The 57,671-nt window shown below is 73.4% G+C and carries 53 protein-coding genes and 1 tRNA gene (2 of these 54 cut by a window edge); 31 read left to right on the forward strand and 23 right to left on the reverse strand.

Annotated features, from left to right (window positions below; translation table 11 throughout):
- The 7 genes from ACGIF2_RS08670 to deoC all read left to right on the forward strand — a co-directional run.
- On the forward strand, positions 1-771 hold the 3' portion of the coding sequence (locus tag ACGIF2_RS08670) for an ABC transporter permease (RefSeq protein WP_396045549.1). The gene continues 528 nt to the left of window position 1, outside the view; the window shows 771 of its 1,299 coding nt (coding positions 529-1,299); its start codon lies beyond the left edge, outside the window; it ends in the stop codon at positions 769-771.
- Between the two features lie 5 nt (positions 772-776).
- Positions 777-1,193 carry a cytidine deaminase gene (locus ACGIF2_RS08675; protein ID WP_396045551.1) on the forward strand — a complete coding sequence of 139 codons (417 nt, stop codon included), beginning with the start codon at positions 777-779 and terminating at the stop codon, positions 1,191-1,193.
- Entirely contained in the window at positions 1,190-2,482 is a 1,293-nt protein-coding gene (locus ACGIF2_RS08680; RefSeq protein ID WP_396045553.1) for a thymidine phosphorylase, read from the forward strand. Before ACGIF2_RS08675 ends, ACGIF2_RS08680 begins: the two co-directional genes overlap by 4 nt.
- Positions 2,483-2,513: 31 nt before the next feature.
- Positions 2,514-3,419 (forward strand): hypothetical protein, encoded by a 906-nt coding sequence (locus ACGIF2_RS08685; RefSeq protein WP_396045554.1) that lies wholly within the window; start codon positions 2,514-2,516, stop codon positions 3,417-3,419.
- Positions 3,420-3,533: 114 nt separating this feature from the next.
- A complete protein-coding gene (locus tag ACGIF2_RS08690) occupies positions 3,534-3,842 on the forward strand; it encodes a hypothetical protein (RefSeq protein ID WP_396045556.1) in 309 nt (102 codons plus the stop codon).
- Positions 3,843-3,877: 35 nt separating this feature from the next.
- Positions 3,878-4,984: an adenosine deaminase gene (locus ACGIF2_RS08695; RefSeq protein ID WP_396045558.1), complete on the forward strand. Its 1,107-nt coding sequence runs from the start codon at positions 3,878-3,880 to the stop codon at positions 4,982-4,984.
- Positions 4,981-5,655, forward strand: a complete 675-nt coding sequence (gene deoC / locus ACGIF2_RS08700; RefSeq protein ID WP_396045560.1) for a deoxyribose-phosphate aldolase — start codon at positions 4,981-4,983, stop codon at positions 5,653-5,655. Before ACGIF2_RS08695 ends, deoC begins: the two co-directional genes overlap by 4 nt.
- A 105-nt stretch (positions 5,656-5,760) precedes the next feature.
- Here the strand turns inward: deoC and ACGIF2_RS08705 are convergent, their stop codons facing one another.
- Together ACGIF2_RS08705 and ACGIF2_RS08710 are read right to left on the reverse strand one after the other, a co-directional pair.
- The gene (locus ACGIF2_RS08705) at positions 5,761-7,647 is read right to left on the reverse strand and encodes a phospho-sugar mutase (RefSeq protein ID WP_396045562.1); all 1,887 of its coding nucleotides are present in this window, start codon (positions 7,645-7,647) and stop codon (positions 5,761-5,763) included.
- 5 nt (positions 7,648-7,652) lie between these two features.
- The gene (locus ACGIF2_RS08710; RefSeq protein WP_396045564.1) at positions 7,653-8,516 is read right to left on the reverse strand and encodes a purine-nucleoside phosphorylase; all 864 of its coding nucleotides are present in this window, start codon (positions 8,514-8,516) and stop codon (positions 7,653-7,655) included.
- A 93-nt stretch (positions 8,517-8,609) separates the two neighbouring features.
- Here ACGIF2_RS08710 and ACGIF2_RS08715 point away from each other — a divergent pair, with 93 nt between their 5' ends.
- Complete coding sequence (locus tag ACGIF2_RS08715; protein WP_396045566.1) at positions 8,610-10,058, forward strand: NAD(P)H-quinone dehydrogenase; 1,449 nt, start codon at positions 8,610-8,612, stop codon at positions 10,056-10,058.
- Positions 10,059-10,082: 24 nt separating this feature from the next.
- On the opposite strand, the gene ACGIF2_RS08720 is transcribed toward ACGIF2_RS08715, so the two are convergent.
- The 7 genes from ACGIF2_RS08720 to ACGIF2_RS08750 form a co-directional block, all read right to left on the reverse strand.
- A complete protein-coding gene (locus ACGIF2_RS08720; protein ID WP_396045720.1) occupies positions 10,083-12,044 on the reverse strand; it encodes an endonuclease/exonuclease/phosphatase family protein in 1,962 nt (653 codons plus the stop codon).
- A gap of 56 nt (positions 12,045-12,100) precedes the next feature.
- A complete protein-coding gene (efeB, locus tag ACGIF2_RS08725; protein WP_396045568.1) occupies positions 12,101-13,531 on the reverse strand; it encodes an iron uptake transporter deferrochelatase/peroxidase subunit in 1,431 nt (476 codons plus the stop codon).
- A 22-nt stretch (positions 13,532-13,553) separates the two neighbouring features.
- Positions 13,554-14,750 carry an iron uptake system protein EfeO gene (efeO, locus tag ACGIF2_RS08730; RefSeq protein ID WP_396045570.1) on the reverse strand — a complete coding sequence of 399 codons (1,197 nt, stop codon included), beginning with the start codon at positions 14,748-14,750 and terminating at the stop codon, positions 13,554-13,556.
- A gap of 45 nt (positions 14,751-14,795) precedes the next feature.
- On the reverse strand, positions 14,796-15,647 hold the full coding sequence (efeU, locus tag ACGIF2_RS08735; RefSeq protein ID WP_396045722.1) for an iron uptake transporter permease EfeU: 852 nt from the start codon (positions 15,645-15,647) through the stop codon (positions 14,796-14,798).
- Between the two features lie 152 nt (positions 15,648-15,799).
- A complete protein-coding gene (locus ACGIF2_RS08740) occupies positions 15,800-16,321 on the reverse strand; it encodes an NUDIX hydrolase (RefSeq protein WP_396045572.1) in 522 nt (173 codons plus the stop codon).
- 3 nt (positions 16,322-16,324) lie between these two features.
- A complete protein-coding gene (locus tag ACGIF2_RS08745; protein WP_396045574.1) occupies positions 16,325-18,118 on the reverse strand; it encodes an acetyl/propionyl/methylcrotonyl-CoA carboxylase subunit alpha in 1,794 nt (597 codons plus the stop codon).
- 184 nt (positions 18,119-18,302) lie between these two features.
- Complete coding sequence (locus ACGIF2_RS08750; protein ID WP_396045576.1) at positions 18,303-19,013, reverse strand: Maf family protein; 711 nt, start codon at positions 19,011-19,013, stop codon at positions 18,303-18,305.
- A 207-nt stretch (positions 19,014-19,220) separates the two neighbouring features.
- On the opposite strand from ACGIF2_RS08750, the gene ACGIF2_RS08755 reads away from it, so the two are divergent.
- Positions 19,221-19,868 (forward strand): vitamin K epoxide reductase family protein, encoded by a 648-nt coding sequence (locus ACGIF2_RS08755; RefSeq protein WP_396045578.1) that lies wholly within the window; start codon positions 19,221-19,223, stop codon positions 19,866-19,868.
- 85 nt (positions 19,869-19,953) lie between these two features.
- Here the strand turns inward: ACGIF2_RS08755 and ACGIF2_RS08760 are convergent, their stop codons facing one another.
- Genes ACGIF2_RS08760 through ACGIF2_RS08775 form a run of 4 tightly spaced genes read right to left on the reverse strand, consistent with a single transcriptional unit; the run spans position 19,954 to position 24,117 of the window.
- On the reverse strand, positions 19,954-21,681 hold the full coding sequence (locus ACGIF2_RS08760; protein WP_396045580.1) for a DUF885 domain-containing protein: 1,728 nt from the start codon (positions 21,679-21,681) through the stop codon (positions 19,954-19,956).
- A gap of 50 nt (positions 21,682-21,731) precedes the next feature.
- A complete protein-coding gene (locus ACGIF2_RS08765) occupies positions 21,732-21,968 on the reverse strand; it encodes an acyl-CoA carboxylase epsilon subunit (protein WP_396045582.1) in 237 nt (78 codons plus the stop codon).
- The gene (locus tag ACGIF2_RS08770) at positions 21,965-22,504 is read right to left on the reverse strand and encodes a hypothetical protein (protein WP_396045583.1); all 540 of its coding nucleotides are present in this window, start codon (positions 22,502-22,504) and stop codon (positions 21,965-21,967) included. Before ACGIF2_RS08770 ends, ACGIF2_RS08765 begins: the two co-directional genes overlap by 4 nt.
- Positions 22,501-24,117 (reverse strand): acyl-CoA carboxylase subunit beta, encoded by a 1,617-nt coding sequence (locus ACGIF2_RS08775; RefSeq protein ID WP_396045585.1) that lies wholly within the window; start codon positions 24,115-24,117, stop codon positions 22,501-22,503. The genes ACGIF2_RS08770 and ACGIF2_RS08775 overlap by 4 nt, the downstream gene beginning before the upstream one ends.
- Positions 24,118-24,287: 170 nt before the next feature.
- Here ACGIF2_RS08775 and ACGIF2_RS08780 point away from each other — a divergent pair, with 170 nt between their 5' ends.
- Positions 24,288-25,157, forward strand: a complete 870-nt coding sequence (locus ACGIF2_RS08780; RefSeq protein WP_396045587.1) for a biotin--[acetyl-CoA-carboxylase] ligase — start codon at positions 24,288-24,290, stop codon at positions 25,155-25,157.
- A 15-nt stretch (positions 25,158-25,172) separates the two neighbouring features.
- Positions 25,173-26,249 (forward strand): adenylate cyclase regulatory domain-containing protein, encoded by a 1,077-nt coding sequence (locus tag ACGIF2_RS08785; protein WP_396045589.1) that lies wholly within the window; start codon positions 25,173-25,175, stop codon positions 26,247-26,249.
- Between the two features lie 12 nt (positions 26,250-26,261).
- Here the strand turns inward: ACGIF2_RS08785 and ACGIF2_RS08790 are convergent, their stop codons facing one another.
- Positions 26,262-26,996: an SOS response-associated peptidase gene (locus ACGIF2_RS08790; RefSeq protein WP_396045591.1), complete on the reverse strand. Its 735-nt coding sequence runs from the start codon at positions 26,994-26,996 to the stop codon at positions 26,262-26,264.
- 82 nt (positions 26,997-27,078) lie between these two features.
- Between ACGIF2_RS08790 and ACGIF2_RS08795 the strand changes: the two genes are divergently transcribed.
- Entirely contained in the window at positions 27,079-28,347 is a 1,269-nt protein-coding gene (locus ACGIF2_RS08795; protein ID WP_396045593.1) for a multidrug effflux MFS transporter, read from the forward strand.
- Between the two features lie 47 nt (positions 28,348-28,394).
- Here ACGIF2_RS08795 and ACGIF2_RS08800 read toward each other — a convergent pair whose 3' ends face one another.
- The 5 genes from ACGIF2_RS08800 to ACGIF2_RS08820 form a co-directional block, all read right to left on the reverse strand.
- On the reverse strand, positions 28,395-29,633 hold the full coding sequence (locus ACGIF2_RS08800; RefSeq protein WP_396045595.1) for a pyridoxal phosphate-dependent aminotransferase: 1,239 nt from the start codon (positions 29,631-29,633) through the stop codon (positions 28,395-28,397).
- Positions 29,634-29,675: 42 nt separating this feature from the next.
- Positions 29,676-29,807, reverse strand: a complete 132-nt coding sequence (locus tag ACGIF2_RS08805) for a molybdopterin oxidoreductase (protein ID WP_396045597.1) — start codon at positions 29,805-29,807, stop codon at positions 29,676-29,678.
- Between the two features lie 105 nt (positions 29,808-29,912).
- Positions 29,913-30,437 (reverse strand): hypothetical protein, encoded by a 525-nt coding sequence (locus tag ACGIF2_RS08810; RefSeq protein ID WP_396045599.1) that lies wholly within the window; start codon positions 30,435-30,437, stop codon positions 29,913-29,915.
- A gap of 130 nt (positions 30,438-30,567) precedes the next feature.
- A complete protein-coding gene (gene adhE / locus ACGIF2_RS08815) occupies positions 30,568-33,297 on the reverse strand; it encodes a bifunctional acetaldehyde-CoA/alcohol dehydrogenase (RefSeq protein WP_396045601.1) in 2,730 nt (909 codons plus the stop codon).
- Between the two features lie 156 nt (positions 33,298-33,453).
- Positions 33,454-35,079: a Na+/H+ antiporter gene (locus ACGIF2_RS08820; RefSeq protein ID WP_396045603.1), complete on the reverse strand. Its 1,626-nt coding sequence runs from the start codon at positions 35,077-35,079 to the stop codon at positions 33,454-33,456.
- Positions 35,080-35,281: 202 nt separating this feature from the next.
- Here ACGIF2_RS08820 and ACGIF2_RS08825 point away from each other — a divergent pair, with 202 nt between their 5' ends.
- Complete coding sequence (locus ACGIF2_RS08825; RefSeq protein WP_396045605.1) at positions 35,282-36,625, forward strand: hypothetical protein; 1,344 nt, start codon at positions 35,282-35,284, stop codon at positions 36,623-36,625.
- Between the two features lie 133 nt (positions 36,626-36,758).
- Here the strand turns inward: ACGIF2_RS08825 and ppk2 are convergent, their stop codons facing one another.
- The 4 genes from ppk2 to ACGIF2_RS08845 all read right to left on the reverse strand — a co-directional run bounded on the left by ppk2 (position 36,759) and on the right by ACGIF2_RS08845 (position 39,043).
- Positions 36,759-37,664, reverse strand: a complete 906-nt coding sequence (ppk2, locus tag ACGIF2_RS08830) for a polyphosphate kinase 2 (protein ID WP_396045607.1) — start codon at positions 37,662-37,664, stop codon at positions 36,759-36,761.
- Positions 37,661-38,101 (reverse strand): DUF2809 domain-containing protein, encoded by a 441-nt coding sequence (locus ACGIF2_RS08835; protein ID WP_396045609.1) that lies wholly within the window; start codon positions 38,099-38,101, stop codon positions 37,661-37,663. The genes ppk2 and ACGIF2_RS08835 overlap by 4 nt, the downstream gene beginning before the upstream one ends.
- A 143-nt stretch (positions 38,102-38,244) precedes the next feature.
- Positions 38,245-38,320, reverse strand: a tRNA-Arg gene (locus tag ACGIF2_RS08840).
- Positions 38,321-38,389: 69 nt separating this feature from the next.
- Positions 38,390-39,043 carry a FadR/GntR family transcriptional regulator gene (locus ACGIF2_RS08845; RefSeq protein WP_396045611.1) on the reverse strand — a complete coding sequence of 218 codons (654 nt, stop codon included), beginning with the start codon at positions 39,041-39,043 and terminating at the stop codon, positions 38,390-38,392.
- 232 nt (positions 39,044-39,275) lie between these two features.
- Here ACGIF2_RS08845 and argS point away from each other — a divergent pair, with 232 nt between their 5' ends.
- From argS to ACGIF2_RS08935, 18 genes are all read left to right on the forward strand, one after another.
- Positions 39,276-40,955, forward strand: a complete 1,680-nt coding sequence (argS, locus tag ACGIF2_RS08850; protein WP_396045613.1) for an arginine--tRNA ligase — start codon at positions 39,276-39,278, stop codon at positions 40,953-40,955.
- Positions 40,952-42,355 carry a diaminopimelate decarboxylase gene (gene lysA, locus ACGIF2_RS08855; protein ID WP_396045615.1) on the forward strand — a complete coding sequence of 468 codons (1,404 nt, stop codon included), beginning with the start codon at positions 40,952-40,954 and terminating at the stop codon, positions 42,353-42,355. Before argS ends, lysA begins: the two co-directional genes overlap by 4 nt.
- A gap of 135 nt (positions 42,356-42,490) precedes the next feature.
- Positions 42,491-43,828, forward strand: coding sequence for a homoserine dehydrogenase (locus ACGIF2_RS08860; RefSeq protein WP_396045617.1), 1,338 nt, complete (start codon positions 42,491-42,493; stop codon positions 43,826-43,828).
- Between the two features lie 5 nt (positions 43,829-43,833).
- A complete protein-coding gene (gene thrC, locus ACGIF2_RS08865) occupies positions 43,834-44,925 on the forward strand; it encodes a threonine synthase (RefSeq protein WP_396045619.1) in 1,092 nt (363 codons plus the stop codon).
- An 8-nt stretch (positions 44,926-44,933) separates the two neighbouring features.
- A complete protein-coding gene (gene thrB / locus ACGIF2_RS08870) occupies positions 44,934-45,890 on the forward strand; it encodes a homoserine kinase (protein WP_396045621.1) in 957 nt (318 codons plus the stop codon).
- Between the two features lie 303 nt (positions 45,891-46,193).
- Positions 46,194-48,257: a transcription termination factor Rho gene (gene rho, locus ACGIF2_RS08875; RefSeq protein ID WP_396045623.1), complete on the forward strand. Its 2,064-nt coding sequence runs from the start codon at positions 46,194-46,196 to the stop codon at positions 48,255-48,257.
- A gap of 131 nt (positions 48,258-48,388) precedes the next feature.
- Complete coding sequence (gene rpmE, locus ACGIF2_RS08880; protein ID WP_396045625.1) at positions 48,389-48,601, forward strand: 50S ribosomal protein L31; 213 nt, start codon at positions 48,389-48,391, stop codon at positions 48,599-48,601.
- A 108-nt stretch (positions 48,602-48,709) separates the two neighbouring features.
- Entirely contained in the window at positions 48,710-49,798 is a 1,089-nt protein-coding gene (prfA, locus tag ACGIF2_RS08885; protein ID WP_396045627.1) for a peptide chain release factor 1, read from the forward strand.
- Positions 49,799-49,837: 39 nt separating this feature from the next.
- Positions 49,838-50,773: a peptide chain release factor N(5)-glutamine methyltransferase gene (gene prmC, locus ACGIF2_RS08890; RefSeq protein WP_396045629.1), complete on the forward strand. Its 936-nt coding sequence runs from the start codon at positions 49,838-49,840 to the stop codon at positions 50,771-50,773.
- Entirely contained in the window at positions 50,770-51,447 is a 678-nt protein-coding gene (locus tag ACGIF2_RS08895; protein ID WP_396045631.1) for an L-threonylcarbamoyladenylate synthase, read from the forward strand. Before prmC ends, ACGIF2_RS08895 begins: the two co-directional genes overlap by 4 nt.
- On the forward strand, positions 51,444-52,562 hold the full coding sequence (locus ACGIF2_RS08900; RefSeq protein ID WP_396045633.1) for a glycosyltransferase family 4 protein: 1,119 nt from the start codon (positions 51,444-51,446) through the stop codon (positions 52,560-52,562). Before ACGIF2_RS08895 ends, ACGIF2_RS08900 begins: the two co-directional genes overlap by 4 nt.
- Positions 52,559-53,050, forward strand: a complete 492-nt coding sequence (locus tag ACGIF2_RS08905) for a hypothetical protein (RefSeq protein WP_396045635.1) — start codon at positions 52,559-52,561, stop codon at positions 53,048-53,050. Before ACGIF2_RS08900 ends, ACGIF2_RS08905 begins: the two co-directional genes overlap by 4 nt.
- Positions 53,051-53,143: 93 nt before the next feature.
- The gene (atpB, locus tag ACGIF2_RS08910) at positions 53,144-53,962 is read left to right on the forward strand and encodes a F0F1 ATP synthase subunit A (RefSeq protein WP_396045724.1); all 819 of its coding nucleotides are present in this window, start codon (positions 53,144-53,146) and stop codon (positions 53,960-53,962) included.
- Positions 53,963-54,056: 94 nt separating this feature from the next.
- The gene (gene atpE, locus ACGIF2_RS08915) at positions 54,057-54,299 is read left to right on the forward strand and encodes an ATP synthase F0 subunit C (RefSeq protein WP_396045637.1); all 243 of its coding nucleotides are present in this window, start codon (positions 54,057-54,059) and stop codon (positions 54,297-54,299) included.
- Positions 54,296-54,877, forward strand: a complete 582-nt coding sequence (locus ACGIF2_RS08920) for a F0F1 ATP synthase subunit B (protein ID WP_396045639.1) — start codon at positions 54,296-54,298, stop codon at positions 54,875-54,877. The genes atpE and ACGIF2_RS08920 overlap by 4 nt, the downstream gene beginning before the upstream one ends.
- Positions 54,877-55,692 carry a F0F1 ATP synthase subunit delta gene (locus ACGIF2_RS08925; RefSeq protein ID WP_396045641.1) on the forward strand — a complete coding sequence of 272 codons (816 nt, stop codon included), beginning with the start codon at positions 54,877-54,879 and terminating at the stop codon, positions 55,690-55,692. Before ACGIF2_RS08920 ends, ACGIF2_RS08925 begins: the two co-directional genes overlap by 1 nt.
- A gap of 77 nt (positions 55,693-55,769) precedes the next feature.
- Positions 55,770-57,398, forward strand: coding sequence for a F0F1 ATP synthase subunit alpha (atpA, locus tag ACGIF2_RS08930; RefSeq protein ID WP_396045643.1), 1,629 nt, complete (start codon positions 55,770-55,772; stop codon positions 57,396-57,398).
- Positions 57,399-57,400: 2 nt separating this feature from the next.
- Positions 57,401-57,671, forward strand: partial view of a F0F1 ATP synthase subunit gamma gene (locus ACGIF2_RS08935; RefSeq protein ID WP_396045645.1) — the 5' end (the start) only. The gene runs 626 nt beyond the window's last position; 271 of the gene's 897 nt are visible here — the first part of the coding sequence; its start codon is at positions 57,401-57,403; its stop codon lies beyond the right edge, outside the window.

Raw genomic sequence — 57,671 nt, forward strand, 5'->3', positions numbered from 1 at the left:
GCGGTCGTCGCCTCGCTCACGCACAGCGCCTACGCGGGTCTCGTCGCGGCCCCCGTCGCGGGTGCGCTCGTCGGGCTGGTGCTCGTGTTCTTCGCGATCAAGTACCTGGTCAACCAGATCATCGTCGGCGTGGTGCTCAACGTGCTCGTCGTGGGCGTCACGAGCTACCTGTTCTCGACGGTGCTCAAGGTCAACTCCGCCACGTGGAACTCGCCGCCCAAGCTGCCGTCGATCGACATCCCGCTGCTGTCGCAGATCCCCGTGATCGGGCCGGTGCTGTTCCGTCAGACCGCCCTCGTCTACATCATGTACGTCGTCGTCGCGCTCCTGCAGGTCATGGTCTTCCGCAGCCGGTGGGGCCTGCGCCTGCGGGCCGTCGGCGAGCACCCCAAGGCCGCGGACACCGTGGGCATCAAGGTCAACCGCACCCGGGTGCGGGCGACCGCGCTGGGCGGCGCCGTCGCGGGGCTCGGTGGGGCGTTCTTCACCGTCGCCGCCGGCCTGGCGTTCGGCAAGGAGATGACCGGCGGGAAGGGCTTCATCGCCCTCGCCGCGATGATCCTCGGTCGCTGGAGCCCGATGGGGGCCCTGGCCGCCGCGCTGCTCTTCGGCTTCGCCGACAACCTGCAGGTCGTGCTCGGCATCGTCGGTACCCCGATCCCGAGCCAGATCATGCTGATGACGCCGTACGTCGTGACCATCTTCGCCGTCGCCGGTCTCGTGGGACGCGTCCGCGCCCCCGCCGCCGAGGGCATCCCCTACGTGAAGTGAGCACCATGAGCAACGAGACCATCGAGATCGACTGGGACGCCCTGCGGGCGGCCGCGCGGGACGTCATGACCCGGGCCTACGTGCCCTACTCGAAGTTCCCGGTCGGGGTCGCGGCCCTGGTCGACGACGGCCGCATCGTGGTCGGCTGCAACGTCGAGAACGCGTCGTACGGCCTGACGCTGTGCGCCGAGTGCGCCCTCGTGTCGGGGCTGCACGTGAGCGGCGGCGGACGGCTCGTGGCGTTCGCGTGCGTCGACGCGCACGGCAACGCGCTCATGCCGTGCGGCCGGTGCCGTCAGCTCTTGTGGGAGCACGGCGGCGCCGCGCTGCTGGTCGACACCGTGAGCGGCATCAAGCCGATGACCGAGGTCCTGCCTGACGCGTTCGGGCCGGACGACCTGGTGGAGCGGGGGACGAAGTGAGCGAGCTGTTCGACGCCGTCGACGTCATCCGGACCAAGCGCGACCACGGGCGGCTGAGCGAGGGCCAGATCGACTGGGTCGTCGACGCGTACACGCGCGGGGTCGTGGCCGAGGAGCAGATGGCCGCGCTCGCGATGGCGATCCTGCTCAACGGCATGGACCGTGCCGAGATCGCCCGCTGGACCGCGGCGATGATCGCGAGCGGCGAGCGCATGGACTTCTCGTCCCTGTCGCGCCCGACCGCGGACAAGCACTCGACGGGCGGCGTGGGCGACAAGATCACGCTGCCGCTGGCCCCGCTCGTCGCCGTGTTCGGCGTCGCGGTGCCGCAGCTCTCGGGCCGCGGGCTCGGCCACACGGGCGGCACGCTCGACAAGCTCGAGGCCATCCCCGGGTGGCGCGCCGAGCTCACGAACGCCGAGATGATGACCCAGCTCGAGGACGTGGGCGCCGTCATCTGCCAGGCCGGTTCGGGCCTGGCCCCGGCCGACCGCAAGCTCTACGCGCTGCGCGACGTGACCTCGACGGTCGAGGCCATCCCGCTCATCGCGAGCTCGATCATGAGCAAGAAGATCGCCGAGGGCACCGGTTCGCTCGTGCTCGACGTCAAGGTCGGGTCGGGCGCGTTCATGAAGGACCTCGACCGGGCGCGCGAGCTGGCCCGCACGATGGTCGAGCTCGGCACCGACGCCGGGGTGCGCACCGTCGCGCTGCTGACGGACATGCAGACGCCGCTCGGCCTGACCGCCGGCAACGGTCTCGAGATCCGCGAGTCGCTCGAGGTGCTCGCGGGCGGTGGCCCGGCGGACGTCGTCGAGCTCACCGTGGCCCTGGCCCGCGAGATGCTCACCGCGGCGGGCCGTCCGGACGCCGACCCCGAGGCCGCGCTGGCCGACGGTCGCGCGATGGACGTCTGGCGCCGGATGATCGCGGCGCAGGGCGGCGACGTGGACGCGCCGCTGCCCGTGGCCCGCGAGACCGAGCAGGTCCTCGCGACCTCGGACGGCGTGCTGACCGAGCTCGACGCGTACGCCGTGGGTGTGTGCGCGTGGCGCCTCGGTGCGGGCCGCGCCCGCAAGGAGGACCCGGTGCAGGCCGCCGCGGGGGTCGAGATGCACGCCAAGCCGGGTGACCGGGTGCGTGCGGGCGAGCCGCTGCTCACGCTGCACACCGACACCCCCGAGCGCTTCGCCCGGGCCCGCGAGGCGCTCGACGGCGCGGTGCGGATCGAGGGCGAGGGCGCTGCCGTCACGCCTCGCCCGCTCGTGCTGGACCGGATCGACGCGTGACCACGGGGCACCCGCACGGGTGCCCGGCCCGGTGAGCGGCGTGCAGCTGACGTCGCTGCTGCGTGCCGTGCAGGGTCGTACGGTGCCGGGACCGCCGCAGCCGGTGGTCCCGGCACCGCAGTCCGCGAGCTCCGGGCCGCGCGACGTCGGGACGCTCGTCGAGCGGGCCGTCGCGGCCGGTGCGCCCGCGGCGGTCGCCGCCCACCTCGCGGAGGCTGTCGCCGACCTCGACGAGCGCGAACGCGGGCAGGTCGTGGAGCCGCTGCGCCCCGCACCGGGCACCGACGTGCTGCGGTTCGGCACGGCCGCCGCACGCCAGGTCGACGAGACGGCGTGCGGCGCCGCGGTGCTCACCCTGCTCGCGGCCGAGGGCGACCCGACGGTCGCGCACTGGCTCGTCACCGGCCGGGACCTGGACGGCTACCGGTCGCCCCTGCTGCGCGACGTCGCCGACGCCCCGGGGGTCGCGGGGCGGCTCACAGCCCTGCAGCTCGCGCTCCACGTCCGCTCGACGCGGCGGGCCGTGCTGGGTGTCGCGCCGTGGCCCACCGCGCTCGGCACGCCGCCCTGGGGGGCCGCACGCACAGCGTGCTTCCCCGGGGTCCGCTACCGCGCGTTCTGGGTCGACGACACCCGCCCTGACGAGCTCGGGGCAGTGCTGGCCCTGGCCCGGCAGGCCCTCGGTCACGGGCTGCCCGTGCCGGTGTACACCGGCGGCGACACCTCGCGGGGCCTGGCCGCCGCGCTCCCGCGCCACGTCGTGCTGCTCACCGCGGCCGACGAGCGAGGGCTGCACGTGTACGAGCCCTCGGGTGCGCGCCTGCACGTGCTTCCGGACGCCGACCTGCTGGACCCTGGCGTCCCGCGGGCGGCGTACGGCCACTGGTCGCACGTGACAGCGGTCCTGCTGCCCCGTCCGGGCACCGAGCCCCGCTAGGAAGCCACCCCCCGGTGAGCGGCCCCCGGCGTGCGGCCCCCGACCGTTGGCAACGGGCCACCTCGCGGTCCACGATGGAAGGGCACGAGCTGTCCTCGACCCCCGGGAGGAACCATGAGCACCGTGCCCGGCAAGGGCTCCTGGCACGACGCGGGTCTGACGGAGCCGTCGCTGTCCGACGCGGTCGAGGTCGAGCCGCCGCCGTTCGACCCCGACGCTGAGGAGACCGACCCCGACGAGCTCGGCCCGGATGCCGAGGACGAGGCGGGCGTGGACGTCGCCGTCGTCGACACGGGGCACGGCGTGGTCGAGGAGTACCGGCCCGCGGACCCGCGGCCCGACCTGCGCGGAGAGGCCGACGAGGGTGACGTGACCGAGCAGACCCGGGTGGTGCCGGTCGACGACCGCGACGACTACCCCTGATCGGAGCACCCTCGGCGTCCCACTACGGTGGGGGGATGACCCTCCTCGCGCAGCAGGTGGCCGCGCTGCCCAAGGTGCTGCTGCACGACCACCTGGACGGCGGCCTCCGGCCCACGACGATCGTCGAGCTCGCGGCCGAGGTGGGTCACGAGCTCCCCACCACCGACCCGGAGGCCCTGGGCCGCTGGTTCGTCGAGGCGGCCGACTCGGGCTCGCTCGAGCGCTACCTCGAGACGTTCTCCCACACCGTGGCGGTCATGCAGACGCCGGAGGGGCTGCGCCGCGTCGCCCGTGAGTCGGCGCTCGACCTCGCGGCCGACGGCGTGGTCTACGCCGAGCAGCGGTACGCCCCCGAGCAGCACCAGCAGCGCGGGCTCAGCCTGCAGCAGGTCGTGGACGCGGTGCAGGCCGGCTTCGACGAGGGCGTCGCTCAGGCCGCCGCGGACGGCCGCTCGATCCGCATCGGGACGCTCCTGACGGCCATGCGGCACGCCGACCGCGGCGACGAGGTCGCGGCGCTCGCGCTCGCCAACCGCGACTCCGGCGTCGTCGGCTTCGACATCGCGGGTGCCGAGCAGGGCTTCCTGCCCTCGCGCCACGCCTCGGCCTTCGCGACCCTGCGGGCGGCGAGCTTCCCCGCGACCGTGCACGCCGGCGAAGGCGCGGGTCTCGAGTCGATCGCCGAGGCCGTGCAGGTGGCCGGTGCGCTGCGGCTCGGCCACGGCGTGCGGATCATGGACGACATCGAGGTGACGCCGGGGCCGGACGGCACCCCCGTCGTCCGCCTGGGCCGGCTCGCGCAGTGGGTGCTCGACCGGCAGGTGCCGCTCGAGATGTGCCCCTCCTCGAACCTCCAGACGGCCGCGGCGACGTCGGTCGCCACGCACCCGGTCACGCTGCTCAAGTCGCTCGGCTTCGCGGTGACGGTCAACACCGACAACCGCCTGCAGTCGGGCACGACGCTCACGCGCGAGCTCACGCTGCTGGGCGAGCAGGCCGGGTGGACCCTCGACGACGTGCGGGACGTGACCGTCACCGCCGCCGAGCACAGCTTTCTCGCGTACGCACAACGACGCGAGATGATCGACCGGGTGATCCTCCCGGCGTATTCGCAGGACGGCAGCGGGAGGCACCGCGCATGACCCAGAACTTCGACCCGGCGACGTTGGCACAGATCGTCGACCACACGCTCCTCAAGCCCGAGGCCACGACCGAGGACGTCGCAGCCCTCGTCGCCGAGGGCCAGCGGCTCGGCGTGTACTCCGTGTGCGTCTCGCCCTCGTTCCTCCCGCTCGACGCGGGTGACCTCAAGGTCGCCACGGTGTGCGGGTTCCCCTCGGGCAAGCACCACAGCGACGTCAAGGCCGCCGAGGCCGCACGCGCCGTCGCGGACGGCGCGGACGAGGTCGACATGGTGATCGACGTGGGTGCGGCCAAGAGCGGCGACTTCGCGGCCGTGCAGGCCGACATCGCGGCCGTACGGGCCGCCGCACCTGCGCCGACGGTGCTCAAGGTCATCATCGAGTCGGCCGCGCTGACCGACGACGAGATCGTCGCGGTCTGCCGGGCGGCCGAGGCGGCCGGTGCCGACTTCGTCAAGACGTCCACGGGCTTCCACCCGGCCGGCGGCGCGACGGTCCACGCGATCGAGGTCATGGCCGCGACCGTCGGCGGCCGGCTGGGCATCAAGGCCTCGGGCGGCATCCGCACGAGCGCCGACGCCCTGGCCCTCGTCGAGGCGGGTGCGACCCGTCTGGGCCTCTCCGGCACCGCCGCGGTCCTCGCCGGCCTGGAAGCCGACTCCACCTACTGACCCGCACCCCCAGCACTTCCGCAGAGAGAGCCTGCGCGTCGAGGCAGAGCCCTGCAGGGCTCTCCCTCGCGCCGCAGGCTCTCTCTCTGCGATCGGGGAGTGGGGCTACGTGAGGGTGGTGAGGAGGGAGTGGCGGATCTCGTCGAGGTGGGTGCGGGCGTGCCGCTTGGCGTCCATGATCTGGGCGTCGCTCGCGTGCTCGCCGACCTGGGCGACGACCTCGAGGTAGCACTTCACCTTGGGCTCGGTGCCCGACGGGCGCACGATCACGCGTGTGCCGTCCTCGGCCAGCAGCCGCAGCCCGACCGTCGGGGGCAGACCACCGCGCTCGGCGTCGGTCCCCGCCTCGAGGTCCACGACCTCGGTCACGGGTGAGCCGCCGAGCGTCGCGGGTGGGTTCTCCCGCAGCCGGCGCATCGTGGCCGGGATCTGCGCGAGGTCCGTGAACCGCACCGAGAGCTGGTCCGTCACGTACAGGCCGTGGTCGCGCGCCAGGTCGTCGAGCACCCGGAGCAGGGTGCGGCCCTGCGCCTTGAGCGTCGCGGCGAGCTGCGCCATCACGAGCGCGGCCGAGATGCCGTCCTTGTCGCGCACGTTCGCCGGGCTCACGCAGTAGCCGAGCGCCTCCTCGTAGCCGTACGACAGGCCGTCGACCCGGGCGATCCACTTGAAGCCCGTGAGCGTCTCCTCGTGGCGGGCACCGGCCGACTCGGCGATCCGGGAGAGGAGCCGCGAGGACACGATCGAGTTCGCGAACACGAGCTCGCTGCCGTCGGCAGAGCCCGCGACGAACGTGCCGGCCCCCTCGACCTTGCCCGCTGCGAGCACACCGAGCAGCGCACCGGTCTCGTCGCCGCGCAGCATCCGCCAGCCGTCCGCTCCCGCTGTCTCCGGGCCCCGGTAGGTGCGTGAGCCGGGGTCGTCGACCGCCACGGCGCAGCGGTCCGCGTCGGGGTCCAGGGCGATGACCAGGTCGGCCGACACGTCCAGCGCGAGGCCGAGCGCGTAGTCCATCGCGCCGGCCTCCTCGGGGTTGGGGAACGCGACGGTCGGGAAGTCGGGGTCCGGCTCGGCCTGCTCGGGCACGAGCCTGACGTCGCGGAAGCCCGCGGCCTCGAGCACGCGCTTCGCGACGGCCCCGCCCACGCCGTGCAGCGGGGTCAGGACGACCCGGAGCTGGCCCGCGCGCGTGCGGGCCAGCTCGCTCGGGTCGGCGAGCGTGAGCACCGCGGCGACGTAGTCGTCGAGCACGTCCGGACCCAGCACGGTCCAGCCGCTGTCCGCGCGGGGCACCGAGGCGACCGACGGCACGCGGGCGATCTCGGCGGCGATCATCGCGTCGGACGGCGGCACGATCTGCGCGCCCTGGCCGCCGCCGGTCACCACGCGGCCACCGAGGTAGACCTTGTAGCCGTTGTCCTGGGGCGGGTTGTGGCTCGCGGTGACCATGACGCCCGCGTCGGCGCCGAGGTGCCGCACCGCGAAGGCCAGCACGGGGGTGGGCAGCGGCGACGGGAGCACGAGCACCTCGATGCCCACGGCCGTCATGACCGCCGCTGTGTCCCGCGCGAAGTCGGCCGAGCGGTGTCGTGCGTCGTAGCCCACGACCACGCGCGGGGCAGGGCTGACGCCCTCGAGCTCGCCCAGCAGGTAGGCCGCGAGGCCGGCCGCGGCCTTGATGACCACGGCACGGTTCATGCGGTTCGGCCCGCCCGCGATCGCGCCGCGCAGACCCGCGGTGCCGAACTGCAGCGTGCCCGCGAAACGGTCCTCGAGCTCGGCGCGGGCAGCCCGCACGCCCGTGAGGAGCTGCTCCTGGGCGGGCGGCAGGTCGCCGCCCGGCACGCTCGCGGCATCGACGCTGTCGAGCGGTGTGCTCGCCTCGGCGAGGAGGCGGGTGAGGTCTGCTGCGGTGGTCGGGTCAGGATCGTCAGCGATCCAGGTCTTGATCCGCTCCTGCAGCTCGGGCCATGCGTCGTCGGCGGTAGCCATGTCGCTCAATCTACCGACGTGGTCGCTGCGACGTCGTCCAGGCACCGGACGATCGAGGCGAGGAGCGCGCTGATCCGGGGCCCGGCGGCCTGGCCGGCCTCGATGACCTCCTGGTGCGAGAGCGGCACGGGGCTGATGCCCGCGGCCAGGTTCGTCACGAGCGAGAGCCCGAGCACCTCCATGCCGGCCTGCCGGGCGGCGATGGCCTCGAGCGTGGTCGACATGCCGACGAGGTCGCCACCCATCCGCCCGGCCATCGTGACCTCGGCCGGGGTCTCGTAGTGCGGTCCGGGGAACTGCACGTACACGCCCTCGGCGAGGCTCGGGTCGACGGCGTGCGCGACGTCGCGCAGGCGCTGCGTGTACAGGTCGGTCAGGTCGATGAACGTCGCGCCCTCGAGCGGCGACGTGGCGGTCAGGTTGATGTGGTCGCGGATCAGCACGGGCGTGCCCGGGGCCCACGCGGTGTTCAGGCCGCCGCAACCGTTGGTCAGCACGATCGTGCGAGCACCGGCTGCTGCGGCGGTGCGGACGCCGTGCACGACGCGGCGCACGCCACGACCCTCGTACAGGTGAGTGCGTGAGCCGAGCACGAGCACGTGGCGGTCGGGGGCGCCGTCCTCGCCCCGGACGAGGATCGAGCGCGTGGTGCCGACGTGGCCCATCACGGCCGGGGCCGAGAAGCCGGGGATCTCGTGGCTCGGCAGCTCGGCGACCGTCTCGCCCAGCAGGTCGGCCGCGCCGCCCCAGCCGGATCCGAGCACGAGCGCCACGTCGTGGCGCTCGACGCCTGTCCTCTCGGCGAGGTACGCGGCGGCGAGGCGGGCGACGTCGAACGGGTCGGTCTGCGGGTCGTCGAGATCAGTCATGCCCCGAGGCTAGCGTCCGCGGACCAGGACCTCGTGCTCTCGTCACGAGCCGTGCGGGGAGGTATCGCGTGGTCAGAGCGGCACAATGGGGACGTGACTCCTTCCCAGGACCTGCAGGCCAGCCGCGTCGTCATCGTCGGAGGCGGCCCCGGAGGGTACGAGGCGGCGCTCGTGGCGCGGCGCTCGGGGGCCGACGTGACGGTGGTCGAGCGGACCGGAGCGGGAGGCGCGGCGGTGCTGACCGACGTCGTCCCGTCGAAGACGCTCATCGCGACCGCGGAGTGGATGACCATCGCGGACCGCGCACCCGACCTCGGCATCCGGCTCGACGTGCCCGGCGAGAGCATCCCGCCGGCCCCGCGCGGCCCGAGCGAGTCCGAGCGGCACCACGTGGACCTCGACGAGGTCAACGCCCGCGTGCGCGAGCTCGCGGCCGCGCAGTCCCAGGACATCCGGGCCCGCCTCGAGAGCGAGGGCGTGCGCCTGGTGCACGGCACGGGCCGGCTCGACGGGCCGCAGCGGGTGCTCGTCGACGCGACGGGCGGCGGGTCGCACGCGTTCGACGCCGACGTGGTCCTGGTCGCGACCGGGGCCACGCCCCGCGTGCTGCCCGAGGCCCGGCCCGACGGCGAGCGGATCCTCAGCTGGACCCAGCTCTACGACCTGAAGTCGCTGCCCGAGCGGCTGGTCGTGGTCGGCTCCGGGGTCACCGGGGCCGAGTTCGCCGGGGCGTACGTCTCGCTCGGGTCGGACGTCGTGCTCGTCTCGAGCCGCGACCGGGTGCTGCCCGGTGAGGACGCCGACGCCGCGGCGGTGATCGAGGAGGTGTTCCGCAGCCGGGGGATGACCCTGATGCCCCGCTCCCGCGCGCAGTCCGCGCGACGCACCGCCGACGGGGTCGTGGTGACCCTCGCCGACGGACGCACGGTCGAGGGCTCGCACGTGCTCATGGCCGTGGGGTCGGAGCCCAGCACCGCCGGGATCGGGCTCGAGGAGGCCGGCGTGCGGCTGAGCAGCTCGGGGCACATCGAGGTCGACAAGGTCTCCCGCACGTCGGTCCGCGGGGTCTACGCCGCGGGTGACGTCACCGGGGTGTACCCGCTCGCGTCGGTCGCCGCGATGCAGGGCCGGATCGCGATGTCCCACGCGCTCGGCGACGCGGTCGCGCCGCTCTCCCTGTCCCAGGTCGCGTCCAGCATCTTCACCGCCCCCGAGATCGCGAAGGTCGGGTACTCCGAGGAGCACCTGCGCTCGACGGGTTCGCGCTACCGGACGAGCATGCTGCCGCTCGCCCGGAACCCGCGCGCGAAGATGCTCGGCATCCGCGACGGGTTCGTGAAGCTGTTCGCGCACGAGGGCGGACGGGTGCTCGGCGGGATCGTGGTGGCCCCGCGGGCGAGCGAGCTCGTCTTCCCGATCACGCTCGCGGTGGCGCACCGGCTCACGGTGGACGAGGTCGCCAACGCGTTCACCGTGTACCCGTCGATCACCGGGTCGATCGGTGAGGTCGCGCGCATGCTGCACCACGTCGACGAGCGCTGACCGGCCCGCCCGGACCTGCGGCGCTCAGCGGGTCGGCACGAGCGTGACGACGACGGGCAGGTGGTCGGAGGACCCGACCCCGGTGACGACCTCGGCCTGTGTGAAGTCGACCCCTGCGCCGAGCACCCAGTCGATCCGCACCTGCGGGTCGTCGCTCGGGAACGTGAGGGCCTCGACGTCGCCCGCGGTGTCGACGGCGCTCGTCCAGCCGTCGTCCGTCATGAGCTCGAGCTCGGGCCAGCCGGGCTCGGCGTTGAGGTCGCCCGCGATCACCGCTGCGGCCCCGCCCGCGGGAGCGGCATCGAGCAGCACACCGAGCTGCTCGAGCCGGGTCGGGGTGTTCTCGTCGCGGTGCTGCAGGTGCACCGACGTGACGCGCACGGGCGTGCCGTCGGCGAGCGTGACGGTCGCGGTGACCGCCGAGCGGTGCTGCGGGCCGGCGCCGTAGGGCAGCGCGGTCACCACCTCGTCGGTCAGCGCGGAGCGCGACAGGATCGCGTTGCCCATCTGCGGGTCGGCGGCGGGCGCGTAGGCGAGGTCCATGCCCAGCCGGTGCGCGAGCCACGTGGCCATGTCGACCCCGCCGCCGAGCACCCATCCGCGTGAGACCTCCTGGAGCGTCACGACGTCGGGGTCGTGGGCCTCGATGGTCCGGGCCACGGTCTCGAGGTCGACGGCGGTCGCGGGCTCGACGCCGTAGTGCAGGTTCCAGTCGACCAGCACCAGCTGGTCGGCACGGGCCCGCTCGGGGGTGGCGCCCGCGGGGCTCGAGGGCCACCAGCCGACGACCGCGAGGATCACGGCTGGGATCACGAGCAGCCGCAGGGCGTTGGCCCGCAGGGGGTTCGCGCGCGCGGGCGTCGGCGCGGGCGCGTCGGGGACGGGGTCGGTGCCGGGCAGCGGGGGAGTGCGGCGGCGCAGCCCGGCGGCCGCGAGGGCCAGACCTGCGGCGACCAGCACGAACGCGTTGTCGATCCCGAGCGGCACGTCGTAGTCGACGAGGTACAGCGCGAGCGGGACGATCAGGCCGAGGCCGACGGCCGCACCGACCAGGCTCGTGCGCAGCCCGCCGCGGGCCGCGGCACGCCGGGAGCTGAGCGCGGTGGCCAGCACCACGGGCGCCGCGACCTCGAGGGCCGTGACCGCGACGAGCACACCCTCGCTGCTCGCGAAGAACACGGCGACGAGCGCGACGGGCACGGTCACGGCGGCGAGCACCCGGGTCTCGCGCGTCAGCCGCCGGGGGTCGAGCAGCATCCAGACCGTGACCGTCGACGCGCCGACCACGACCAGACCTGCGACGTCGAGCCGCGTGCCGGACTGCGCCGCCACGAACGCGGGGTTCGCCAGGACCATGACGACCAGCGCCAGGTACGGGCCCAGGGACCAGAGCCGGCGCGGGCGCACCTCGACGGCCTCGTGGCGCACCACGCGGGCCACCGCGACGGTGCCGGCGACGAGCGCGACGGTGAGGACCCAGCCCAGCGGTCCGTGCCTCCAGTACGCGTCCCACGTCCCGAGCACGAGCTGCAGGCCCGCGGAGAACCCGGTGCCGAGCACGAGGCCCACGGCCGCCTCCCGACCGCCGTTCGCCCGCCCCGCGACGAACGCGACAGCGAGCGTCAGCACGCCGACCGCCAGCGCCGCGGTGGCCATGCCGACGCCGAAGCGCGCACCGCCGTCGAGCGCCTGCACCGCGAGCCGAGCGACCCCGAGCGCGACGGTGCCGACCAGCAGCGTGCGGCCCGACGGGGTGCCCGGGGCCCAGCGTCGGGTCGCGAAGAGCACCGCGGCGACGACCAGGCCGGCAGCCGCGTAGACGCCGAGCGCCGTCACCCCGACCATGACGACGCTGATCGCGTACGCACGGTCGAGCAGCGGGCCGCTCGCGCGGACCGCCTCGAGGGTCAGCACCGAGAGCAGGGCGACGAGGACGACCCGGGTGGGCGTCCCCAGGTCGGGCGGGCTGGTGCGGTCGGTCGTCATCACGGCCGTCACGCTACCTCCCGGCGGCGGGGGCCCGGACCGTGCGTGCGTGCAGGTCAGGCGAGCAGCGTCTGGCCCACGTACGGGACGTCCTCGCCGGTGGGCGAGGTGCCGTCGGCGGTGAGCGTGCCGTCGGGGACGCCGGGCGGGACCGCGAACAGCCCCGATCCGGTGTGCCGCTGGTACTCGCTCAGCGCGTCGTCCCGCGCGAGCACGGTCTGCATCGGGATGTACTGCGTGCGCGGGTCACGCACGAAGGCGACGAAGAACAGCCCGGCGTCGAGGCGTCCGAGCGTGTCGTTGCCGTCGGTGAAGTTGTACCCGCGCCGCAGCATCCGCGCCCCGCCGTGCGAGGTGGGGTGGGCCAGCCGTACGTGGGAGTCGAGCGGGACCAGGGGAGCGTCGCCCCGGCCGACGAGCGCGAGGTCGGGTTCGGTGTGCTCGCTGCCGCCCGAGAGCGGGGCACCCTCGCCCTTGGTCCGGCCGATCACGGCCTCCTGCTCGCGCAGCGAGGTGCGGTCCCACGTCTCGATGGTCATCCGGATGCGGCGGGCCACGAGGTACGAGCCGCCGGTCATCCACGCGGTGGCCTCGTCGGGAGCGTCCTGCGGCTGGACCCAGACGTGCTCGGCGAGCGCGTCGGGCTCCTCGGCCTTGACGTTCGCGGTGCCGTCCTTGAAGCCGAACAGGTTGCGCGGCGTGGTCTGCGCTGTCGACGTCGACGACGTCCGCCCGTACCCCAGCTGGCTCCAGCGGATCGTCGCGGTGCCGAACGCGGCCCGGGACAGGTTGCGGATCGCGTGGACCGCCACCTGCGGGTCGTCCGCGCACGCCTGCACCACGAGGTCGCCGCCGCAGCGGGCGTCCTCGAGGACGTCCTGCGGGAAGTGCGGCAGCTCGACGAGCGCGGCGGGCAGCCGGTCCGCGAGGCCGAAGCGGTCGACGCCCGGGGTGCCGTCAGGTGCGGGGGTCCCCACGAACAGCGAGCGGCCGAAGCCGAACGTGATCGTGAGGCCCGCGGGGGGCAGACCGAACGCCTCGCCCGTGTCGTCGGGCGGGGCGTCGTACGGGCCCGACGCCGGGCCGTAGGGGCCCGCGTCGAGCCCCTGCGTGAGGCGGGCGGCCATCACGGTCCACGTGCGCAGCAGCGCGACGAGCTCGTCGCGCGACGTCGTCGTGAGGTCGAAGGCCGCGATGTGCATCCGGTCCTGGGCGGGGGTCACGATGCCGGCCTGGTGGGCGCCGGTGAAGGCGTACGTCCCGGCCGACGCCCCGGTGCCGGGGCTCGCGGTGGCCGGCGCTGTCGCCCGCCCCGCACCGGCGCCCGCGGCGGCCGCCGCCCCGAGCGCCGCCGCCCCGCCGAGGCCGAGCAGCGCGCGCCGGGACAGCGCCCGCCGGGACGGTGCTCGCTCGGACGGTGCGTGCTCGGACGGCGCGGGGGAGGGCGCACCGGTGCCGGTGGTGGCGGGGTCGACGGCGTCGGGCATGCGGATGGTCTCCTGGGTGTGCTCAGGCCGCCGAGGTGACAGTGGTGGTCAGCCGCGAGAGAGGCTCGCTCACCGCGTCGACCGCGGCGGCGAGCGCCTTGACGTCGGCGGGGCTGAGCTGGTCGTAGGGCGTGAAGCCGGCCTCGATCGAGCCCTGCGCCGCGAGCAGCGCCTGCAGCTCGTCGAACCGGGTCGTGAGCGTCGTGGCGAGCTCCGGGTCCTGGGCCTCGACGACGTCGCGCAGCACCTCGAACGCGACCCACGCACCGTCGACGTTGGCCTGGAAGTCCCACAGGTCGGTGTGCGACCAGATCTCCTCCTCGCCCGTGACCTTGCCGCTCGCGACCTCGTCGAGCAGCTCCTTGGCGCCGTTGGAGATCTGGAAGGCCTCGAACGTGAACTCGGGGTCGTTGACCGCGTCGACGAGCTGCTGGGTCCACGTCACGAGGTCGGCCGCCGCGGCGGCACGCTCGTCGGCCGTGAGCGGGGTGTACGCGACGCCGCCGTTCTGCTCGGGGGCGGGCTGCCACAGGTCCTTCTCGACGTGGTGCCAGCCGCTCCAGGTCGCGCCGTCCTCGAGGTCGGCCTCACGCAGGTCGAGCAGCGGGTCGAGGTCGCCGAACGACTCGGCGACGGGCTCGACGCGCTCCCAGTGCACGCGCACAGCGGCGTACAGGTCGCGGGCCGTCTCGTCGTCACCCGCCGTGTACGCGTCGGCGAACTCCTGGGTGCCCGCGACGAGCGTGCCGACCTGGTCCTTGACGTAGGCCACGTACGACGTCTCGGCCGCGGCGAGCTGGGCCGCGACGTCGCCGCTGGGGCGCACGTCGACGCCCGAGTCCGAGACGGTGAACGTCGACCGGATGCCCTCGCCGACCATGCCGGGCTTGCACGCCGTGAAGTAGGTGCCGGGGCGCAGCTGCACCACGAGGTCGCGGGTCAGGCCGGGACCGATGTTCTCGACCTCGGAGACCACCTGCAGGCCGTCCTCGCCCAGCAGGTAGAACTCGGTCACGTCGCTGCCCGAGTTGGTGACCGCGAACGAGAGCGTGCCCGAGGGGGCCTCGGTGGCCGAGAGCGTGCACGCGTCGCTCGACGAGTCGACCGTCAGCGCGCCGCCGCCCTCACCGGCGGCAGCGGTGTCGTTCGCGACGCAGCCCGCGGCGAGCGGCAGCACGAGCGCGGCGCAGGCCGCGGCGAGAAGGGTCGAACGGGACATGCGTGTCCTCCGGGACGTGGGCGGTGACGAGGCCGTCAGAGCGGGTCAGGCGGGCAGGCCCGCGGGCGTGCCGACCGGGCGCGCGGGGTGGCGCGGCGCACCCCACGTGGTGCGGACGAAGAAGACAGTGGTGGGCACGACGTAGGCCCACCAGGCGACCAGCTGGAGCCAGGTGGTCGCCGGCGTGAAGTTGACGACGCCCTTGAGCAGCGTCGCGTACCAGCTCGACGGCGGGATCGTCGTCGAGACGTCGAATGCCAGCCGGTCGAGCCCGGGCAGGATGCCGGCCTCCTGCAGGTCGTGGACGCCGTAGGACAGCACGCCCGCGGCGACCACGACGAGGAACAGGCCTGTCCAGGCGAAGAACACCCGCAGGTCGAGGCGGACCGCACCCCGGTACACGAGCCAGCCGAGCAGCACCGCCGTCGCGAGACCCAGCGCGGCGCCCAGCAGCGGGGCCGTCGACGCACCGGTGGCCTGCGCGCCGGCCCACAGGAAGAGCGCCGTCTCGAGGCCCTCGCGCCCGACGGCGAGCAGAGCCATCAGGGCCACGGCCTCGGCGCCCGCGCCGATCGCGTCGTCGAGCCGGTGGTGCAGGTTCGCGCGCAGGTTCCGGGCCGTGCGGGCCATCCAGAAGATCATCCAGGTGAGGAGCCCGACGGCGACGATCGACAACGAGCCGCCGATGGCCTCCTGCGCCTCGAACGTGAGCCCCCGTGGGCCGAACGTGAGGAGCGCGCCGAACGCGAGCGAGACCACCGCGGCGGTGCCGACCCCGACCCAGAGCGCGGGGAGCAGGTCACGGCGCCCGCTCCGCACGACGTAGGCGACGAGGATGCCGACGACGAGCGCGGCCTCGAGGCCTTCGCGCAGGCCGATCAGGTAGTTGGCGACCATGGTGACCTTCGGGCGCAGGGACGGGGCCATGGGCCGTCGCCGCGGCCGGGACCGGCTCGGCGACTGAGGTATGCCTTACCTCACCTCGGGAAATGTAGCGCACCCGGGCTGTCGGTCGCGAGAGGTGCGGGCGCGGACCGGTGTGAGGGCCGTCACGTCCCCAGGCGGGCCCGCAACGACGGCCACGCGTGGGCGAAAGCGCCGAGCAGCGGCAGGGTCGCGACCTCGTCGACCGGCACCCAGCGCACCTCGAGGCTCTCGGGGTCGGTGACGCGGGGCTCGAAGGGCGCCGTCACTCGGGCCAGGACCGTGGTGTAGCTCCACGGCCCGTGGTCGAGCACGTGCTCACCGGTCACCCGGACCAGCCCGGGCTCGATGCCCGCCTCCTCGCGTGCCTCGCGCAGGGCCGCGTCGAGCGCCGTCTCGTGGGGCGCGCGGGCCCCGCCCGGGACGCCCCAGGTGCCACCCTCGTCGCTCCACGTCGCGCGGTGCTGGAGCACCACGTCGGTCGAATCGCCGTGGGCCGGGCGGGCGATCAGCAGCCCGGCGGCGCCGTGCAGGCCCCAGTGCCGGCGCCCGCACACGCACTCGACCCAGCCGTCGCCCGGCTGCGGTGGACGGCGCCGCACCTGCTCGGGAGGCAGCGCGTCACGGGCGACGTCGTCGGTCGGCACGCGTCAGCCGACGATGTCGCAGATGGCGCTCCCCGCGCTCACGCTCGACCCGACCCCGGCCGAGAGGCCGGTCACCCGGCCCGCGCGGTGGGCCACCAGCGGTTGCTCCATCTTCATCGCCTCGAGCACCACGACGAGGTCACCCACGGCGACCTCGGCCCCGTCCGCGACCGCGACCTTGACGATGGTGCCCTGCATGGGCGACGACAGCGTGGCGCCGCTCGACCCCGTGGAACGGGCCACGGCGCGGCGCACCGGACGCCGCGCGCCCGGAGCCTGCCGCGCACCTACCGACCGGGCGAGACCCACCGGGATGACGACCTCGAGGCGCTTGCCACCCACCTCGACAACGACGCGCTCGAGCGTCGGCTGCTCGGGCTGCTCCTCGTGGGTGCCGTTGGTGGACGCACCGGCCGGGGCCGCGAGACCCGCGAGCTGGTCGGCGAACGCCGTCTCGATCCAGCGGGTGTGCACCCGGAACGGGGCCTGCGGGTCGGCCGGGACGAAGTCCTCGTGCTCGAGCACCGCCCGGTGGAAGGGCACGACGGTCGGGATGCCCACGACCTCGAGCTCGGCGAGCGCGCGGCGGGCCCGCTCGACCGCCTGCGTGCGGGTCGCGCCCGTCACGACGAGCTTGGCGATCATCGAGTCGAAGGCCCCCGAGACCGCGTCGCCCTCGACCACGCCCGAGTCGACGCGCACCCCGGGGCCCGACGGGAAGCGCAGCGTCGACAGCCGTCCCGGTGCGGGCAGGAAGCCGGCCGACGGGTCCTCGCCGTTGATCCGGAACTCGATCGAGTGCCCGCGCGTGACCACGTGGTCGTAGCCGAGCGGCTCGCCGGCCGCGATGCGCAGCTGCTCGCGCACCAGGTCGATGCCGCTGATCTCCTCGCTCACCGGGTGCTCGACCTGCAGCCGCGTGTTGACCTCGAGGAACGACACGGTGCCGTCGACCCCGACGAGGAACTCGCACGTGCCGGCGCCGACGTACCCCGCCTCACGCAGGATCGCGATCGAGGACGTCACGAGCTGCTCGCGCTGGTCCGAGGTGAGGAACGGCGCGGGGGCCTCCTCGACGAGCTTCTGGTGGCGGCGCTGGAGCGAGCAGTCGCGCGTCGAGACCACGACCACGGTGCCGTGCTCGTCCGCGAGGCACTGGGTCTCGACGTGGCGCGGGGAGTCGAGGTACCGCTCGACGAAGCACTCGCCGCGACCGAACGCCGCGGTGGCCTCACGCACGGCCGACTCGAACATCTCGTCGATCTCGGACGCGAGGCGGGCGACCTTCAGGCCACGCCCGCCCCCGCCGAACGCCGCCTTGATCGCGACAGGCAGGCCGTGCGCGGCCGCGAACTCGTGGATCTCACGGACGTCCGCGACGGGCTCGGAGGTGCCGGGCACGAGCGGCGCCCCGGCGCGCAGCGCGATGTGCCGGGCGCTGACCTTGTCGCCGAGCTGCTCGATGGCCGCGGGCGGCGGTCCGACCCACACCAGGCCGGCGCCGATCACAGCGCGGGCGAAGTCAGCGTTCTCCGCGAGGAAGCCGTAGCCGGGGTGGACCGCGTCGGCACCCGAGCGGCGGGCCACGTCGAGCAGCTTGGCGATGTCGAGGTACGTCTCCTGCGCGCGCGAGCCGTCGAGCGCGAACGCCTCGTCGGCGACGCGCACGTGCAGCGCCTCGCGGTCCGGGTCGGCGTAGACGGCGACGGAGCCGATGCGGGCGTCACGGCAGGCGCGAGCGATGCGCACGGCGATCTCACCGCGGTTCGCGATGAGGACCTTCGAGATGGCGGGCACGGCTCACCGTAACGCGGCACGCGGGGCCATCTCCGCCCCGCCGCGCAACGCGCCGGAAGATTGGGCGACCCCGCAGTCCACCCGGCACCCGTTTGTAGGGATCCGACGAGGACGTGGGCCGTCCGCCCGCTCCGTCCGGTGCGCCTTGTCCGGTGCGGACAACGCGGCCGCCGGGACGGGACCGTCAGCGCGGGACGGTGCCGTCGCGCCACAGCTCGGGCAGCGTGACGCCGATCTCGCCGAGCAGCTCGCGCAGCAGCGGCAGGCTCAGGCCCACGACCCCGTGGTGGTCGCCCTCGATCCCGGTGACGAACGCCCCGCCCAGACCGTCGATCGTGAACGCCCCCGCGACCGCGAGCGGCTCGCCCGTCGCGACGTAGGCGTCGATCTCGGCGTCGGACAGGTCCGCGAAGCGCACCACGGTCGAGGAGACCGCGCCGAGCGTGCCGCCCGTGCCCGCCCCGCCCTCGGCCGACGACGTGCGCTCGTCGACGAGCCAGTGCCCCGTGTGCAGCACGCCGCTGCGGCCGCGCATCGCGCGCCACCGCTCACGCGCGTCGTGCGCGTCGCGCGGCTTGCCGAGCACCTCGCCGTCGAGCTCGAGCATCGAGTCGCAGCCCAGCACGAGCAGCTCGGCAGGCGGTGCGTCGTCCGGCCCGTCGGACCCGTCGGGCTCGTCGGCGCCGTCCGCGAGCGAGCGGGCCACGTCCTCGGCCTTGGCCTGCGCGAGCACGAGCACGGCGTCGACCGGCTCGAGGTCGCCGAAGCGCTCGCGGGCGGCGGCGAGCACAGCGTCCTCGTCGACCCCGGAGACGCGCACGAGCGGGTCGATCCCCGCGGCGGTCAGCGTCTGGAGGCGGGCGGGCGAGGCGGAGGCGAGCAGCAGTCGGGTCACGGCCAGCGAGCCTACCCACCGTGCGTCAGGGTGACAGCCCCGCGCGTCCCGGGCCGGGGATGGTCGAACCGCAGCCGGGCTCGTTATCGTCGGGACTGTCCGACGCCGTCGCGCGCGGGGACGAATGTCCTCACCACGCGCGCAGGACGACGACGATCATGGGAGAAACCCGTGCATCCCCGACCGAACCACGAGGACCCAGACGCCATGAGCGACCTGATGGACGTCGACGACGCCCCGCGCGCGACGAACCGGCTCCGAGCCCTGCGGCACTCCCGCGGCTGGATCTTCGGCACCATGCTGTTCTCCGCCCTCGTGAGCCTGACCGCGTCGTTCGTCCTCTCGGTCGACGCGGTGCTGCTCGCGGCCGATCCGGCGGCCGACCTCTCGTGCAACGTCAACGCGGTCGTGAGCTGCGGGGCGGTCGGGATCTCGTGGCAGGCCAGCCTGCTGGGCTTCCCGAACGCCTTCCTGGGGCTGATCGCCGAGTCGGTCGTCATCACGGTCGCGGTCGCGAGCCTGGGCGGGGTGCGCTTCCCGCGCTGGTTCATGTTCTCCGCGCAGGTCGTCTACACGATCGGCTTCCTCTTCGCGTACTGGCTGTTCCAGCAGTCGATGATGGTCATCGGGTCGCTGTGCCCCTGGTGCCTGCTCGTGACCCTGTCGACCACGCTGGTGTTCGCGACGTTGACGCACTTCAACATCCGCGAGAACAACCTGTTCCTGCCGCCACGCGCGCAGCGGGCCGCACGCGAGTTCGTCGACGCCGACAACGACGTGATCGTCGTGGCCGCGTGGCTCGTGCTGATCGTCTCGCTCGTGCTGCTCAAGTACGGCGCCGCGCTGTTCGCCTGAGCCGCACCGACGACCTCCCGTACGCCAGAGGCCCGGCCCCCGTGAGGGGTGCCGGGCCTCTGGCGTCGGTGCTCAGGCCGGTGGCTCAGACCAGCGCGGTGCGCAGCACGTCGAGCGGCAGCGCGCCCATGCCCAGCGCGCGGGCGTGGAAGTCACGCAGGTCGAAGACCTCGCCGCGGGCGGTCGCCGCCGCGGACGCGCCGTCACGGGCCTGCTCCCACAGCCGCTGGCCGAGCTTGTACGACGGCGCCTGACCGGGCCAGCCGAGGTACCGGTTGAGCTCGAAGCGCACGAACTGCTCGGGCATGTTGACGTTGGCGCGCAGGAACTCCCACGCCTTGTCGGCGTCCCACGTGCCGCCGCCCCACCGTGCGGGGGCCTGCAGGCCGAGGTGCACGCCGATGTCGAGCACGACGCGCGCGGCGCGCATGCGCTGGCCGTCGAGCATGCCCAGGCGGTCGCCCGGGTCGTCCATGAAGCCCAGGTCGGCCATGAGGCGCTCGGCGTACAGGGCCCAGCCCTCGCCGTGGCCCGAGACCCAGCAGCTCAGCCGGCGCCACGAGTTGAGCGTCGCACGCTGGTGGACGGCCTGGCCGATCTGCAGGTGGTGGCCCGGGACGCCCTCGTGGTAGACGGTCGTCTTCTCGCGCCACGTGTTGAACGTCGTGACCTCGGGCGGGACCGACCACCACATGCGGCCAGGACGGGTGAAGTCGTCGCTCGGGCCCGTGTAGTAGATGCCGCCCGTCTGCGTGGGCGCGATGCAGCACTCGAGGTTGAGCACCGGGTCCGGGATGTCGAAGTGCACGCCGTTGAGCGCGGCGATCGCACCGTCGGCGGTCTCCTGCATCCACGCCTGGAGCGCCTTCGTGCCGTGCAGCGTGCGCGACGGGTCGGCGTCGAGGGCCGCGACGGCCTGCTCGACGCTCGCGCCCGGGCCCACGATCTGGGCGGCGACGCTCTCCTGCTCGTCGATCACGCGGGCGAGCTCCTCGAGCCCCCACTGGTACGTCTCCTCGAGGTCGACCGTGGCCCCGAGGAAGTAGCGCGACCACAGCGCGTACCTGTCGCGGCCTGCGGCGTCGGCCGTGGGGGCCTGGGGCGCGAGCTCCTCGGTCAGGAACGACGTGAGCGTCGCGTACGCCTCGCGCGCCGCCCGGGCACCGGTCTCGAGCTCGCCGCGGAGGGCCTGGCACGCGGCCGAGCCGTCGAGCGCGGCGTCGACCGTGGGGCCCTGGACGAACGCCGTGAAGAAGGACGTCGCGGGGTCGGCCAGCTCGGCCGACTGCGTGATGGCCTCGCGGACCTGACGCACGGCGGCGACCTGCCCGCGGCGGGCGGCCTCCCGCAGCGACTCCACGTAGCCGTCGACCGCGCCGGGCAGCGCGTGGAGGCGCGCGGCGATGTTCTCCCACGCCTCGGCGTCGCCCGTGGGCATCACGTCGAACACGTCGCGCAGGCCCTGCACGGGCGAGGAGATGTTGTTGAGGTCGCGCAGGAGCTCGCCCGCCTCGTGCAGCTCGAGCTCGAGGCCGAGGCGCTCGCGCATGGCCGCGAGGGTGACCTCGTCGACCGCGTCCGAGGGGGCGTGCGCGTCGAGCGCGACGAGCGTGGCCCGGGTCGCCTCCGCGCGTGCCTCGTGACCCTGCGGCGAGAGGTCGGTCATCTCGTGGTCGTGCCCCGCGAGGCCCATCGAGGTCGCCCCGACGGGGTCGAGCTGCGCCTGGGTGGCGACGTGGGCGTCGGCGATCGCGTCGATCGGGGACGGGTCGCGGTGGGTCTGCTGTCCGCTGACGGGAGAGGTCGTGGTCACCGCGGCACCATATCGCGCACGCCCGGGGCGGCGGCGGAGACGACCGCAGGTCAGGGGTGCAGGCTCCAGCGCCACACGTCCGCGCCCGGGACGGCCCCGACGTGGCCGTGCAGGGTGCGGCGGCGGTCGGTCCACGGCGCGGTCGCGGTCCCCGCGTCGGTCTCCGTCGCACCGTCGTGCGCACGGGCCGCGGCGAGCCCGGCGACGAGGGCCGCGAGCTCGGCATCGTCCGGGACCCCCCGGACGACGTGCACGTCGGGAGCCAGGAGCTCGTCGGGTGAGCTCACTCGTCGTCGCCCTCGTCGTCGAGGTCGAACAGCACCGGTGCGCCGCGCGAGGTGCCCCACTCGGCCACGTCGAAGCCCGAGTCGATCAGGCGCTGGGCGATCTCCTCGCCCGCGTCGTCGACGAGCCCCAGCACCGAGTCCATCGACAGGTCGCTCGTGCCCTTCGGCGGGCCGACCACGAAGCCGAGGTGGAACGTGTCGGTGCGGGTCTGGGGCGTGGCGTCGAGCGCGTGGGCCTCGTCGTCGTCCCACGTCATGCCCGTGAGGTCGGAGTGCAGCCCCAGCCTGTCGTGCAGCAGGTCGTAGAGCGTGGCGTTGAGCCCCGCGACACGCGACTCGAGAGCCAGGATGCGCGGGTCGTCGTCGGCCTCGGGGGCGCCGAACTCGGCGCGCACCCCGACCGCGGTGTCCACGTACCGGTGCAGCGCGTCGGCGAGGTCGTCGACGACGGCGAGCAGCTCGGTGGGGTCGACACCGGCGAGCGGCTCGCTGCCGTGCGCGGCCTGGTCGTGGCCGTGCTCCTCGTGGCCGCTCACAGCGGGATGTTCCCGTGCTTCTTGGCGGGCAGGCTCGCACGCTTGGTGCGCAGCAGCCGCAGGGCCTTGGTGATCTCGGCGCGGGTCTGCGCGGGGGCGATCACCGCGTCGACGTACCCGCGGTCGGCAGCGTCCCAGGGATTCACGATCGCCTCCTCGTACTCACGCGTGAGCCGGGCGCGTTCGGCCTCGACGTCTCCGCCCGCGTCGGCCACCGTCCGCAGCGCCCCCCGCTGCAGGATGTTCACTGCGCCGCCGGCCCCCATGACCGCGATCTGTGCCGTCGGCCACGCGAGGTTGACGTCGGCGCCGAGCTGCTTGGAGCCCATGACGATGTACGCGCCACCGTACGCCTTGCGGGTGATCACGGTCACCAGCGGGACGGTGGCCTCGGCGTACGCGTAGATGAGCTTGGCGCCGCGGCGGATGATGCCGTTCCACTCCTGGTCGGCGCCGGGCAGGAAGCCGGGCACGTCGACGAACGTCAGCACCGGGAGGTTGAACGCGTCGCACGTGCGCACGAACCGTGCGGCCTTCTCGGCGGCGTTGATGTCGAGCGTGCCGGCCATCGACATGGGCTGGTTCGCGACGACGCCCACGGGGTGGCCCTCGACGTGCCCGAAGCCGATGAGCACGTTCTGCGCGTACAGCGGCTGCACCTCGAGCAGCACGCCGTCGTCGAGCACGTGCTCGACCACCGTGCGCATGTCGTAGGGCTGCGCGTCCGAGTCCGGCACGAGCGTGTCGAGCTCGAGGTCCACGTCGCTGACCGCCAGGTCCGTCTCGTGCGGGAAGACCGGCGGATCGGTGAGGTTGTTCTGCGGCAGGTAGGACAGCAGCGAGCGGACGTAGTCGAGCGCGTCGTCCTCGTCCGAGGCCATGTAGTGCGCCACCCCGGACCGCGTGCTGTGGGTGGTCGCCCCGCCGAGCTCCTCGAGGCCGACCTCCTCGCCGGTGACCGCGCGGATCACGTCCGGACCGGTGATGAACATGTTCGACGTGCCGTCGGCCATGACGATGAAGTCGGTGAGCGCGGGGGAGTACACGGCGCCGCCCGCGCTGGGGCCCAGGATGAGCGAGATCTGCGGGATGACGCCCGACGCGGCGACGTTGCGCCGGAAGATCTCCGCGAACTGGGTCAGGCCCGCCACACCCTCCTGGATGCGCGCCCCGCCGCCGTCGCTGATGCCGATGAGCGGCACCCCGGTGCGCAGCGCCAGGTCCATGACCTTGGTGATCTTCTGGCCGTGGACCTCGCCCAGGCTGCCGCCGAAGACGGTGAAGTCCTGCGAGTAGATCGCGACCGGCCGCCCGTCGACGGTCCCGTGCCCGACGACGACGCCGTCGCCCTCGATGCGCTTCTTCTCGAGCCCGAAGTTCGTCGACCGGTGACGCACGAACGCGTCGATCTCGGTGAACGAGCCCGGGTCCAGCAGCGTCTCGATGCGCTCGCGGGCCGACTTCTTGCCGCGCGCGTGCTGCTTGTCGGCGGCGGACCTCGCGGCGTCCTCACCTGCCTGCCGGCGCCGCGCGAGGTCGTCGAGCCTCGCGGCCGTCGTACCGGGGTCGTGGTCGGCGGGGGCACCGGGCGGGGTGGGAGCGGTCTGCGTCACCCGACCGAGACTAGATGTCGAACCCCTCCAGATCCGTGCAGGGCGATGACGGTGTTGCCCGCGTCGTGTCGTGGGGTTCCGACAAGCACCCCGGGCGGCCCGGCCCGCGGGTGGTCGCACCGTCCTCGGACGGGGTGTGCGCGAGGGCCCTGGCGGGCGATGATGGCTCGATGTCCGACGTGACCGACCGCCCGGCGCTGCGCGCCTCCGTCCTGCGCGACCTCCTGCTCGCCCCCGCCGGCCCGCTCGCCCGGGTCGAGCTGGTCGAGCGCACCGGCTCGACGAACTCCGACCTGGTCGCGGCCGTGCAGGCCGACCCGGCGGCGTGGCCCGACGCGAGCCTGCTCGTCGCCGACCACCAGTCGGTGGGCCGGGGCCGGGCCGGCCGCTCGTGGGAGACCCCTGCCCGCTCGTCGCTGACGATGTCCTTCGCGCTGCGGCCGCAGACGCCCCCCGCGTCCTACGGCTGGCTGCCGCTCGTCGCGGGCCTGGGCGCGGTCCACGCGCTGCGGGCCACCGCGGGCGTGCCGGCCGCGCTCAAGTGGCCCAACGATCTGATGCTGCCGGCGGTGGACGGCACCGAGGTCGCCGGCTGGGGGCCGCTGCGCAAGGTGGGCGGGGTGCTGACCGAGCTCGTGCGCACCGAGGAGGGGGACGTCGTCGTGGTGGGGATCGGCATCAACGTCTCGCAGACGCCCGCCGAGCTGCCGGTGCCGAGCGCGACCTCGCTCGCCCGGGCCGGGGCGGTCGACCCCGACCGTGAGCTGCTGCTCGTGGCGCTCGTGACGTCTCTCGCCGAGGTCCTCGACCGGTGGCGCGCGCACGGAGCGGACCCCGTCGGGTCGGGCATCGCGGACGAGGTCGCCGCCGTGTGCGCGACGCTCGGCACCCGCGTGCGCGTCGAGCTGCCCGGCGGGGGAGAGATCCTCGGCACCGCGCGGCGCCTCGACGACGAGGGGGCGCTGGTGGTCGTGGACGACATGGGCGCCGAGCACCACGTGCTCGCGGGTGACGTGCGCCACGTGCGGGCGGCCGGGTGATCTACGCTCGGGAGCGTGGCGGACGACGAGCACGGAGCACACCCGACGTCGGATGACCGCTCGACCCTGGCCGACCTCGACGACTCGCTGCTGGGCGGCGCGCGGACGCTGACGCTGCGCGACCTCGCCGAGCAGGCAGGGACCTCGCTCGACCTGGTGCGGCTGTACTGGCGGACCCTCGGGCTGCCCCAGCCGGACGCCGACGAGCTCGTGTTCACCTCTCTGGACGCCGCGGCCGTGCGCCGCTGGGTCGACCTGCGCCGCGAGCACGGTGTCGACGAGCGCACCGCCATCTCGCTCACCCGCGCGCTCGGGCACACGGCCGACAGGCTCGCGCTGTGGCAGGTCGAGGCCCTCGTCGAGGACCTGTCGCGCCGTTACGAGCTCGACGACACGAGCGCCCGGCTGCTCGTGCTCGACCGGATCGCCGACCTCGCGCCGCTGCTCGAGTCGCAGCTCGTGCACGCGTGGCGCCGCCAGCTCGCGGCGATCTCCGGACGGCTGGCCGCCGAGTTCGGCCATCAGCGCACCGAACGGCCCGACCCGGGGGCGCTGCCGCTCGCGCGGGCGGTCGGGTTCGCCGACATGGTCTCGTTCACGCGGCGCACCGCGGGCCTGGGCTCGACCGACCTGTCGGAGTTCGTGCAGCGCTTCGAGACGGCCGCGCGCGACGTCGTGACGTCGGCCGGCGGGCGCGTCGTGAAGACCATCGGCGACGCGGTGCTGTTCGTCGCGGACGACGTGACCACGGGGGCGCGGGTCGCACTGGGCCTCGCCCGGGTGCTCGGCGGCGACCTGGACGTGGAGCGCGAGCGCGAGGCGGGCGGGCTGGCCGAGGGGGCCCGGGGGGTCACGCCCGTGCGGGTCGGATTCGTCTGGGGGCGCGTGCTGTCCCGGTTCGGCGACGTGTTCGGGCCGCCGGTCAACCTGGCCGCCCGGCTCACCGACATCGCCGACCCGAGCACGGTGCTGACCGACGCGACGACAGCCGAGCTGCTCGCGCGCAACCCGAGGCTCGTGTGCGAGCCGCAGCCTGAGCGTGACCTCGCCGGGCTCGGCCCGGTGGCGCCGGTGCTGCTGCGCACGGCCTGAACGGACCCGGCGTCAGCCCGCCGGCGGCGGTTCGGGGGTGACGAGGTCGGGGTCGTTGTTGGCGACCTTGTTGACCCGGGTCGAGACCGGGGTCGCGACCAGCTCGGGAGCCGGGGCGCGCAGCAGGTCGGCTGCGGCGTCGGCCCCGGTGGCCGGGTCGAGCCAGGCGTCCCACGCGTCGGGCCGCAGCATGAGCGGCTGGCGGTCGTGGATGTGCGCGAGCGGCTCGCGCGCGTCGGTCGTGACGACGGTCGTGGTCACGAGCCAGCGCGCGGGGTCGTCGGCGGCCTTGGACGGGTCGCGCCAGAACTCGTAGAGGCCAGCGAGGGCCAGCGGGCCGTCGCCCGCCGGGTGGATGAAGTACGGCTGCTTGGCCTTGGTCAGCGCGCCGGGGCCGGGACGCTGCCACTCGTAGTACCCGTCGGCGGGCAGCAGCGCGCGGCGCACGCCGAACGCCTTGCGGTAGGCACCCTTGTCGAGCAGCGTCTCGGCGCGGGCGTTGATCATGCGGGCCCCGATCGAGGGGTCCTTGGCCCACGACGGCACCAGTCCCCAGCGCGCGGCCTGCAGCTGGCGGGTGATCTCACCCGTGCCACGGTCGGCGCGCTCGACGACCATGCGCACCGGGTCGGTCGGGGCGACGTTCCAGGACGCGGGCAGCAGCCGCACGTCGTCGGCCACCTCGGCGATGCGGAACTCGTCCTCGAGGTCCTGCAGGCCGCGGAACGAGGCATATCGACCACACATGACCCCAGTGTGACGGACGGCACCCACAGGGGCATCGAATCGGTTCGCGCCCGCCTGCCGGACGATGGCAGCATCGGCGCCGATGACCTCGCGCCCCCAGCCCCACGCACAGCTCGCCCCCGCCTCCGGCGGAACCGGTCCGGCCACCGCGCCGACCTACGTCCCCGACGCCAGGTACGTGCTGCTGCTCGGTGCGATGTGCGCGCTGCCCGCGGTCTCGACCGACATCTACCTGCCCTCGCTGCCCGACGTCGCCCGCGACCTCGGCACGAGCGCGACCGCCGTCCAGCTGACCATGACGGGAATGCTCATCGGCGGCGCCGTCGGTCAGCTCGTGATCGGGCCGCTGTCGGACCGGTTCGGCCGTCGCCGGCCCGTGCTCATCGGGGTCGCGCTGCACATCCTCACGTCGCTGCTGTGCGCGGTCGCCCCCGGCATCGTCCCGCTCATCGTCCTGCGCGTGCTGCAGGGGTTCTTCAACGCGTCGGCGTCGGTCGTCGCGATGGCCGTGATCCGCGACCGCTTCGTCGGCTCCGACGCGTCCCGGCTGCTGTCCCGCCTCATGCTCGTGATCGGCGTCGCCCCGCTGTTCGCCCCCTCGGTGGGTGGGCTCATCGCCGGGCAGGCCGGCTGGCGCGGGGTCTTCGTCGCGCTCGGGGTGTTCGGTGCGGGCCTGTGGGTCGTCGTGTGGCGCCGCATGCCCGAGACGCTGCCCCCCGAGCGCCGACGCGAGGGCGGGATCCGCACCGCGCTCGCGGGCTACGGCCGGCTGCTGCGGGACCGGCACTTCGTCGCGCTCGCCGTGCTCCCCGGGCTCGGCGTCGCCGTGCTCATGAGCTACGTGGTGGGATCCCCGTTCGTGCTCCAGGTCGGCTACGGGATGAGCACCACCCAGTTCGCCCTGCTGTTCGCGGTCAACGGCATCGGCCTCGTCGCTGGTGCGCAGGTCAACGCCGCGCTCGTGCGCCGCTACGCCCCCGTCCGCATCATGCGGATCGTGATGCCGATCTCGGTGCTGCTCACGCTCGTGCTGCTCGCGCTCGCGCTCACCGGCGCGGGCGGCCTGCCCGCGCTGCTCGTGGTGCTGTGGCTGCTGCTCGCGCTCGTCAACGTCGCCCCGCCCAACGCCTCGGCGATCGCGCTCGGTCGGCACGGGCAGATGGCCGGCACCGCGGCCGCGTGCATCGGGGCGCTCCAGGCCGGCATCTCGGGGATCGTGAGCCCGCTGGTCGGCGTGCTGGGCGGCGACGCGCTCGCGATGGCGACGGTCATGGCCGGTGCCGCGACCGCCGCGTTCCTCGTCCTCGCGCTGGCCACCCCCGCGTACCGTTCGGGCGGCTGGACCACCTGACCGGCGGGCCTGACGGACGGACGGGCGGGCGCGGCCGGGGTCGGGCGCTACGCGGGCCGGAGCGTCCGCAGCCGGGACACGGCCTCGACCAGCACGTCCTCGCGCTTGACGAACGTGAACCGCACCCACGAGCCCAGCTGCTGGTCCGCGACCGACCCGGGCTGCGTGAACGCCCGCACCGGGACGCCCACCACACCGGCCAGGGCCGGGAGCTCACGGCAGAGCTGGACGCCGTCGTCGAAGCCCAGCGGCGCGCCGTCGGCCAGCACGAAGTAGGTGCCGTGCGGGCGGGCCACCGCGAAGCCCGCCGCGGCCAGGCCCTCGCACAGCAGGTCGCGGCGCCGGGCCAGCGACGCGACGTGCTCCTCGACCCACCGGGCGACGCCCTCGTCGCGCAGCGCGAACGCGATCGCGGGCTGGAAGGGTGCACCGTTGACGTACGTGAGGAACTGCTTGACGGTGCGCACCGCGTCGACCAGGTGCGCGGGCCCGCTGATCCACCCGATCTTCCAGCCGGTGAACGAGAACGTCTTGCCCGCCGAGGACACGGTGAGCGTGCGGCCAGCCATCCCCGGCAGCGTCGCGATCGGCACGTGCGAGCGGTCCGCGTCGAGCACCAGGTGCTCGTACACCTCGTCCGCGACCACCAGCGCATCGTGGCGCTCGGCGAGCGCAGCCACCACGGCCAGCTCCTCGCGCGTGAGCACGGCCCCGGTGGGGTTGTGCGGGGTGTTGAGCAGCACGATGCGGGTGCGGTCGCTGAAGGCCGCCGCGAGCGCGTCCGCGTCGAGGCGGAACCCGTCGGGCGTGGCCCGCAGCGGGGCGCTCGTGCGGGTCGCGCCCGACATCGCGATGACGGCGGCGTACGCGTCGTAGAACGGCTCGAGAACGAGCACCTCGTCGCCCGGGCCGGCCAGGGCGAGCACGGCGGCGGCGATCGCCTCGGTCGCGCCCGCGGTCACGAGCACCTCGCGGTCGGGGTCGAGCAGGATGCCGTAGCGCCGCAGCTGGTGGTCCGCGACGGCCTCACGCAGCGCGGGGATGCCGGGCCCGGGCGGGTACTGGTTGTCCCCGCCGAGCACGGCGTCGGCCGCCACGCGGGCCACCGACGCCGGACCGTCGACGTCTGGGAAACCCTGGCCCAGGTTGACCGCGCCCGTGCGCGCGGCGAGCGCGGACATCTCCGCGAAGATCGTGGGGCGGGTCGTGCCGTCGGCGTCGAGCAGCCCCGTCGCCCGGGCGACGTCACGCCACCGGTCGGTCCTGGTCCGGGTGCGGTGCGTCATGCCGCGAGGATAGGCCGGGCACGCTGCCGGGGCCCGACCGTGTCAGGCCGGGCCGAAGCCGGCGGCGGCCACGAGGCCGGCGAGCACGAGCAGCCCGAGCGACGCCCACGCGGCCAGCACCCACCACTCGACGTGCAGCCGTCGTGCGGTGCGCCCTGCCGGGTGGTTCGCCATGCCCCCTCATCGGCAGCGCGACGGCCCGGGACAAGGTTCGGGCCGCGGACGGCGCCGATTCACCCGTTCGCCGCGCAAGGGCGAGCCCGGTCGGCACAGGCCGCTCTACGAGCCCTGGGCCTCTTCGACCTTCTGGCGCAGCGCCTCGACCTGGGCCGAGAGCTCGTCGAGCGCGCCCTGGGCGGCGCTCCCGGCCGAGGCCTTCGCGTCTGCGAGCTTGGCGTCGGCGTCGGCGAGCGCCTGCTCGGCCGCTGCGAGCTGGTCGTCGGCCGCGCTGCCGTCGGCGGTCGCCTGGTCGAGCGCGGAGCTCGCCTGGTCGAGGGCCGTGCTCACCCCGGTGACAGCCGCATCGACCGTGGCGCGGGCCGAGTCGCTCACCTCGCCCAGCTGCGCCTTCGCGTCCGATACGGCCTGACGTGCCTTGTCGAGGTCGGTACGGGCCTGCTCGACCGCGTCCGTGAAGTTGCTCGCGGACGCCTTCGCGGACTCCTTCGCGGACTCGAGGGCCGAACGCACCCCCGAGCTCGTGCTCCCGCCGCCGTCGGACGAGTCGGAGCAGCCGACCAGCCCCGCCGCGAGCACGACCGAGACGACCAGGGCGAACGGGCGGGACAGGGACGGGTTGCGCACGACGTCTCCTCAGGCTGTCGGGACGGACGCCCACCAGTCTGGACGCTGCGGGCGTCCAGGACGAACCGGACGCGAGAGCGCCCCGCCCGCACGTGGCGGACGGGGCGCTCGTCGAGCAGCGACCGAGGGGTCAGGAGGTGGCGACGACCGTGCCGTCCTCCGTCTCGGGGGCCTCGGCAGGCGCGTCACTCGTCACGCCCTGCTGCCCGGCGCGGCTGCGCACGTCCTGCAGCGACGTGCCGTAGTAGGCCGCGGTCATGATGTCCTTCATGTCGGCCAGCATCGGCATCCGCGGGTTGGCGGGTGCGCACTGGTCCTCGTAGGCGCCCATCGCGACCTCGTCGAGGCGACCGATGAACTCCTGCTCGTCGACACCCTGCGCCTGGAACGACGCCGGGATGCCGACCTTCGCACGCAGCGACTCGATCGCGAGCGCGTAGGACTCGACACCCTGCTCGGGCGTCTCGGCCGGCAGACCCAGCATCTTGGCGATCTGCTGGAAGCGCTCGGGGGCGACGTAGTGCTCGTACTTCGGCCAGCTCGTGAGCTTGGTCGGGATGGTGCCGTTGTAGCGGATGACGTGCGGCAGCAGGGTCGCGTTCGTGCGGCCGTGCACCAGGTGGAACGTCGATCCGACCACGTGGGCCATGGCGTGCACGATGCCCAGGAACGCGTTGCCGAACGCCATGCCGGCGATCGTGCCCGCGTTGTGCATCTTCTCGCGTGCCTCGGCCGTCTCCGGGGTGCCGGGCTCGCCGTTCACGCTCGCGGCCAGGTTGTCGAAGATGAGCCGGATGGCCTGCAGGGCCATGCCGTCCGTGAAGTCGTTCGCGTACACGCTCACGTACGCCTCGGTGGCGTGCGTCAGGGCGTCGAAGCCCGAGTCGGCGGCGAGCGAGCGCGGCATCTTCGCGGTCAGCACCGGGTCGATGATCGCGACGGTCGGCGTGAGCGCGTAGTCCGCGAGGGGGTACTTCTTGCCCGCGTCGGGGTCGGAGATGACAGCGAACGGCGTGACCTCGGCGCCCGTGCCGGACGTGGTCGGGATGCACACCAGCTTGGCGAGCTCGCCCAGCACCGGGAACTTGAACGCGCGCTTGCGGACGTCGAAGAACTTCTGCTTGAGGTCCGAGAAGACGATCTCGGGGTGCTCGTACAGCAGCCACATGACCTTCGCGGCGTCCATGGGCGAGCCGCCGCCCAGCGCGATGATCGTGTCGGGCCGGAAGTGACGCATCTGCGCGGCGCCCGCCTGGACGGTGCGCACGCTCGGCTCGGGCTCGACCTGGTCGATGATCTGCAGCGCGATCTTGTTAGGGCGCCGGTTCAGGACCTCGATGATGCGGTCGACGAAGCCGAGCGTCGTCATGGTCGAGTCGGTCACGATGGTCACGCGCTCGACGTCGGCCATGTCCGAGAGGTACCGGATGGCGTTCGGCTCGAAGTACGTCTTGGCCGGGACCTTGAACCACTGCAGGTTGTTGTTGCGCCGGCCGATGCGCTTGATGTTCACCAGGTTGACCGCCGAGACGTTGTTCGAGACCGAGTTGTGGCCGTAGGAGCCGCAGCCGAGGGTCAGGGACGGGATGAAGGCGTTGTAGATGTCGCCGATGCCGCCGAGCGACGAGGGGGCGTTCGCGATCACGCGGACGGCCTTGACGCGGCTGCCGAACTCCTCGGTGAGGGCGTCGTCCTGCGTGTGGATCGCGGCGCTGTGGCCCAGGCCGTCGAACTCGACCATCTGCTCGGCGAGCGTGATGCCGTGCTCGGTCGACGTGGCCTTCAGCACGGCCAGCACGGGGCAGAGCTTCTCGCGGGTGAGCGGCTCGGCCGGACCGACCTCGCTGACCTCGGCGAGGATGATCGACGTGTCGGCGGGCACCGTGAAGCCGGCGTGCTCGGCGATCCACGCCGGGGTCTGGCCCACGACCGACGCGTTGAGCTTGGCCTCGGAGCAGTTCTTGCCCTTGGCCTCGACCCCGAAGATGAACTTCTCGAGGAGGGCCTTCTCCTTCTTGTTCACGCGGTAGGCGTGCAGCGTGGCGAACTCGACCATCGCCTCGTCGTAGATCTCGGTGTCGATGATCGCGGCCTGCTCGGACGCGCAGATCATGCCGTTGTCGAACGCCTTGGAGAGCACCACGTCGTTGACCGCGCGCTTGAGCTTCGCCGTCTTCTCGATGTAGGCCGGGACGTTGCCCGCACCGACGCCGAGGGCCGGCTTGCCGCACGAGTAGGCGGCGCGGACCATCGCGTTGCCGCCGGTCGCGAGGATCAGGGCGACGCCGGGGTGGTTCATGAGCTTGCCGGTCGCCTCGAGCGAGGGCTGCTCGACCCACTGGATGCAGTGCTCGGGGGCACCGGCGGCCACGGCCGCGTCGCGGACCACGCGGGCCGCGGCGACCGAGGACTCCTGCGCGCTCGGGTGGAACGCGAAGATGATCGGGTTGCGGGTCTTCAGCGCGATGAGCGACTTGAAGATCGCGGTCGACGTCGGGTTCGTGACGGGCGTGACGCCGCAGACCACGCCGACGGGCTCGGCGATCTCGATGATCCCGGCGACGTCGTCACGGCGGATCACGCCGACGGTCTTGAGGGACGACATCGAGTTGGTGACGTGCTCGCACGCGAAGATGTTCTTCACGGCCTTGTCCTCGAAGACGCCGCGGCCGGTCTCGGCGACGGCGTGCTTCGCGAGCTCGCCGTGCTTGTCGAGCGCGGCGACCGAGGCCTTCTTGACGAGGTGGTCGACGTCTTCCTGCGTGAAGCGCGCGTACTCCGCGAGCGCCTTCGTGGCGTTCGCGACGAGCTGGTCGATGGCACTGTCGACTGGGGCGTCGGTGCGCTGGGTCGTGCTCACGGGAGGTTCTCCCTACGGTCGTCGGTGAGTGATGGAAGTCTCCGTTGACCTCTGGATCCAACGTAGAAGTCATGGGACGGATGTGCCTGTGCCGAAGGTCCCGTGTCGCCGACGCGTTCGCTCTGGGCTCAGTCCCGCCTCGCGCAGAGCCGCGGTTCAGAGGCGGTTGACCCACGACGCCGACATGCGCTCCTCCTCGAGGTCGAGCTCACGCAGCACACGTTGCATGACCACCTCGTCGAGCTCGCCCGAGTCGCGGCGCGCCACGAGGACGTCGCGCTGGGCGGCGATGACCTCGCGGCGCAGCGCCTGCTGGCGCAGACCGATCTCGGGGATCGACGGGTGCTCGTCGTCGTGGTTCGGGTCCAGCAGCGCGGCGGCGGCCTGGGCGCGCACCCCCAGCGCTGTGATCACACGAGACGTGACCTCGTCGGCGACGTGGTCCCCGACCCGGGCCGCGATCTCGGGCCGGCGGCGCGCGATGACCGCCTGCGCGGCCTCGGCCGTGTCCAGGCGCACCTGGGCCTCCTGGATCGCGTCGCGCTCCTTCTCGGCCTGCGAGCCGACGCCGAGCCGGCGGATCACCCAGGGCAGCGTGAGGCCCTGCAGCAGCAGCGTGCCGATCGCCACGGTGTACGCGACGAGCTGCAGCGTCGCGCGCTCCGGGAACACCTCGCCCGCGAGGACGACCGGGATCGCCGCGGCCGCCGCGAGCGTGACCACCCCGCGCATCCCGGCCCACGAGACGACCAGCGACTCCTTGCCCGTGAGCGCGTCGTCCGCGGTCCGGTGGCTGCCGCGCATGCGCACCCGATCCATCCGTGACGTCGCGACCACGTACAGCGGTCGCACGAGCATCGCCGTCGCGAGCACCACGAGGGCCACCACCACCGCGTGGCCCAGGCCCTGGTCGGACGCGTTCACGTCGGCGATGAGCCACTTGAGCTGCACGCCGATGAGCGCGAACGTGAAGGCCTCGAGCAGCAGGTCGACGGTCGACCACACGGGCTCCTGGTAGAGCCGGGTCGCGTAGCCCGCCCGTGGCGAGGTGTGCGCGAGGAAGAGCCCCGCCGCGACGACCGCGAGCACGCCCGAGCCCTCGATGGCCTCCGCGCACCAGTACGCCGCGAACGGCGTGAGCACCCCGATGGCGGACGCCACGACCGGGTCGTCGAGGCGCATGCGCAGCTGGTGCAGCAGCCACCCCAGCACGAGCCCGACGCCCACGCCCGCGAGCACCGCGACGGCGAACACCTTGAGCCCGGCGGCGAGCGACCACGCCCCCGTCGCCACCCCCGCCAGAGCCACCTTGTACAGCGTGAGCGACGTGGCGTCGTTGATCAGGCTCTCGCCCGTCAGGAGAGTCATGACGCGCCGTGGCAGCCCGAGCCGGCGGCCCACGGCGGCCGCCGCGACGGCGTCCGGGGGAGCGACGACGGCACCGAGCACGAGCGCGGCGGCGAACGGCAGGTCGGGGACGAGCAGCCACGCGACGAGCGCGACCGCGAGCGCCGAGACGAGCACGAGTCCCACGCCGAGGCGCGTGATCGAGTTCAGCGAGCGGCGGAAGTCCTGGTACGAGCTGGTGAGCGCGGCCGAGAACAGCAGCGGGGGCAGGACGAGCTCGAGGATGAGCTCCGGGTGGACCACGAACCGCGGCACCCCGGGCACGAACGAGACGACCAGCCCCGCGGCGACGAGCACCAGGGGCGCGGGCCAGCCCCGCTGGCGGCACAGGGCCGTGAGGAGCGCCGCCCCCGCGACGAGGACGAGGATCTCCACCACGTGCATCCGGTGCGGCCTTTCGATCGGGTCAGGTCGGCGTTCACGGTACGTCGGGTCGCTGTGAGGGGGCCGAGAGCCCTCGGTGAGGCCGCGGTGCCCCACCGATGAGCCGCCGGTGCGTCGGCCACCCGCACCCCGGAGCGGTAGCCCGCGGGGGTTCCGGACTAATCGGGCTCCCGGAGTGCCTACTCTGGTGCGCGTGCATCCCCTCCTCGCCGTCCCGCTCGCCGCGGTTGCGGCCTTCGTCGCGGAGATCTTCGTCTCCACCGTGATCCACCGGTCGGCCCGTCGGTCCGCGCTCGCGGCCCACGTCGCGCGCGGCGCCCGCCCGCCGCTGCGCCTCCTGCTCGTGGTCGCCGCGTCGTGGGGTGCGCTCACCGCGACGACCGGGCCCACGGGCTTCTGGGCCGCGCTCGGGCTCGTGCTCCACCTCGGCGTGGTCGTGGCCGTGACCTGGCTGGTCGGCGCGCTCGTGCTCGCGCTCGCGGACCACGCGCTCGCGGGTCAGCCCAACGACGTCCCCGCGGCCGGCCGGCTGCGGGGCCGCGCGCAGCGGCTCGTGCGCACGGTCACCGCGAGCGTGCTCAGCGTCGGGGGGCTGGTCGCCGTGCTCCTCGCGCTGCCGGGCACCCGCGCGCTCGGGGTGGGTGTGCTCGTCCTGGTCGGCCTGGTGCTGCTCGTCGCGGTGCCGTCCGCCCAGGGGGCGCTCGGCGAGGTCGTGGCGGGTCTGCGGGTCGTGGCCACCGATGCCGTGCTGCCGGGCGACGTGGTCGTCGTCGACGGACGGTGGGGGCTGGTCGAGCGCGTGGGTCGCACGAGCCTCGTGGTGCGCACCGACGAGGCCGGGCGCATCGGGCTGCCGCTCACGGCGACCAGGACCACCGGGTTCCGGAACGTGAGCCGGGAGGGTGCCGACCTGGTCGGCACGGTCGAGCTCGACCTGGACCGCGATCTCCCCGCAGCCGACGTGCGGGCGCGCGTCGCGGGTGCGCTGGCCACGTGCGACCTGTGGGACGGGCGGGTGGGCGACGTCCAGGTCGTCGACGTGCACGGTGACCACGTGCGGGTCCAGGTGCTGCTCAGCGCGTCCGACGGCCCCGCGCTGCTCGGGCTGCGCCGGCAGGTGCGTGACACGCTGCTCGGCTGGTCGCAGCCGGCAGCCGCGCGCCCCGCGGAGCCGGCGGCCGAGCCGCCCGTCGTCGCTGCCCCGGCCGAGCCCGTGCGATCGTCGGCGGTCCCGGTGCGCTCGGCCGACGTCCCCGCGGTGCCGGTGCGCTCGGTCCCGGTGCCCGCCTGGCACCACGACGCGGACGCGACCGCGACCTACCGGGTCGACGACCTCGTGACCGAGCCCGAGCCGGGCTGGGACGCCACGGCCCCGCGACCCGTCGAGAGCTGGGCGGCCGTGACGGCCGACCTGCCGGGCCGGGAGCCCGCCGCGGCGCCCCGTGCGGACCTCGGCAGCCCGGACCAGACGCAGGTGCTCGCGCCCCTGCCGCAGATCGCACGCCGGTCGGGCCGGCGCGAGATGCGCGACTTCTGACGGCGTCACCTCATTGGTCGCAGGTCTCCCGGTTCGGGGCTGCGGCGACCAGGGCCGCGATCACCAGCAGCGCCACCGCGCCGAGCCACGCCACCACGGCGACCGCCCCGCCGTGATCCGTCCCGTGGTCGTCTCACCGGTACAGCTCCGGGTCGCCCATGAGCTCGGCCACGTGGTCGGTCACGTACGTCGACAGCTCGCGCGGCGGCCGCACGTACCCGCTCGACGCGGCCGGCCGATCGGGCAGCACGACCTTCTCGTGCGGCACGTCGGTGTACGGGATCGTCGAGAGCAGGTGCGAGATCATGTTGAGCCGGGCGTGCTTCTTGACGTCCGACTCGACCACGTACCACGGGCTCGACGGCACATCGGTGTGCACCAGCATCTCGTCCTTGGCCCGCGAGTAGTCCTCCCAGCGGTGGATCGACTCGAGGTCCATCGGGCTCAGCTTCCACTGCCGCACCGGGTCGCCCATCCGCGACCGGAAGCGCTTGAGCTGCTCGTCGTCGGACACCGAGAACCAGTACTTGCGCAGCAGGATGCCGTCCTCGACGAGCATCTGCTCGAAGATCGGCGTCTGGCGCATGAACTGCGCGTACTCCTGCGGCGTGCAGAAACCCATGACCCGCTCCACGCCCGCCCGGTTGTACCAGGACCTGTCGAACAGCACGATCTCCCCGGCCGCGGGCAGGTGCTCGATGTAGCGCTGGTAGTACCACTGGGTGCGCTCACGCTCGGTGGGTGTGGGCAGCGCCGCGATGCGCGCGACCCGGGGGCTCAGGTACTCCGTGATCCGCTTGATCGTGCCGCCCTTGCCGGCCGCGTCCCGTCCTTCGAAGATCACGACGATCCGCGCCCCCGTCGCCCGGGCCCACTGCTGCACCTTGACCAGCTCGGACTGCAGCCGGAACAGCTCGGCCTCGTAGACGTCGTTCGCGATCCTGCGCTGACGCGCGGGCTTGCCCGTCCGCTTCGTGGCCGACTTCTTCGACCCGTTGTGCTGCGCGGCTGGGATCCCGTCACCCGACGTCTTCGTCATGCTCGGAAACTACCGCTGACGGGAGCCCGCGTCGCGGCCATCCGCGACGTCTGCCGGCCCGCGTTGCTTCTGGCGAGCACGTCGACGGCCCCGCTGAGCAGCGCACCCACGGCGTACGCGGGCAGGTCGTGAGCGGTGAACGTGGTGCCGAGCACGTACCGGGCGGGGGAGAACAGCTCGACCGCACGCGCCGGGAGCCCGGTCAGCTGGGCGAGCTCGACGACCGCACACATCGCAAAGGTGACACCGACCAGGACCGGAATCCGCCAGGCCGGCCGCACAGCACCGACCAGCATGTACACGAGCGCCGCGTACAGCACCCCGCCCAGCAGGTCGCCGGGCAGCCCGCCGACGGTCCGCGTGACGCCGAGCCCTGCCGCGACGACGACGGGGACCAAGGCGACGAGCACCAGGCGGCGGTGCGGAGGGTGCGGCACCCCTGCACCCTAGGCGGCCGATCGGGCACACGTCCGACGGCACCGCGATCAGCCGCCGGCCTGCTCAGGCACCATGCGTGCCGCTGGTCCGCGACCACCAGACGACGAAGACCCGGCACCTGGGAGGGACCGGGTCTTGTCTGTGGTGCCCGCGAAAGGACTCGAACCTTCGACCTTCTGCTCCGGAGGCAGACGCTCTATCCACTGAGCTACGCGGGCGTGCACCAGACGACTGGCGCAGGTCACGAGACTACCAGCACGCGCGCCCGGGTCCGCCAGCCGGGGGTGTCAGCCGACGTCGATGAGCCGCGAGAGGTAGGTCTCGACCTCGGTCATCGCCGCGACGTCGTCGCCGTCGACGATCGACTCGACGAGGTCGTCGTGGCCCGGGTCGTCGTCGACGGGGCGCTCGAAGTTGAAGCGGATGTTCTCGGTGATCGCGTCGAGCAGGCTCTCGTAGAGCGACAGCAGCACGGGGTTGTGGGCGGCCCGGGCGATCGCGAGGTGCAGGGCGAGGTCGGACGCGACCATCGCGTCGAGGTCGCCCAGCGCGTAGGCGGCGGTGCGCTGGTCGCGCAGCTGCCGGAGGGCTGTGACGTCTGCGGCGGTACGGCGACGGGCCGCGAGGCGCGCGGCCTCGACCTCGAGCGAGCGGCGGACCTCCACGACGTCGCGCTGGCGGGCGTCGGCGATCTGGCGGCCCATCGTGACGGCGAGCTCGGAGGTGGACAGCACGTAGGTGCCGGAGCCCTGACGTCGGGCGAGCAGCCCGGCGTGCACGAGCGACTGGACGGCCTCGCGCACGGTGTTGCGGCCGACGCCGAGCAGCTCGGCGAGGGCGGGCTCGGGCGGGATGCGGGTGCCGACGGGCCACCGGCCCGCGATGATGCGTTCCCGCAGGCCGTCGACTGCGCTGTCGATCAACCCGGTGCGTCGGCTCATGACCTGTGTCCTCCTCGAAGGGCCGCCCGCTGAGGGTGACCGTCGCTCCGGCGCCTTTGCAGGGGCGATGTCGCAGCAGTCAACACCGCCTCCGGTGCGTCCTGGCAGACCAACGTCCCATGACTGGCGGGTCGCGTGCACCCGCGACCGCCGGCCGGACGCCCGCGCGCACCCCTCGCCGCGGCACGAAACGCCGTGCAGGGCACCCGGCGACGCTCGCTACCCTGGTGCCGTGACCCCCGCTGAGCTCTCTGCCGCCCTTCGCGATGCCCTTCTCGCCGCAGTCTCCGACGGCACGTTCGCCCTCGAGCCCGCCGACGTCCCCGCCACGGTGCACGTCGAGCGACCCCGGCAGCGCGAGCACGGCGACTGGGCCACCAACGTGGCGATGCAGCTCGGCAAGAAGGCCGGCACCAGCCCGCGTGCGCTCGCGGAGGAGCTCGCCCGTCGGCTCGCTGCCCAGCCCGGCATCGCGACGGTCGACGTCGCGGGCCCCGGGTTCCTCAACATCACGCTCGACAAGGCCGCCGCGGGCGAGCTCGCGCGCGGCATCGTCGATGCCGGTCCTGAGTACGGGCGCAGCGACGCGCTCGCGGGCGAGAACATCAACCTCGAGTTCGTCTCGGCGAACCCGACGGGCCCCATCCACATCGGCGGGGTGCGTTGGGCGGCCGTGGGCGACAGCCTGGCGCGCGTGCTGCAGGCGGCCGGCGCGGACGTGACCCGCGAGTACTACTTCAACGACCACGGTTCGCAGATCGACCGTTTCGCGCGGTCGCTGCTCGCGCGGGCCCTGGGCCAGGAGGCCCCCGAGGACGGCTACGGCGGGCAGTACATCTCCGACATCGCCGACGCCGTGATCGCGCAGGCCGCCGAGGCGGGCGAGCCGGACCCCCGCACGCTGCCCGAGGCCGAGGCGCAGGAGGTCTTCCGCAGCCGCGGCGTCGAGCTGATGTTCGGTGAGATCAAGGGCAAGCTGCACGACTTCCGCGTCGACTTCGACGTGTACTTCCACGAGGACACGCTGCACGAGTCCGGGGCGGTCGACCGTGCCGTGGCACGGCTGCGCGAGCTCGGGCACATCTTCGAGGCCGACGGCGCGGTGTGGCTGCGGACCACGGATTTCGGTGACGACAAGGACCGCGTCATCATCAAGTCCGACGGCGAGGGCGCCTACATCTCGGGTGACCTGGCCTACTACCTCGACAAGCGCGAGCGCGGCTTCGACCGGGCGATCATCATGCTCGGCGCGGACCACCACGGGTACATCGGCCGGATGATGGCCATGGTCGCGGCCTTCGGCGACACCCCGTGGGTCAACCTGGAGATCCTCATCGGGCAGATGGTCAACCTGGTGCGCAACGGCGAGCCGGTGCGGATGTCCAAGCGCGCGGGCACGATCGTCACGATCGACGACCTGGTCGACGCGGTGGGCGTCGACGCGGCCCGGTACTCGCTGGCCCGCTCGGCCGCCAACTCGAGCCTCGACATCGACCTGGACCTGCTGGTCAGCGCCACGAACGACAACCCGGTGTTCTACGTGCAGTACGCGCACGCCCGCACCGTCAACGTGGCGCGCAACGCGGCCGACTCCGGGGTGTCCCGCGCCGACGGCTTCGACGCCTCGCTGCTCGACCACCCGTCCGAGGCGGCGCTGCTCGGCTCGCTCGCGGAGTTCCCGCGCATCGTGGCCCAGGCGGCCGAGCTGCGGGAGCCGCACCGTGTCGCGCGCTACCTCGAGGAGCTCGCGGGCAGCTACCACAAGTGGTACGACCAGCGCCGGGTGACGCCGTTCGGCGACGAGGAGGTCACGGACGTGCACCGCACGCGCCTGTGGCTCAACGACGCGACGCGCCAGGTGCTCGCGAACGGTCTCGACCTGCTGGGTGTGAGCGCGCCGGAGCGGATGTGAGCACCCCCGCGGGGGAGCACGCCGCGTCGGCCGACGCCGTCGGGCTGCCCTGGTCGGGCGGGACGGCGCGCACGCCCGACGGCGCGCTGAGCGTGGCCGGGCTCGACCTGCGCGCGCTCGCCGCCGAGCACGGCACCCCCGCGTACGTGCTCGACGAGGCCGACTTCCGGGCCCGCGCCCAGGAGCTCCGCCGGGCGTTCGAGACCGCGTTCGCCGCGGTCGGCACCGGCGTGGACGTGTACTACGCCGGCAAGGCGTTCCTGTCGGTCGCGGTCGCCCGCTGGGCGCACGAGGAGGGCCTGCGGGTCGACACCGCGACGGGCGGCGAGCTGGCGGTCGCGCTGCGCGCCGGGGTGCCCGGTGCGGACCTCGGGCTGCACGGGAACAACAAGTCGGACGCCGAGATCGAGCGCGCGCTCGAGGTGGGCGTCGGGCGGATCATCGTCGACTCGCTCGGCGAGGTCGACCGCGTCGCCACCGCGGCCCGGGCGCGTGGGGGAGCGCCCGCCCCCGTGATGGTGCGGGTCACGACCGGGGTGCACGCGGGCGGGCACGAGTACATCTCGACCGCGCACGAGGACCAGAAGTTCGGTGTGTCGATGGCGCCGCCGGCCGACGGTTCGCCGAGCCCCGCGCTCGAGGCGCTGCACGCCGTCCTCGAGCACCCCGAGCTGCACCTGCTGGGCATCCACTCGCACATCGGCTCGCAGATCCTCGACCCGTCGGGCTTCGACGTCGCGGCGCACAAGGTCATGGCGCTGCGCGCCGAGCTCGCCGCGCGCACCGGCTACCTGGTGCCCGAGGTCGACCTGGGCGGCGGCTTCGGCATCGCGTACGTCCCGGGGGACGTGCCGCTCGACCCGTCGCGGGTCGCGAAGGACCTCGCGGCGGCGGTCGACGCGTCGTGCACGGCGCTCGGCACCGCGCTGCCGCGCATCTCGATCGAGCCCGGCCGGGCGATCGTCGGGCCCACGACCCTCACGCTGTACACCGTCGGCACGGTCAAGGACGTCACGGTCGACGACCCGGCGGGGCCCTTCGTGCGGCGCTACGTCGCGGTCGACGGCGGCATGAGCGACAACATCCGGCCCGCGCTGTACGGCGCGAACTACCACGCCGAGCTCGCGTCGCGGGTGGGCGAGGACGCGCCGGTGCTGGCCCGCGTGGTCGGCAAGCACTGCGAGAGCGGCGACATCGTGGTCCACGAGGTGCAGCTGCCGGGCGACGTGCGCCCGGGCGACCTCCTGGCGGTCGCGGCCACGGGGGCCTACGGACGGTCGATGGCCTCCAACTACAACCACGTCCCGCGCCCGCCCGTGGTCGCGGTGCGCGACGGCGCCGCGCGCGTGCTGGTGCGCCGCGAGACGGTCGAGGACCTTCTCGCGCTCGACCTGGGCTGACGTGCAGTTCAGCAGCCGGACCCCTGCTCGTGGCCCGGTCGCGTCGCACTACCCTGAGGACGCCGAGCGAGGACCTCGCCCGGGCGCGCACCCGGCCTCGAGCAGGCCCTGAGCAGGAGGCGGCACACCGTGGCAGTGGCCCAGCAGCCCCGTTCCGACCGGACCATCCCCCTCGAGCCCACGACGCTGCGTGTCGCGCTGCTCGGTTGCGGCGTGGTCGGCACCGAGGTCGTGCGGCTCCTGACGACGCAGGCCGCGGACCTCGCGGCGCGGGTGGGTGCGCGGCTCGAGCTCGTCGGGATCGCGGTGCGGGACGTCGAGGCCGAGCGGGACCCGGTCGTGGACCGCTCGCTGCTCACGTCCGACGCCGAGGGGCTGGTCGAGAAGGCCGACGTGGTGGTCGAGGTCGTGGGCGGCATCGAGCCGGCGCGCTCGCTGCTGCTGCGGGCCATCGAGCACGGCGCGGCCGTGGTCACCGCGAACAAGGCGCTGCTCGCGCAGGACGGCCCCACGCTGTACGCGGCGGCCGACGCGGCGGGCGTGGACCTGTACTTCGAGGCGGCCGTCGCGGGCGCCATCCCCATCGTGCGCCCGGTGCGCGAGTCGCTCGTGGGCGACCGCGTGCAGCGGGTGCTCGGCATCGTCAACGGCACCACGAACTACGTGCTCGACCGCATGGCCACCGAGGGTCTCGACCTGGACGCGGCGGTCGCCGAGGCGCAGGCCCTGGGCTACGCCGAGGCCGACCCGACGGCGGACGTCGAGGGCTTCGACGCGGCGGCGAAGGCCGCGATCCTCGCCTCGCTCGCGTTCCACACCCGCGTCTCGATCGACGACGTCGACCGCCAGGGCATCTCGTCCGTGACCGCGGACGACGTGGCGTGGGCCGCCCGCACGGGGCACACGATCAAGCTGCTCGCGATCGCCGAGCGCAGCGACGAGGGCGTCCAGGTGCGGGTGCACCCGGCGCTGGTCCCGCTCACGCACCCGCTCGCGGGCGTGCGTGGAGCGTTCAACGCGGTGTTCGTCGAGGCCGAGGCCGCGGGCGAGCTCATGTTCTACGGCCGTGGCGCCGGTGGGGCCCCGACCGCGTCCGCCGTGCTGGGCGACGTCGTCTCGGTGGCCCGGCACCGTGTGCTGGGCGGACGTGGCCCGGTCGAGTCGGCCTACGCAGCGCTGCCCGTGCTGCCGGCCTCGGCCGCGCGCACCCGCTACCAGGTCCGCCTCGAGGTGACCGACCAGCCCGGCGTGCTCGCGCAGGTCGCTGCCGTGCTCGCCGAGCACGGCGTGTCGATCGAGGCCGTGCGTCAGCCCCCCGGCCGTGCGCTCGAGCCGGGGGTCGACGACGTCGCCCAGCTGGTCATCTCGACCCACACCGCGACCGAGGCCGCCCTGCGCGCCACCGTCGCGGCCATCGAGGGCCTCGACGTGGTGCGTCGGGTCCTGTCCGTCCTGCGAGTCGAAGGAGCCTGACCCCGATGGCACACCAGTGGCGAGGCATCATCGCCGAGTACGCCGACCGTCTGCCCGCCCACGTGCGCGAGCGCGTGGTGACCCTGGGCGAGGGCGGCACGCCGCTCGTCCCCGCGCCGGCCCTGTCGGAGCGCACCGGGGCGCAGGTCTTCGTCAAGGTCGAGGGCATGAACCCCACGGGGTCGTTCAAGGACCGCGGCATGACCACAGCGATCTCCTCGGCCGCGGCCCGCGGGGCCAAGGCCGTGGTGTGCGCCTCGACGGGCAACACGTCAGCGTCGGCCGCCGCGTACGCGACGGCCGCCGGCATGACGTGCGTCGTGCTCGTGCCCGACGGCAAGATCGCGATGGGCAAGCTGTCGCAGGCGGTCGCGCACGGTGCCCGGCTGCTGCAGGTCGACGGCAACTTCGACGACTGCCTGATCGCGGCCCGCAAGCTCGCCGAGGTCTACCCGGTCGAGCTCGTCAACTCGGTCAACCCCGACCGCATCGAGGGGCAGAAGACCGGGGCCTTCGAGGTCGTCGACGCGCTGGGCGACGCCCCCGACATCCACGCGCTGCCCGTCGGCAACGCGGGCAACATCACCGCGTACTGGAAGGGCTACCGCGAGTACGCGGGCCACGACGGCGGCGCCGACCTCGCGCCGGTCGCCACGCGCACCCCCGCCATGTGGGGGTTCCAGGCGGCAGGCTCCGCGCCCATCATCGCGGGCCACCCCATCACGCACCCCGAGACGATCGCGACGGCCATCCGGATCGGCAACCCCGCCTCGTGGCAGCAGGCCGAGCAGGCCCGCGACACCTCGGGCGGCGTGATCGAGGCCGTGACCGACGCCCAGATCCTCGCCGCGCACCGCATCCTGTCGAGCGAGGTCGGCGTGTTCGTCGAGCCCGCCTCGGCGGCCGGCGTCGCGGGCATCCTGATGCTCGCCGAGCAGGGCCGGGTCCCCGCGGGTGCGCGCATCGTCGTCACGGTCACGGGCCACGGCCTGAAGGACCCGCAGTGGGCGCTGCTCGACGCCGACGGGGCCGAGGTGCGCCCCGAGCGGGTGCACGCGGACGTCATGGCGATCGCCGACGCCCTCCAGCTCGCCTGAGCCCGCGCATGATCCTCGGCCACGACCACGCGCGGGCGACGGTCCCCGCGACGAGCGCCAACCTGGGCCCGGGCTTCGACTCGCTCGGGCTCGCGCTCGCGCTGCACGACGAGCTCGAGGTCCGTGTGGTCGACGGCCCCGGCGGGGTCGTGACGGTCACGGGCCAGGGCGCGGGCGAGGTGCCCGACGGCGAGGACCACCTGGTGCTGCGCGCGCTCCGGCTCGCCCTCGACCACGTGGGCGCCCCGCAGCCCGGGCTCGCGCTCACGTGCGTCAACCGCATCCCGCACGGGCGTGGGCTCGGGTCGTCGGCCGCCGCGGCCGTGGGCGGGCTCGTGCTCGCGCGGGCGCTGCTCGCGGACCCGGCCGCGCTCGACGACGACACCCTGCTGATGCTCGCGACGCGCCTCGAGGGGCACCCCGACAACGCGGCGCCCGCGCTGCTCGGCGGCGCGACCGTCGCATGGCTCGACACCGACGACGACACCGGCCCGCACGCGCCGCACGCCGTGCGGGTGCCGGTGCACGAGGACGTCGTCCCGGTGGTGCTCGTGCCCACCGAGCGGCTGCTGACCCAGCACGCGCGCAGCGTGCTCCCCGCCGTCGTCACGCACCGCGACGCGGCGTTCCAGGCCGGACGTGCCGCGCTGCTCGTCGAGGCGCTCGGTCGTCGGCCCGACCTGCTGCTCCCCGCCACCGAGGACCGCCTCCACCAGGAGCACCGGCGCCCGGTCATGCAGGACTCGCTCGCCGTCGTCGACGCGCTGCGGGCCCGGGGGGTCGCCGCGGTCGTCTCGGGCGCCGGTCCCACCGTGCTCGCGCTGGGCCGACGCACGGTCGTCGACGGCACCGGTGCGGACGCCGATCAGGCGGTGGACGAGGTGCTCCGGGACGCCGCCGGCACGTGGCAGGTGCTGCACCCGGCCGTCGACCAGGCGGGCGCACGGTCCTGGTCCGTGGCGTGAACGCGCGGGGTTGACGGGCGCTGAGTTCCACCCTTCGGGTGAACCCTCGAGGCAGTCGTCCTGGGCGGGATGCCGGTGTTACGATGTTGCCGTTCCCCGGCCTCGTGCCTCCAGCGCCTTGGTCACGCCCCGTGCGTACCAGCCCAGAGCTCTCCTCGTGAGAGCTGACGAGCCGGGAGCGATCCAGCCCACGTGTGCAGACGTCGTCGTACGCACGTGCAGCTTCACCACACGACCCAGCCGCAAAGGCCGGGCGAAGGCCGCGCCTGAGGCGCCGCCACCGACGAGGGGGAAGGGTCCTTCGTGACAGACACCATCGAGGCCGCCGTGAGCAACAGCTCCGACGGGCCCAGCAAGTCCGGCGCGATCTCCGCGCTGCGCCTGCCCGAGCTCCAGGCGCTCGCCGCCCAGCTCGGTGTGACCGGCACCTCCAAGATGCGCAAGAGCGACCTCGTCGACGCCATCAAGGCCAAGCGCGGCGGCGGGCGTCCGTCCGCAGCGGCCGCCGGTTCGGGTGCCCCCTCGCGGTCGGCCGAGCCGACCCGCAGCGAGCAGGCCACGAGCACCGCGCCTTCCGCAGGCGCAGCCGCGGCCACCAGTGACGCGCCGGTCACCACCGCGCCGCGCGAGCGTTCGGCCCGTCGCCGTCCCGACGTGGCAGCCGAGCTCGAGGCCGTCGAGCGCACGCTCGACCAGCGCATCGCCGCCGGCGAGACGCGCGACGACCGTGCCGCACGTGCCGCCGAGGCCGTGGGGTCCGTGACGGGTGAGCGTCGCTCGCGCCGTTCCGGCCGGGGTGCGGGTGCACCGCGCGTCGACGCCACCGAGGCCGGCGTCGAGACCGCGCCGCGCCGCGAGGTCACCGACGAGCAGGGCGACGGAGCCCGCCAGCGCGGCGAGCGCCAGGACGGCGGCCAGCAGCAGGGCCAGCGTCAGCAGCGTGACAGCCAGCGCGACAACCAGCAGCGCGACAACCAGCAGCGCGACCAGCGGGACGCCAACCAGAACCGGGACGGCGGACAGTCGCGCGACGTGAGCCAGAACCTGCAGGACGACGACGAGCGGGGTGGCCGTCGGCGCCGCTCGCGCGACCGCTACCGCGACCGTGACCGCACCAAGGGCCGCACGGGCCGCGGTGGACGCGGGGGAGCGGGTGGCGACCTCGCGGGCTACGAAGAGGTCGAGGTCAGCGCTGACGACGTGCTGCTGCCCGTCGCGGGCATCCTCGACATCTCGGACAGCTACGCGTTCGTGCGCACGAGCGGCTACCTGCCGGGCCCGAACGACGTGTACGTCTCGCTCGGCCAGGTCAAGAAGGCCGGGCTGCGTCGTGGCGACGCTGTCACCGGTGCGGTGCGTCAGCCCCGTGAGGGCGACCCGCTGCCCCAGGGCAACAGCCCGCGCTCGAAGTTCAACGCGCTGGTGCGGCTGGACACGGTCAACGGCATGTCGCCCGAGGAGGCCCGCCAGCGGCCCGAGTTCTCCAAGCTCACGCCCCTGTACCCGCAGGAGCGTCTGCGCCTCGAGCACGACCCGAGCCAGGTCACGCCCCGCGTGATCGACATCGTCGCCCCCATCGGCAAGGGCCAGCGTGGGCTGATCGTCTCGCCGCCCAAGGCCGGCAAGACGATCATCATGCAGCAGATCGCGAACGCCATCACGACGAACAACCCTGAGGTCCACCTCATGGTCGTGCTCGTGGACGAGCGGCCCGAAGAGGTCACGGACATGGAGCGGACGGTCAAGGGCGAGGTCATCGCCTCGACGTTCGACCGTCCGGCGTCCGACCACACGATCGTCGCGGAGCTCGCGATCGAGCGCGCCAAGCGCCTGGTCGAGCTGGGCCAGGACGTCGTCGTGCTGCTCGACTCGCTGACCCGGCTGTCGCGGGCCTACAACCTCGCGGCGCCCGCCTCGGGCCGCATCCTCTCGGGTGGTGTCGACGCCTCGGCGCTGTACCCGCCCAAGCGGTTCTTCGGCGCGGCGCGCAACATCGAGCACGGCGGGTCGCTCACGATCCTCGCCTCGGCGCTCGTCGAGACCGGGTCCAAGATGGACGAGGTCATCTTCGAGGAGTTCAAGGGCACCGGGAACATGGAGCTCCGGCTCACCCGCTCGCTCGCGGACAAGCGCATCTTCCCGGCGGTGGACGTCAACGCCTCGGGCACGCGTCGCGAGGAGATCCTCATGTCGCCCGACGAGCTCAAGATCGTCTGGAAGCTCCGTCGCGTCATGGGTGCCCTCGACCAGCAGCAGGCCATCGAGCTGCTGCTCGGCAAGCTGCGCGACACCAAGTCGAACGTCGAGTTCCTGCTGCAGGTGCAGAAGACGACGCCCGGCATGGGCGGCAGCCAGAACGACACCTGATCCGTCGGACCAGGTCAGCCGGAAGATTTCGAGGCCCGGCACAGTTCTGGCAGAATGACCCCTCGGTCTGCGGTTCACGGGGGCGCACATGCGTCGCCGACCCGGAGGCATCCCAGTCAAGGAGAATCCCTGTGAAGTCTGACATCCACCCCGCGTACGTGGTCACCCAGGTGACCTGCACGTGCGGCAACACGTTCACGACGCGCTCGACGGAGACGTCGGGCGAGATCCGCACGGACGTGTGCAGCGCCTGCCACCCGTTCTACACGGGCAAGCAGAAGATCCTCGACACCGGCGGCCGCGTGGCCCGCTTCGAGGCTCGTTACGGCAAGAAGGCCAACTAGTCCTCCAGCGCCGGTGGGTCGGTCCTCGTCTCGACGAGGTGCCGTCCCACCGGCGTTGTCGTGTCCGCCGACCGGCGGGCACGAGGTGCGACGGACCGGAGGAGACCGATGTCTGAGCAGTTCGGGGCCGCAGAGCCCCTGCTCGAGGAGCACGCGCAGATCGAGCTCCAGCTCTCCGACCCCGACGTCCACGCCGACGCCGCACGGGCTCGGACCCTGGGCCGGCGCTACGCCGAGCTCGGCCAGGTGGTGGCTGCCTACCGCGCGTGGCGCGCCGCCGCCGACGACCTGGCCGACGCGAGCGAGCTCGCCGAGACCGACGAGGCGTTCGCCGCCGAGCTCCCCGCCCTGCAGGCCGCTGCGGACGCCGCGGCCGAGCGTCTGCGCCGCGTGCTGATCCCGCGCGACCCCGATGACGCGCGCGACGTGATCCTCGAGATCAAGGCGGGCGAGGGCGGCGAGGAGTCGGCGCTGTTCGCTGGCGACCTGCTGCGCATGTACCTGCGCTACGCCGAGCAGCGGGGCTGGCGCACCGAGATCCTCAGCGCGACCGAGTCCGAGCTGGGCGGGTACAAAGACGTGCAGGTCGCGGTGAAGTCCCGCGGCACCACGACGGACCCGGCGCAGGGCGTGTGGGCGAGCCTGAAGTACGAGGGCGGCGTGCACCGGGTGCAGCGCGTGCCCGTGACCGAGTCGCAGGGACGCATCCACACCTCGGCCGCCGGCGTGCTGGTGCTGCCCGAGGTCGAGGACGCGGGCGAGGTCGAGATCGACCCGAACGACCTGCGCGTGGACGTGTACCGCTCGTCGGGCCCGGGTGGCCAGTCGGTCAACACCACGGACTCTGCCGTGCGGATCACCCACCTGCCCACGGGCATCACGGTCTCGATGCAGAACGAGAAGTCCCAGCTGCAGAACCGGGAGCAGGCCATGCGCGTGCTGCGGGCCCGGCTGCTCGCGGTCCAGCAGGAGGCCGCCGCGGCGGCGGCCAGCGAGGCGCGCCGCTCGCAGGTGCGCACCGTGGACCGCTCCGAGCGGATCCGGACGTACAACTTCCCCGAGAACCGCATCGCCGACCACCGCACCGGGTACAAGGCCTACAACCTCGACGCTGTGCTCGACGGCGACCTCGAGCCCGTGGTGCGCTCGGCCATCGAGACCGACGAGACCGCCCGGCTCGCCGCAGCCGGGCACTGAGCGGTGCAGCCGGACGCAGAGCAGGGGAGCGGGCAGGGCATGGAACGGCTGACCGAGGCGCTGCGCGCCGCCGAGCGCGTGCTCGCGGACGCCGGGGTGCCGAGCCCCCGCGTGGACGCCGAGCTGCTCGCCGCACACCTCATGGGCGTCGAGTCCGGACGGCACGTGAGCCGCGGCGAGGTCCAGACCGCGGCGATCCTCGGCCGGGCCGCGCCGCAGGGCCTGGTCGAGCTGGTCGCACGGCGGGCGACCCGTGAGCCGCTGCAGCACCTCACCGGTCGCGCGGCGTTCCGGGCCATCGAGCTCGACGTCGGCCCCGGGGTCTTCGTGCCCCGCCCCGAGACCGAGCAGGTCGCGGAGGTCGCGGCCCGCGAGGCCCGGGCGGTCGTGGCGCGTGGCGCCGCGGTGCGCGTGGTGGACCTGTGCACGGGCTCCGCGGCCATCGCGCTGGCGGTCGCGTGCGAGGTGGCGGAGGCCGAGGTGCACGCGGTCGAGCTCGACCGCGCCGCGCACGCGTGGGCCGCTCGCAACGTGGCGGCCCTCGCCCCGGACGTGCACCTGGTGCGCGGCGACGCCCGGACGGCCCTGCGCGAGCTCGACGGCACCGTCGACGTGGTCGTCTCCAACCCCCCGTACGTGCCCCCGGGCGCGGTGCCCGTCGACCCCGAGGTCGCCGAGCACGACCCGGCGGTCGCGCTCTACGGTCTGGGCGCGGACGGTCTCGAGGTGCCGCGGGGCATCGTCGCCGCCGCGGCGCGTCTGCTGCGACCCGGCGGGCTGCTCGTCATGGAGCACGCGGAGGTGCAGGCAGCGGCCGCGCGCGCTCTCGTCGAGGGCACCGGAGCGTTCGAGGGCGTGCGCACCGAGACCGACCTGACGGGCCGCGACCGCATGGTCGTCGCCCGCCGGAACGGGCACCAGGGACCTGCGACGGGCGTGGCGCACAGGTCAGGCGTGGGAGACTCGCAGCCGTGAGTCTGATCCGCATCAAGGACGCCACCGACCCCGCGACGTGGGGCCCCGCCATCGACGAGGCGGTGCACACGATCTCCCGAGGGGAGCTCGTCGTGCTGCCGACCGACACGGTCTACGGTGTGGCCGCCGACGCCTTCAACCCCGACGCCGTGCAGGCGCTGCTCGACGCGAAGGGACGGGGGAGGCAGGCGCCGCCCCCGGTCCTCATGCCCGACGTCCGCACGCTCGACGGTCTCGCGACCGACGTGCCCGACGCGGCGCGCGACCTGGCCGAGGCCTTCTGGCCCGGCGGCCTGACGCTCATCCTGCCGGCGCAGCCCTCGCTCGCCTGGGACCTGGGCGAGACGCACGGCACGGTCGCGCTGCGCGTGCCCGACCACCGCGTCGCGCTCGCGCTGCTGCGCCGCACGGGCCCGCTCGCGGTCTCGAGCGCCAACCTCACCGGGCAGCCCGCGGGCGTGACCGTCGCCGAGGCCTACGAGCAGCTCGGCTCGAGCGTCCCGGTCTTCCTCGACGGCGGCCAGGCGCCCGGGCAGGTGGCCTCGACCATCGTCGACGCGACGAGCCCCACCCTGAAGCTCGTGCGGGCGGGAGCCATCACGCTCGCCGAGCTGCGCGAGGTCGCGCCCGTCGAGGACCCGGCCGAGCCAGCAGCGGGTGAGCGCGAGAGGTGAGGGTCTACCTCCTGGTGCTGCTGATCGCCGCGGCGGTCACGTACCTCACGACACCGCTCGCACGGTGGTGCGCGCTGCGCTGGGGGGCCATCACCGCGGTCCGGGAGCGGGACGTGCACGCCGTCCCGACCCCGCGGCTCGGCGGGCTCGCGATGCTCATCGGGCTCGTGGTCGCGTTCGCGATGGCGAGCCGGCTGCCCTTCCTGTCCGACGTGTACCGGGACCCGGCCCCGCTGCTGGGCATCGTCGCGGGTGCCGCGCTGGTGTGCTTCCTCGGGGTCGCGGACGACATCTGGGACCTGGACTGGCTCACCAAGCTCATGGGGCAGGTGCTCGCGGGCGGCATCGTGGCGTGGAGCGGGGTCCAGCTCTACCAGCTGCCGATCGCGGGCGTCATCGTCTTCTCGGACCGCACGACCTTCCTGCTCTCGGTCCTGGCGATCGTGGTGGCCATGAACGCCGTCAACTTCGTCGACGGGCTCGACGGGCTCGCCGCGGGCGTCATCGCGATCGGCGGCACGGCGTTCTTCCTCTACTCCTACCTGCTCACGCGCGGGGCCAGCCCGGGCGACTTCTCGAGCCTCGCGACGCTCGTGCTGGCCGTGCTCGTGGGCGTGTGCGCAGGGTTCCTGCCGCACAACCTCTACCCGGCGCGCATCTTCATGGGCGACTCGGGCTCGATGCTGCTGGGCCTGGTGTTCGCGGCGTCGGCGATCCAGCTGACCGGGCAGATCGACACCGCTGTCGTCTCGACGCGGCAGTCGTTCCCGGCGTTCCTGCCCATCCTGCTGCCCGTCGCGGTGCTGCTGCTCCCGCTGCTGGACATGGGCCTGGCGATCGTCCGACGCCTCGGCAAGGGCAACTCGCCGTTCCACCCCGACCGTATGCACCTGCACCACCGGCTCCTCGCGCTCGGGCACTCGCACCGGCGCGCGGTCGCCATCATGTACATCTGGACGGCCGTGTTCGCCTTCGGCGGCGCGGCGCTCGTCAAGATCTCCACCACCGCGGCCCTGTGGGCCATCGGCACCGGCGTGCTCGTGGCCGTGCTGCTGACCCTGGGCCCGCTGCGCGCCCGCCGCACCGCCCCCGACACCACGGAGGTACACCCGTGACGACCGACCCTCAGCCCTCGGCTGCCCCTGCCCCGACGGCCACCGAGGTCGCCACCGACGCTGTGTTCCGCACCGCGCTGCGCGACATGCTCGTGCTGCTCGGCGTGACGGCCGTGCTCGGCGTCGGCGTGGGGGTGCTCGTCGCCGGCACCCCGGGTGCGTGGGGCGCGCTCATCGGCGTGGGGCTCGTGCTCGTGTTCTCGGGCACGACCATCCTGTCGATGCTCCGCACGGCGCACTCGGACCCGCAGGTCACGGCCGCCGTGGTGCTCGGCGCATGGCTCGGCAAGATCGTGGTCGTGATCGCGCTCCTGGCCGTGCTGCGCGGCATGGACTTCTACTCGCGGGGGGTCCTCGCGGTCGTCGTCGCGGTGGGGGTCATCGGCTCGGCGCTGCTCGACTTCCGGGCCGTCTCACGGGGCCGGGTTCCGTACGTCGAACCCGCCGCGGGGAACGCGGACAGTCGTCCTGGCCAGAGCGCCCCATAGGTTACGCTTCCCTCATCCATGATGGCCTGGTGACGACGGCGTGCCTGCACAGACGCGGCGCACCGGCTCACCGTCGAGCACCGGGAGAACGCCCTGTCCAGCCTTGCGACGATCGTTCCCTTCGCCTCAGGTGAGAGCGAGGGCGGTGGCTTCCATGTCCCGTCCATCGCGGACTTCTTCCCGCCGGCCGTCTTCTTCGAGGGCACGGTCTTTGAGATCAACCGCCTGCAGCTCGTGCGCTTCGTCGCCGCTGCCGCGCTGATCATCATCTTCGTGATCGGCGCCCGCCGCGCCAAGCTGGTGCCGGGACGGTTCCAGAACGCCCTCGAGATGCTCCTGGACTTCGTCCGGGTCAACGTCGCCGAGGAGATCCTGGGCAAGGAGAAGGCGCAGAAGTACGTCGCGCTCCTGACGACGGTGTTCATGGCGATTCTCGCGTTCAACCTCACGGGCGTCATCCCGGGGCTGAACATCGCGGGCACCTCGCTCATCGGGCTGCCAGTCATGCTCGCCCTGTGGGTGTACGTGATGTACCTGGGTGCGGGCGTCAAGGCGCACGGCATCGGGGGGTTCCTCAAGACGAGCCTGTTCCCCCCGGGGGTCCCGCCGTTCCTCTACGTGCTGCTCACGCCCGTCGAGTTCCTGACCGTCTTCATCCTGCGTCCCGCCACGCTCGCCATCCGACTCATGGCGAACATGGTCGCCGGGCACCTCATGCTCGTGCTGTGCTTCTCGGCGACGCAGTACTTCCTGTTCGAGGCTGCCCCGGCGATGAAGGCGTTCGGCGCGTTCACCCTGCTCGGCGGTTTCGCGATCACGCTCTTCGAGCTCTTCGTCGCAGCGCTGCAGGCCTACATCTTCGTCATCCTGGCGGCTGTGTACATCAGCCTGTCGATCGAGGAAGAGCACTGATCTCCCGCTGACCCGCCGGGGGTCCGGGCGACCCCCACCACTGAACGAGCGCTCGGCCGACCGGCCGGGAGCCCAACGGAAGGAACGAGCAACCGTGGCACTTGCGGAAACCACCACAGTCCTCGCCGAGCTCAACGGCAACATCGCGACCGTCGGCTACGGCCTCGCGGTGCTCGGCCCGGGCATCGGCCTCGGCATCCTGATCGGCAAGACCGTCGAGGGCATGGCGCGCCAGCCCGAGGTCGCCGGCCAGCTGCGCACGACGATGTTCATCGGCATCGGGTTCGTCGAGGTCCTCGGCCTCCTCGGCCTCATCACCGGCTTCCTCTTCTCGTGATCGCCGCCGCGCTGACCGCGGCTGCGTTGACGGCCGCGGAGACGACAGAGGAGATTCAGGGCTACCAGCTGCTGCTGCCTGAGCCGTACGACCTCCTGTGGTCGACGGTCGTCCTCGTGGTGATCGCGGTCGCGTTCTACAAGTTCGTGCTCCCGAAGTTCAACGCGGTGCTCGACGAGCGCACCGCGAAGATCGAGGGTGGGCTCGCCCAGGCCGAGGTCGCACAGGCCGAGGCCGACGCGGCGCTCGCCGAGTACAAGCTCCAGCTCCAGGAGGCTCGTGCCGAGGCGGCGCGCATCCGCGAGGACGCACGCGCGGAGGGCGGCCAGATCGTGGCCGACCTGCGGACCAAGGCGACCGACGAGGCCTCGCGGATCGTCGAGACGGCGCAGAAGCAGATCGACGCCGAGCGCCAGCAGGCGTCCGTGTCGCTGCGCGCCGACGTCGGCGCGCTCGCGACGCAGCTCGCGTCGAAGATCGTCGGGGAGTCGCTCGAGGACGAGGTGCGGAGCTCGCGTGTCGTGGACCGCTTCCTCGACGAGCTCGAGAACACGGCGAACGCCGGTAAGGGGAACTGATGCGCGGGACGAGTCAGGCGTCGCTGCAGGCCGCAGAGGGCCGGTTCGAGCCGGTGCTGCGGGATGCGGGCGCCCAGGCGTCGACGCTCGGCGAGCAGCTGTTCGCCGTGGTGGACGCGCTCGACTCCTCCGGCTCGCTGCGTCGGACCCTGGCAGACCCGTCGCTCGACGGTGACGCCAAGGCCCGGCTCGTGGCTCAGCTGCTCTCCAGCGCGGACCCGCGCACCGTCGAGGCCGTCGACGGCCTGGTGCGCTCGCGCTGGTCGGCCGACGCGGACCTGACGGAAGCCGTCGAGCAGCTGGCGTTCCACGCGGTGCTGGCCTCGGCCCAGGCGACGCCCGGCGGGCTCGAGCGGGTCGAGGAGGAGCTCTTCACGATCGGCCGTGCCCTCGCCGGGCAGCGTGAGGTCCGCCGCGCGCTGTTCGACGACAAGATCGGTGCCAGGGGGCGCGGTGCTGTCGTCGACCAGCTCCTCGGCGGTCAGGGCTCGCCCGCGACCGAGATCCTCGCGCGCCGCGCCGCCGTCGCCCCCCGGGGCCGTCGGTACGTCGCGACGCTCGGGCACCTGTCCGACCTCATCGCCGACCGCCGCAACCGCGAGGTCGCGACGGTCACGACGGCGACCGGCCTCAGCGAGGAGCAGCGCGCACGCCTCAGCCAGATCCTGGAGCGCGCGTACGGGCACCCGATGCAGCTCAACGTGATCGAGGACCCGCACGTGATCGGTGGCCTCCGGGTGCAGGTGGGGCCCGAGGTCATGGACGCGACCGTGCTGGCGCGGCTCGCGGATGCCCGACGACGACTTGCCAGCTGACGTCCGCGCCCCCCGGCGCGCCGTCCCGAGAACGTGTTCGACCGCACTGACCGTGCTGTCACGACAGGAGAAGAGCAATGGCTGAGCTGACGATCCGGCCGGAGGACATCCGGTCCGCGCTGGACAGCTTCGTGAAGTCCTACGAGCCGTCCGGCACCGTGACCGAAGAGGTCGGCCGCGTGACGCTCGCGGGCGACGGCATCGCCCAGGTCGAGGGCCTCCCGGGCGCGATGGCCAACGAGCTGCTGCGCTTCGAGGACGGCACGCTCGGCCTCGCGCTCAGCCTCGACGTCCGCGAGATCGGCGTCGTCGTGCTCGGTGAGTTCACCGGCATCGAAGAGGGCCAGGAGGTCCGCCGCACGGGCGAGGTGCTGTCCGTGCCCGTGGGCGACGGCTACCTCGGTCGCGTCGTGGACCCGCTCGGCCAGCCCATCGACGGGCTCGGCGACGTCGCGACCAGCGGTCGGCGCGCGCTCGAGCTGCAGGCACCGGGCGTCATGGCCCGCAAGAGCGTGCACGAGCCGCTCCAGACCGGCCTCAAGGCCATCGACGCGATGATCCCGATCGGCCGCGGCCAGCGCCAGCTCATCATCGGCGACCGCCAGACCGGCAAGACGGCCATCGCGATCGACACGATCATCAACCAGAAGTCCAACTGGGAGACCGGCGACCCGAACAAGCAGGTCCGGTGCATCTACGTCGCGATCGGCCAGAAGGGCTCGACCATCGCGGGTGTGCGCAGCGCTCTCGAGGAGGCCGGCGCCCTCGAGTACACGACGATCGTCGCGGCCCCCGCGTCGGACCCCGCGGGCTTCAAGTACCTCGCGCCGTACACCGGTTCGGCCATCGGCCAGCACTGGATGTACGAGGGCAAGCACGTCCTCATCGTGTTCGACGACCTGTCGAAGCAGGCCGAGGCCTACCGTGCCGTGTCGCTGCTGCTGCGTCGCCCGCCGGGCCGTGAGGCGTACCCCGGTGACGTCTTCTACCTGCACTCCCGTCTGCTCGAGCGTTGTGCCAAGCTCTCGGACGAGCTCGGCGGCGGGTCGATGACGGGTCTGCCCATCATCGAGACCAAGGCCAACGACGTCTCGGCGTACATCCCGACCAACGTCATCTCGATCACCGACGGTCAGATCTTCCTGCAGTCGGACCTCTTCAACGCCGACCAGCGCCCGGCCGTCGACGTCGGCATCTCGGTCTCCCGCGTCGGTGGCGCGGCGCAGATCAAGGCCATGAAGCAGGTCTCCGGCACGCTCAAGATCGACCTCGCGCAGTACCGCTCGCTCGAGGCGTTCGCGATGTTCGCCTCTGACCTGGACGCGGCCTCGCTCGCCCAGCTGACCCGTGGCGCGCGGCTCATGGAGCTGCTCAAGCAGGGCCAGTACAGCCCGTACCCGGTCGAGGACCAGGTCGCCTCGATCTGGGCCGGCACGAAGGGCAAGCTCGACGACGTCCCCGTCTCCGACGTGCGGCGCTTCGAGCGGGAGCTCATCGAGAGCCTGCACCGCAACAGCGACGTCCTGACCACGATCGCGGAGACGGGCAAGCTCGACGGCGCGACCGAGGAGAAGCTCGCGGCCGCGGTCGACGAGTTCCGCAACGGCTTCCTCAAGGGCGACGGCACCCCGCTCGTCGGCGACGAGGTCGCTGACGAGGAGACGCCGGTCGAGCAGGAGCAGATCGTCCGACAGAAGAAGGGCTGAGCGTGGCCGGAAGCCAGCGGGTCTACCGGCAGCGGATCCGGTCGACGCAGTCGCTGAAGAAGATCTTCCGCGCGATGGAGCTCATCGCAGCCTCCCGCATCGGGCACGCCCGGGAGCGGGTGGCGGCGGCGACGCCGTACGCGCGGGCGATCACGCGTGCGGTCTCGGCCCTCGCCACGCACTCGGACGTGGCGCACCCGCTGCTGTCCGACCGCACCGACACCAACCGGGTCGCGCTGCTGGTCATCACGTCGGACCGCGGGATGGCGGGCG

This window comes from Cellulomonas sp. P22 (assembly GCF_044392165.1).

Bases quoted from the DNA above. Each gene is read 5' to 3' on its own strand.
- ACGIF2_RS08755 (WP_396045578.1), top strand. From the start codon at position 19,221: ATGAGCGACCTGATGGACGTCGACGACGCCCCGCGCGCGACGAACCGG.
- prmC (WP_396045629.1), top strand. From the start codon at position 49,838: ATGGAACGGCTGACCGAGGCGCTGCGCGCCGCCGAGCGCGTGCTCGCG.
- ACGIF2_RS08695 (WP_396045558.1), top strand. From the start codon at position 3,878: ATGACCCTCCTCGCGCAGCAGGTGGCCGCGCTGCCCAAGGTGCTGCTG.
- prfA (WP_396045627.1), top strand. From the start codon at position 48,710: ATGTCTGAGCAGTTCGGGGCCGCAGAGCCCCTGCTCGAGGAGCACGCG.
- thrC (WP_396045619.1), top strand. From the start codon at position 43,834: ATGGCACACCAGTGGCGAGGCATCATCGCCGAGTACGCCGACCGTCTG.
- efeU (WP_396045722.1), bottom strand. From the start codon at position 15,647: ATGGTCGCCAACTACCTGATCGGCCTGCGCGAAGGCCTCGAGGCCGCG.
- ACGIF2_RS08710 (WP_396045564.1), bottom strand. From the start codon at position 8,516: ATGACTGATCTCGACGACCCGCAGACCGACCCGTTCGACGTCGCCCGC.
- ACGIF2_RS08800 (WP_396045595.1), bottom strand. From the start codon at position 29,633: ATGACGCACCGCACCCGGACCAGGACCGACCGGTGGCGTGACGTCGCC.
- ACGIF2_RS08805 (WP_396045597.1), bottom strand. From the start codon at position 29,807: ATGGCGAACCACCCGGCAGGGCGCACCGCACGACGGCTGCACGTCGAG.
- efeB (WP_396045568.1), bottom strand. From the start codon at position 13,531: ATGCCCGACGCCGTCGACCCCGCCACCACCGGCACCGGTGCGCCCTCC.
- ACGIF2_RS08790 (WP_396045591.1), bottom strand. From the start codon at position 26,996: ATGTGTGGTCGATATGCCTCGTTCCGCGGCCTGCAGGACCTCGAGGAC.
- efeO (WP_396045570.1), bottom strand. From the start codon at position 14,750: ATGTCCCGTTCGACCCTTCTCGCCGCGGCCTGCGCCGCGCTCGTGCTG.
- ACGIF2_RS08690 (WP_396045556.1), top strand. From the start codon at position 3,534: ATGAGCACCGTGCCCGGCAAGGGCTCCTGGCACGACGCGGGTCTGACG.
- ACGIF2_RS08845 (WP_396045611.1), bottom strand. From the start codon at position 39,043: ATGAGCCGACGCACCGGGTTGATCGACAGCGCAGTCGACGGCCTGCGG.
- thrB (WP_396045621.1), top strand. From the start codon at position 44,934: ATGATCCTCGGCCACGACCACGCGCGGGCGACGGTCCCCGCGACGAGC.
- ACGIF2_RS08780 (WP_396045587.1), top strand. From the start codon at position 24,288: ATGTCCGACGTGACCGACCGCCCGGCGCTGCGCGCCTCCGTCCTGCGC.
- ppk2 (WP_396045607.1), bottom strand. From the start codon at position 37,664: ATGACGAAGACGTCGGGTGACGGGATCCCAGCCGCGCAGCACAACGGG.
- ACGIF2_RS08925 (WP_396045641.1), top strand. From the start codon at position 54,877: ATGCGCGGGACGAGTCAGGCGTCGCTGCAGGCCGCAGAGGGCCGGTTC.
- ACGIF2_RS08720 (WP_396045720.1), bottom strand. From the start codon at position 12,044: ATGACGACCGACCGCACCAGCCCGCCCGACCTGGGGACGCCCACCCGG.
- atpA (WP_396045643.1), top strand. From the start codon at position 55,770: ATGGCTGAGCTGACGATCCGGCCGGAGGACATCCGGTCCGCGCTGGAC.
- ACGIF2_RS08675 (WP_396045551.1), top strand. From the start codon at position 777: ATGAGCAACGAGACCATCGAGATCGACTGGGACGCCCTGCGGGCGGCC.
- deoC (WP_396045560.1), top strand. From the start codon at position 4,981: ATGACCCAGAACTTCGACCCGGCGACGTTGGCACAGATCGTCGACCAC.
- ACGIF2_RS08705 (WP_396045562.1), bottom strand. From the start codon at position 7,647: ATGGCTACCGCCGACGACGCATGGCCCGAGCTGCAGGAGCGGATCAAG.
- ACGIF2_RS08795 (WP_396045593.1), top strand. From the start codon at position 27,079: ATGACCTCGCGCCCCCAGCCCCACGCACAGCTCGCCCCCGCCTCCGGC.